The sequence below is a fragment of the Pasteurellaceae bacterium RH1A genome (assembly GCA_012221805.1).
Lineage (GTDB): Bacteria > Pseudomonadota > Gammaproteobacteria > Enterobacterales > Pasteurellaceae > RH1A.
Map to the genome: position 1 here is coordinate 1,322,871 of CP015195.1, position 57,671 is coordinate 1,380,541.

At 47.6% G+C, this 57,671-nt stretch carries 50 protein-coding genes and 1 tRNA gene (2 of these 51 cut by a window edge); 29 read left to right on the plus strand and 22 right to left on the minus strand.

All coding sequences use genetic code 11. The features are described 5' to 3' along the window. The 5 genes from A4G20_06205 to A4G20_06225 all read left to right on the plus strand — a co-directional run. Positions 1 to 535: the 3' end of an NADP-dependent isocitrate dehydrogenase gene (locus A4G20_06205; GenBank protein ID QIW15951.1), read on the plus strand. It extends 701 nt beyond the left edge of the window; the window shows 535 of its 1,236 coding nt (coding positions 702-1,236); its start codon lies beyond the left edge, outside the window; the stop codon is at positions 533 to 535. A gap of 153 nt (positions 536 to 688) precedes the next feature. After that, positions 689 to 1,903, plus strand: a complete 1,215-nt coding sequence (locus tag A4G20_06210) for a tyrosine transporter (GenBank protein ID QIW16867.1) — start codon at positions 689 to 691, stop codon at positions 1,901 to 1,903. Positions 1,904 to 1,972: 69 nt separating this feature from the next. Beyond that, positions 1,973 to 2,902: a formate dehydrogenase accessory protein FdhE gene (locus tag A4G20_06215; GenBank protein QIW15952.1), complete on the plus strand. Its 930-nt coding sequence runs from the start codon at positions 1,973 to 1,975 to the stop codon at positions 2,900 to 2,902. Between the two features lie 160 nt (positions 2,903 to 3,062). Beyond that, positions 3,063 to 3,995, plus strand: a complete 933-nt coding sequence (locus A4G20_06220; GenBank protein QIW15953.1) for an acetyl-CoA carboxylase subunit beta — start codon at positions 3,063 to 3,065, stop codon at positions 3,993 to 3,995. Next, positions 3,995 to 5,296 carry a bifunctional folylpolyglutamate synthase/dihydrofolate synthase gene (locus A4G20_06225; protein ID QIW15954.1) on the plus strand — a complete coding sequence of 434 codons (1,302 nt, stop codon included), beginning with the start codon at positions 3,995 to 3,997 and terminating at the stop codon, positions 5,294 to 5,296. Before A4G20_06220 ends, A4G20_06225 begins: the two co-directional genes overlap by 1 nt. Before the next feature lie 202 nt (positions 5,297 to 5,498). Here the strand turns inward: A4G20_06225 and A4G20_06230 are convergent, their stop codons facing one another. From A4G20_06230 to A4G20_06245, 4 genes are read right to left on the minus strand one after another with little or no spacing between them, the layout of a single operon-like run. Continuing rightward, positions 5,499 to 6,320: an iron ABC transporter permease gene (locus tag A4G20_06230; GenBank protein ID QIW15955.1), complete on the minus strand. Its 822-nt coding sequence runs from the start codon at positions 6,318 to 6,320 to the stop codon at positions 5,499 to 5,501. Beyond that, positions 6,320 to 7,165: a hypothetical protein gene (locus A4G20_06235; GenBank protein ID QIW15956.1), complete on the minus strand. Its 846-nt coding sequence runs from the start codon at positions 7,163 to 7,165 to the stop codon at positions 6,320 to 6,322. The genes A4G20_06230 and A4G20_06235 overlap by 1 nt, the downstream gene beginning before the upstream one ends. Continuing rightward, the gene (locus A4G20_06240) at positions 7,165 to 8,052 is read right to left on the minus strand and encodes an iron ABC transporter permease (protein QIW15957.1); all 888 of its coding nucleotides are present in this window, start codon (positions 8,050 to 8,052) and stop codon (positions 7,165 to 7,167) included. Before A4G20_06240 ends, A4G20_06235 begins: the two co-directional genes overlap by 1 nt. Further along, the gene (locus A4G20_06245; protein QIW15958.1) at positions 8,052 to 8,933 is read right to left on the minus strand and encodes an iron-binding protein; all 882 of its coding nucleotides are present in this window, start codon (positions 8,931 to 8,933) and stop codon (positions 8,052 to 8,054) included. Before A4G20_06245 ends, A4G20_06240 begins: the two co-directional genes overlap by 1 nt. Before the next feature lie 808 nt (positions 8,934 to 9,741). Between A4G20_06245 and A4G20_06250 the strand changes: the two genes are divergently transcribed. The 14 genes from A4G20_06250 (at position 9,742) to A4G20_06315 (ending at position 22,266) form a co-directional block, all read left to right on the plus strand. Further along, complete coding sequence (locus A4G20_06250) at positions 9,742 to 10,320, plus strand: hypothetical protein (protein ID QIW15959.1); 579 nt, start codon at positions 9,742 to 9,744, stop codon at positions 10,318 to 10,320. A gap of 441 nt (positions 10,321 to 10,761) precedes the next feature. Then, positions 10,762 to 11,103 carry a hypothetical protein gene (locus A4G20_06255; protein ID QIW15960.1) on the plus strand — a complete coding sequence of 114 codons (342 nt, stop codon included), beginning with the start codon at positions 10,762 to 10,764 and terminating at the stop codon, positions 11,101 to 11,103. Between the two features lie 464 nt (positions 11,104 to 11,567). Next, positions 11,568 to 12,326: a hypothetical protein gene (locus A4G20_06260; GenBank protein QIW15961.1), complete on the plus strand. Its 759-nt coding sequence runs from the start codon at positions 11,568 to 11,570 to the stop codon at positions 12,324 to 12,326. Positions 12,327 to 12,412: 86 nt separating this feature from the next. Continuing rightward, positions 12,413 to 13,462 carry an outer membrane-stress sensor serine endopeptidase DegS gene (locus A4G20_06265; GenBank protein ID QIW15962.1) on the plus strand — a complete coding sequence of 350 codons (1,050 nt, stop codon included), beginning with the start codon at positions 12,413 to 12,415 and terminating at the stop codon, positions 13,460 to 13,462. Positions 13,463 to 13,601: 139 nt separating this feature from the next. Beyond that, the gene (locus tag A4G20_06270; GenBank protein QIW15963.1) at positions 13,602 to 14,276 is read left to right on the plus strand and encodes a cytidylate kinase; all 675 of its coding nucleotides are present in this window, start codon (positions 13,602 to 13,604) and stop codon (positions 14,274 to 14,276) included. A 93-nt stretch (positions 14,277 to 14,369) separates the two neighbouring features. Further along, positions 14,370 to 16,031: a 30S ribosomal protein S1 gene (locus A4G20_06275; GenBank protein QIW15964.1), complete on the plus strand. Its 1,662-nt coding sequence runs from the start codon at positions 14,370 to 14,372 to the stop codon at positions 16,029 to 16,031. A 72-nt stretch (positions 16,032 to 16,103) separates the two neighbouring features. Beyond that, the gene (locus A4G20_06280; protein ID QIW15965.1) at positions 16,104 to 16,382 is read left to right on the plus strand and encodes an integration host factor subunit beta; all 279 of its coding nucleotides are present in this window, start codon (positions 16,104 to 16,106) and stop codon (positions 16,380 to 16,382) included. Between the two features lie 69 nt (positions 16,383 to 16,451). Then, a complete protein-coding gene (locus A4G20_06285; GenBank protein QIW15966.1) occupies positions 16,452 to 16,736 on the plus strand; it encodes a hypothetical protein in 285 nt (94 codons plus the stop codon). Further along, positions 16,736 to 17,929 carry a lipopolysaccharide assembly protein LapB gene (locus tag A4G20_06290; protein ID QIW15967.1) on the plus strand — a complete coding sequence of 398 codons (1,194 nt, stop codon included), beginning with the start codon at positions 16,736 to 16,738 and terminating at the stop codon, positions 17,927 to 17,929. Before A4G20_06285 ends, A4G20_06290 begins: the two co-directional genes overlap by 1 nt. A gap of 19 nt (positions 17,930 to 17,948) precedes the next feature. Next, the gene (locus A4G20_06295) at positions 17,949 to 18,641 is read left to right on the plus strand and encodes an orotidine 5'-phosphate decarboxylase (GenBank protein QIW15968.1); all 693 of its coding nucleotides are present in this window, start codon (positions 17,949 to 17,951) and stop codon (positions 18,639 to 18,641) included. A gap of 113 nt (positions 18,642 to 18,754) precedes the next feature. Next, a complete protein-coding gene (locus A4G20_06300) occupies positions 18,755 to 19,066 on the plus strand; it encodes a translation initiation factor Sui1 (protein ID QIW15969.1) in 312 nt (103 codons plus the stop codon). Then, positions 19,067 to 19,606, plus strand: a complete 540-nt coding sequence (locus tag A4G20_06305) for a hypoxanthine phosphoribosyltransferase (protein QIW15970.1) — start codon at positions 19,067 to 19,069, stop codon at positions 19,604 to 19,606. A gap of 249 nt (positions 19,607 to 19,855) precedes the next feature. Continuing rightward, positions 19,856 to 21,787: a hypothetical protein gene (locus A4G20_06310; protein ID QIW15971.1), complete on the plus strand. Its 1,932-nt coding sequence runs from the start codon at positions 19,856 to 19,858 to the stop codon at positions 21,785 to 21,787. After that, positions 21,787 to 22,266 carry a transcriptional regulator gene (locus A4G20_06315; GenBank protein QIW15972.1) on the plus strand — a complete coding sequence of 160 codons (480 nt, stop codon included), beginning with the start codon at positions 21,787 to 21,789 and terminating at the stop codon, positions 22,264 to 22,266. Before A4G20_06310 ends, A4G20_06315 begins: the two co-directional genes overlap by 1 nt. Before the next feature lie 6 nt (positions 22,267 to 22,272). On the opposite strand, the gene A4G20_06320 is transcribed toward A4G20_06315, so the two are convergent. The 10 genes from A4G20_06320 to A4G20_06365 all read right to left on the minus strand — a co-directional run bounded on the left by A4G20_06320 (position 22,273) and on the right by A4G20_06365 (position 36,338). Next, on the minus strand, positions 22,273 to 25,128 hold the full coding sequence (locus A4G20_06320) for an ATP-dependent helicase (GenBank protein ID QIW15973.1): 2,856 nt from the start codon (positions 25,126 to 25,128) through the stop codon (positions 22,273 to 22,275). Next, on the minus strand, positions 25,125 to 28,268 hold the full coding sequence (locus tag A4G20_06325; GenBank protein QIW15974.1) for a hypothetical protein: 3,144 nt from the start codon (positions 28,266 to 28,268) through the stop codon (positions 25,125 to 25,127). Before A4G20_06325 ends, A4G20_06320 begins: the two co-directional genes overlap by 4 nt. Position 28,269: 1 nt before the next feature. Continuing rightward, complete coding sequence (locus tag A4G20_06330) at positions 28,270 to 31,170, minus strand: hypothetical protein (protein QIW15975.1); 2,901 nt, start codon at positions 31,168 to 31,170, stop codon at positions 28,270 to 28,272. A 122-nt stretch (positions 31,171 to 31,292) separates the two neighbouring features. Further along, positions 31,293 to 32,216, minus strand: coding sequence for a tRNA pseudouridine(55) synthase TruB (locus tag A4G20_06335; GenBank protein QIW15976.1), 924 nt, complete (start codon positions 32,214 to 32,216; stop codon positions 31,293 to 31,295). A gap of 1 nt (position 32,217) precedes the next feature. Then, a complete protein-coding gene (locus A4G20_06340) occupies positions 32,218 to 32,601 on the minus strand; it encodes a ribosome-binding factor A (protein ID QIW15977.1) in 384 nt (127 codons plus the stop codon). A 72-nt stretch (positions 32,602 to 32,673) separates the two neighbouring features. Beyond that, positions 32,674 to 32,750: transfer RNA gene (locus tag A4G20_06345), tRNA-Val, on the minus strand. 78 nt (positions 32,751 to 32,828) lie between these two features. Then, a complete protein-coding gene (locus tag A4G20_06350; protein QIW15978.1) occupies positions 32,829 to 33,647 on the minus strand; it encodes a bis(5'-nucleosyl)-tetraphosphatase (symmetrical) in 819 nt (272 codons plus the stop codon). Between the two features lie 2 nt (positions 33,648 to 33,649). After that, positions 33,650 to 34,258, minus strand: a complete 609-nt coding sequence (locus tag A4G20_06355) for a hypothetical protein (protein ID QIW15979.1) — start codon at positions 34,256 to 34,258, stop codon at positions 33,650 to 33,652. 122 nt (positions 34,259 to 34,380) lie between these two features. After that, a complete protein-coding gene (locus A4G20_06360) occupies positions 34,381 to 35,643 on the minus strand; it encodes a phosphate permease (protein QIW15980.1) in 1,263 nt (420 codons plus the stop codon). A gap of 14 nt (positions 35,644 to 35,657) precedes the next feature. Continuing rightward, entirely contained in the window at positions 35,658 to 36,338 is a 681-nt protein-coding gene (locus A4G20_06365; protein ID QIW15981.1) for a TIGR00153 family protein, read from the minus strand. A 331-nt stretch (positions 36,339 to 36,669) separates the two neighbouring features. On the opposite strand from A4G20_06365, the gene A4G20_06370 reads away from it, so the two are divergent. From A4G20_06370 to A4G20_06405, 8 genes are all read left to right on the plus strand, one after another. Continuing rightward, complete coding sequence (locus A4G20_06370; GenBank protein QIW15982.1) at positions 36,670 to 37,653, plus strand: phenylalanine--tRNA ligase subunit alpha; 984 nt, start codon at positions 36,670 to 36,672, stop codon at positions 37,651 to 37,653. A 168-nt stretch (positions 37,654 to 37,821) separates the two neighbouring features. After that, the gene (locus tag A4G20_06375) at positions 37,822 to 40,209 is read left to right on the plus strand and encodes a phenylalanine--tRNA ligase subunit beta (protein ID QIW15983.1); all 2,388 of its coding nucleotides are present in this window, start codon (positions 37,822 to 37,824) and stop codon (positions 40,207 to 40,209) included. Between the two features lie 19 nt (positions 40,210 to 40,228). Then, the gene (locus A4G20_06380) at positions 40,229 to 40,519 is read left to right on the plus strand and encodes an integration host factor subunit alpha (GenBank protein ID QIW15984.1); all 291 of its coding nucleotides are present in this window, start codon (positions 40,229 to 40,231) and stop codon (positions 40,517 to 40,519) included. Positions 40,520 to 40,614: 95 nt separating this feature from the next. Then, positions 40,615 to 41,154, plus strand: a complete 540-nt coding sequence (locus A4G20_06385; GenBank protein QIW15985.1) for an endopeptidase — start codon at positions 40,615 to 40,617, stop codon at positions 41,152 to 41,154. A gap of 200 nt (positions 41,155 to 41,354) precedes the next feature. After that, the gene (locus A4G20_06390; protein ID QIW15986.1) at positions 41,355 to 42,302 is read left to right on the plus strand and encodes a negative regulator of sigmaE; all 948 of its coding nucleotides are present in this window, start codon (positions 41,355 to 41,357) and stop codon (positions 42,300 to 42,302) included. Beyond that, complete coding sequence (locus tag A4G20_06395) at positions 42,299 to 42,733, plus strand: transcriptional regulator (GenBank protein ID QIW15987.1); 435 nt, start codon at positions 42,299 to 42,301, stop codon at positions 42,731 to 42,733. Before A4G20_06390 ends, A4G20_06395 begins: the two co-directional genes overlap by 4 nt. Positions 42,734 to 42,856: 123 nt before the next feature. After that, complete coding sequence (gene sspA / locus A4G20_06400; protein ID QIW16868.1) at positions 42,857 to 43,471, plus strand: stringent starvation protein A; 615 nt, start codon at positions 42,857 to 42,859, stop codon at positions 43,469 to 43,471. After that, complete coding sequence (locus tag A4G20_06405; protein ID QIW15988.1) at positions 43,471 to 43,875, plus strand: ClpXP protease specificity-enhancing factor; 405 nt, start codon at positions 43,471 to 43,473, stop codon at positions 43,873 to 43,875. The genes sspA and A4G20_06405 overlap by 1 nt, the downstream gene beginning before the upstream one ends. 37 nt (positions 43,876 to 43,912) lie before the next feature. Here the strand turns inward: A4G20_06405 and A4G20_06410 are convergent, their stop codons facing one another. The 8 genes from A4G20_06410 to A4G20_06445 form a co-directional block, all read right to left on the minus strand. Beyond that, positions 43,913 to 44,143 carry a lactate dehydrogenase gene (locus A4G20_06410; protein ID QIW15989.1) on the minus strand — a complete coding sequence of 77 codons (231 nt, stop codon included), beginning with the start codon at positions 44,141 to 44,143 and terminating at the stop codon, positions 43,913 to 43,915. Between the two features lie 360 nt (positions 44,144 to 44,503). After that, positions 44,504 to 46,189, minus strand: coding sequence for a long-chain-fatty-acid--CoA ligase (locus tag A4G20_06415; GenBank protein QIW15990.1), 1,686 nt, complete (start codon positions 46,187 to 46,189; stop codon positions 44,504 to 44,506). Between the two features lie 177 nt (positions 46,190 to 46,366). Then, positions 46,367 to 47,650: a citrate (Si)-synthase gene (locus A4G20_06420; protein ID QIW15991.1), complete on the minus strand. Its 1,284-nt coding sequence runs from the start codon at positions 47,648 to 47,650 to the stop codon at positions 46,367 to 46,369. Between the two features lie 48 nt (positions 47,651 to 47,698). Next, on the minus strand, positions 47,699 to 50,314 hold the full coding sequence (locus A4G20_06425; protein ID QIW15992.1) for a bifunctional aconitate hydratase 2/2-methylisocitrate dehydratase: 2,616 nt from the start codon (positions 50,312 to 50,314) through the stop codon (positions 47,699 to 47,701). Positions 50,315 to 50,555: 241 nt separating this feature from the next. Further along, positions 50,556 to 51,476: a DNA-directed RNA polymerase subunit delta gene (locus A4G20_06430; protein ID QIW15993.1), complete on the minus strand. Its 921-nt coding sequence runs from the start codon at positions 51,474 to 51,476 to the stop codon at positions 50,556 to 50,558. Positions 51,477 to 51,675: 199 nt separating this feature from the next. Next, positions 51,676 to 52,866, minus strand: coding sequence for an aromatic amino acid aminotransferase (locus tag A4G20_06435; protein QIW16869.1), 1,191 nt, complete (start codon positions 52,864 to 52,866; stop codon positions 51,676 to 51,678). Positions 52,867 to 53,117: 251 nt separating this feature from the next. Further along, the gene (locus A4G20_06440; protein ID QIW15994.1) at positions 53,118 to 53,954 is read right to left on the minus strand and encodes a formyltetrahydrofolate deformylase; all 837 of its coding nucleotides are present in this window, start codon (positions 53,952 to 53,954) and stop codon (positions 53,118 to 53,120) included. Positions 53,955 to 54,017: 63 nt separating this feature from the next. Continuing rightward, complete coding sequence (locus tag A4G20_06445) at positions 54,018 to 54,425, minus strand: DNA-binding protein H-NS-like protein (GenBank protein QIW15995.1); 408 nt, start codon at positions 54,423 to 54,425, stop codon at positions 54,018 to 54,020. A 479-nt stretch (positions 54,426 to 54,904) separates the two neighbouring features. On the opposite strand from A4G20_06445, the gene A4G20_06450 reads away from it, so the two are divergent. After that, complete coding sequence (locus A4G20_06450) at positions 54,905 to 56,443, plus strand: Na+/H+ antiporter (protein ID QIW15996.1); 1,539 nt, start codon at positions 54,905 to 54,907, stop codon at positions 56,441 to 56,443. 109 nt (positions 56,444 to 56,552) lie between these two features. Next, a protein-coding gene (locus A4G20_06455) for a cell division protein FtsK (GenBank protein QIW15997.1) crosses the window boundary here: on the plus strand, positions 56,553 to 57,671 show its start. 1,686 nt of this gene lie beyond the right edge of the window; 1,119 of the gene's 2,805 nt are visible here — the first part of the coding sequence; the start codon lies at positions 56,553 to 56,555; its stop codon lies beyond the right edge, outside the window.

Below are 57,671 nucleotides of genomic sequence, written 5' to 3' on the forward strand. Positions count from 1 at the left end.
AGGGGCTTTCAAAGAATGGGGTTACCAAGTGGCCAAGGAATTTGGGGCAGAACCGCTTGATGGCGGCAGCTGGCATAAGATGACTAACCCGAAAACCGGCAAGGAAATCATCATTAAGGACTCCATTGCTGATGCCTTCTTGCAAGAAGTCTTGCTCCACCCAGCGGACTACGATGTTATAGCCACCCTCAACCTTAACGGCGACTATATTTCAGACGCCCTAGCCGCTCAAGTAGGCGGAATTGGTATCTCCCCAGGGGCTAATATTGGTTTTGAAGCCGCTATTTTTGAAGCCACCCACGGCACGGCACCAAAAATTGCGGGCCAAAACAAGGCCAATCCAGGCTCTATTATCCTAAGTGGTGAGATGATGTTGCGCCACCTAGGCTGGCTTGAAGCGGCAGATCTAGTGGTAAAAGGTATGGAACAGGCTATTTTAAACAAAACAGTGACCTTCGATTTTGCCGAAACGCTTGAAAACGCCACATTATGCTCAACCAGCGAATTTGCCGATAAAGTGGTTGAAAATATGTAATTTTTTGCAAATGAACCAAACCCTGCACGTGCAGGGTTTCTTTTTGCTTACAGAAAGAGTGTAATTATTATTTTACACTGTAAAATAATTCGTGCATTTCTGATTTTCTCTGCTAGAATGTGGCTGTTTTTTTATTAGCGAGGTCTGATTATGATGAACAAAACTCTGGGCACCACCTTACTGGTGGCAGGCACCATGATCGGTGGGGGGATGCTGGCCATGCCGCTCACCTCCGCAGGCATTGGTTTTGGTTTTACCCTATTTTTACTTTTTGGCCTATGGGCCCTTTTAACCTTTAGTGCGCTCCTTTTTGTGGAAATCTACCAAACCGCAGACAAGGATGCCGGCTTTGGCACCCTGGCCCACAAATATTACGGCACCTTTGGTCGGATTGTGGCGACAACCGTCTTGGTGATCTTCCTCTATGCCCTGGTGGCCGCCTATGTCACGGGTGGAGGTTCTATCTTGGCCAGTATTTTGCCAGTTTTAACCGATGCTGACACTCACAGCAAAATCGCCATGGTGCTCTTTACCCTTTTCTTTGGCGCCTTTATTGTTTTAGGCACCAAAAGCGTGGACAAACTCAACCGCCTGGCCTTTGTACTTATGATTGCCGGCCTTGTCGTAGTGCTAGGTTTGATGCTGCCAGAAGTCAAACTAGATAACCTTATGGCCATGCCGATTGACAAGGCCCTCATCATTTCCGCCAGCCCAGTCTTCTTTACCGCCTTTGGCTTCCACGGTTCTATTCCTAGCCTCAACTACTACCTAGAAGGCAACACCAAGGCGCTCCGTTTTGCCATTATTGTTGGCTCTCTCATCACGTTAGTGGCCTACATCTTATGGCAGTTCTCCACCCATGGCATTTTGAGCCAGGGCACTTTCTTGGCTATTTTAGAGCAAGATCCAACCCTCAACGGCCTGGTGCAGGCCACCTTAACCGTCACAGGCAGCCCGATTATTTCCACCGCTGTGAAAGTGTTCTCCGCTCTGGCCTTGATTACCTCTTTCTTGGGCGTGGCACTGGGCCTGTTTGAATGTTTAGAAGACCTGCTTAAAACCTCCTTTAAGATTGAAGCAGGCCGTTACACGCTAGGCCTAATTACCTTCTTACCACCGCTGGCCTTTGCCATCTTCTACCCAGAAGGCTTTATCTTAGCCCTAAGCTATGCCGGCCAAATGTTTGCCTTCTATGCCATCGTCCTGCCAATCGCCTTGGTTTGGAAGGTGCGTAAACAACATCCTAACCTGCCATACCGTGTTTGGGGCGGCAATGCCATCCTCTTCTTGGTTTTAGTGCTGGGCGTGATGATTGTCTCCATTCCTTTTGTTATCCAAGCCGGCTACCTGCCAAAAGTGGTGGGCTAACAATATTTGCTTATAGGCTCTTGGACGAAATTTTGTTACAATTCCGTAAATTTTCGCTTAGGAGCCTACATGAGTATCCGAATTTTACCCCAAGAAGAAATCAAACAAGCGGCCTCGTCCTTCCACAACCCGCCGCTTCTCTTTGCTAACCCTAAAAACCTCTACCACCGCCGGGCCAAACGCTTGCGTCAGTTGTCAGAAGATCACCCCTTGGGCAACTACCTGGTTTTCGCCGCAAATTTGGTGGAAACCCAGCTAGACCTGCTAGAAAACTTCCCACTTGCAGATTTTTCTGAAAAATTGACCGCTTGTATCGCTGCCAACGAGGGCGAAAAACCGCTCAATGCCAAACACTTCCAGCGTGATCCTGTTTGGCGGGATCTGCTCTTGGTTATGGTGGACAAATTCAAACCTTATGCCTCTGAAGCGGCTCAACCAACCCTCGAATGGTTTATCAAGGCCTCCAGTTCTGAATTGGAAAACATGGCAGACAGCCTCCTGAATGAACGTTATGAAGAAGTGGGGGCAGACAAGGCCGTCTTTTTATGGGCCGCCCTTTCCCTTTATTTCACTCAACTGGCCCAGCAGCTGCCTCGTAATATTGAGGAAACCTATGGCGAAGGCCGCCACACCTGCCCAGTCTGTGATGCAGCCCCTGTGACCAGCGTGGTACATTTTGGCGACACCCAAGGCCTGCGCTATTTGCATTGTTCCTTGTGCGAAAGCGAGTGGAACATGGTGCGGGTTAAATGCTCCAACTGCGAGCAAACAGGCAAGCTAGACTATTGGAGCCTGGACAGCGTGGACGCAGCCGTGAAGGCTGAAACCTGTGGCGACTGTGAAAGCTACCTCAAGGTGCTATATCAGGAAAAAGATCCCCATGTTGAACCTGTAGCCGATGATTTGGCCAGCCTTTTCCTTGACGATGAAATGGAGAAAAAAGGCTTTGCCCGCAGTGCGGTTAATCCTTTCTTATTTATGGATTGCAATGTGGGGTAATTCTTCTTGCCCCAAAGGGGCAAAATCATGCTTAACCTAGGGTAACTTGGTTACCCTAGGGAATAAATCCCCCGCTGCTCGGAACAGCAAATTTTCCATATCACAAAGCAAGATTTTATGGCAAAATAAGCCCAATTTTCTCAACACAAAAGGTGTAACCATGAGCTGGATTGAAAGAATTTTAGGAAAAAATACCTCGGCAAGCGGCAGCAAATCCAAAATCCCTGAAGGGGTCTGGACAAAATGCAGCAGCTGCGAACAGGTTTTATACAGCGAAGAACTCAAACGTAATTTGGAAGTCTGTCCAAAATGCGACCACCACATGCGGATCAACTCCCGCCTACGCCTAACCAATTTGTTAGACCCAGAAACGGCTGTCGAAATCGCCGCTGATGTCGAGCCGCAAGATATCCTCAAGTTTAAGGATCTGAAAAAATACAAGGATCGCTTAAGTGCTGCCCAAAAACAAACAGGTGAGAAGGATGCCTTTATTGTAATGGAAGGTAAACTCTACGATATGCCGGTTGTGGTTGCGGCCTTTAACTTTGAGTTTATGGGCGGCTCTATGGGATCGGTGGTCGGTTCAAAATTTGTGCGTGCCTGTGAGCGTGCCTTGAGCCAAAATATTCCCTTTATCTGCTTCTCCGCTTCAGGCGGTGCTCGTATGCAGGAGGCACTTTTCTCGCTTATGCAAATGGCTAAAACCAGTGCCATTCTTGCCCGTATGCGTGAGCTAGGTGTGCCTTTTATTTCTGTCCTCACCGACCCAACCCTGGGCGGGGTATCGGCCAGCTTGGCCATGTTGGGCGACATCAACATTGCAGAACCTAAAGCCCTAATCGGCTTCGCTGGCCCTCGTGTTATTGAGCAAACCGTGCGGGAAAAACTGCCAGAAGGCTTCCAACGCAGTGAGTTCCTCTTGGAAAAAGGGGCCATTGATATGATCGTTCACCGTAAGGATATGCGTGATACCCTCGCCCGCATTGTGGCCAAAATCACCAACCAAGCCTCGCCCTTTAAAACAGGCGAATTGATTGTTGAGGCCGAAGAAGCAAAAGAAGCAAAAGAAGCAGTAGAAGAAGAAAACCGCTAATGACCCACCTCATTACCCCTAAAGCCACGGATTCATTGGAAACGTGGCTTTCCTATTTGGAACAAAGCCACTTCAAACCCATTGATATGGGCTTGGAGCGGATTAAATCCGTGGCCCAAGAGCTTGATCTCCTCAAGCCTGCCCCCTATGTGATTACCGTGGCCGGCACCAACGGCAAGGGTTCCACCTGCAAAATGCTAGAAACTGCCTTGCTCAAGGCCGGCAAGCGAGTGGGCGTCTATTCCTCGCCCCACCTGATTCGCTATAACGAACGGGTGCGGGTTCAGGGGCAAATGCTGGCTGACCAAGCCCATATTGATTCCTTTGCCTTTATTGAGCAAAACCGCAATCAATCCCTAACCTATTTTGAGTTCAGCACCCTGTCCGCCCTCTATCTCTTTAAGCAGGCAGGCCTGGATGTAGTGATCCTCGAAGTGGGCCTAGGCGGACGTTTGGATGCCACAAATATTGTTGATCCTGACTTTGCCGTGATTACCTCTATCGACATCGATCATGTTGAATTCCTTGGCGACAATCGAGAAGATATTGGTCGGGAAAAAGCAGGTATTTTCCGCCCCAATATTCCTGTAGTGATTGGTGAACCCGACTGCCCAAATTCTATTTTAGAAAGGGCAGATTCGTTAAACTGTCACGTTTTTAGACGAAATGTAGATTGGATATTTGAGCAAAAATCAGACCGCTTGTACTGGCAATCAAGCAGCAAAAACTTGGTAAATTTACCCCTGCCGCAGATTCCTCTGCCCAATGCCGCCACCGCCTTGGCTGTACTGACCAATCTGCCCTTTGAAATCAGCGATGAAATTCTGCATGAGAGCCTCAGCCAAGCCCAGCTAGCCGGCCGTTTTCAAACCTTAGGTCCGCAGGATTTTGTCAATTTCGCTCAAAAAACACCGCTTGCAAGAGTGATCATTGATGTTGGCCACAACCCCCATGCTGCCCGCTACTTGGCCAGCCGCTTGGCAGAGCTGAAAGCAGCTGGGCAAAAAATCTATGCCGTCTTCAGCGTCTTAAAAGACAAGGACTTAAGTGGTATTGTTGAGCCACTAGCCCAAATTATTGATGAATGGCACTGCGTAGGCCTAGATAATTACCGAGGCCAAAGCGGGGAAGAGGTGCTGACCAAACTCAAGATAGAACTTCCGCAGGCCAAGGCCCAAAGATACCCCAATATCGCCACCGCCACCCAGCATTTATTCGAGCAGGCTGGCTCAAATGATATTGTCTTGGTGTTTGGATCTTTTTATACCGTGGCGGATTTTTTATTGTTTTTGGAAGCCTAGAGGAAGTTATGGGTAGGGGCAAATCACATTTGCCTCATAGATGGCGCCAGCGTCCTCGCTGGTGCCTTTTCGATTGAGAAGTTTGCGGCACCAGCCTGGAGGCTGGCGCCATCAAAAGTAGGGGCAAATTATATTTGCCCCTAACATCACCACAAGCGGTAACATTTGCAAAAAATCTTGCAGATCTTACCGCTTGTGTTTTTTAAGCCCTAAACTTGCTATAAACCAGCGCTCCCATAAAAATCACGGCCTGGGTGATGATAATACAGGCCCCGGTTGAACCGTCTATATGATAGCTAATCAAAGTTCCCAAGAGAGTGGAGCTGATAGAGGAGGCCAGAGCCACAGCGATCATATGGTCGAATTTTTTGGTTAGTAGGAAGGCGGTAATGCCAGGGGAGATGAGCATAGCCACCACCAAGATAACCCCGACCACCTGCATTGCACTCACAATGGTCAAGGCCAGCAAGATCAAGAGACCGTAGTGCAAGCGTTTGACTGGCAGGCCGGCCACTCGGGCGTGGCTGGGGTCGAAGCAGTAGAGTAGCAGATCTTTTCGTTTAAGAAAGACCAGTAGGAAAATCACCACCGACATTGCCACGCTCTGCCACATATCGCTTTGGCTAATGCCTAGGAGGTTGCCGAAGAGGATGTGCATGAGGTGCTGGTTGGTTTCGATCTTGGCGAACATTACAAGCCCTAGGGCGAACATTCCAGAAAAGACAATGCCCATCACAGTGTCTTCCTTGATTCGGCTATTCTCCTTGAGGTAGCCCACGCTTAAGGCACAGAAAATGCCTGAGACAAAGGCCCCGATGGAAAGGGGCAGGCCAACCAAAAAGGCTAGAATAATGCCCGGCAGGACGGCGTGGGAGATGGCATCACCCATCAAAGACCAGCCTTTCAGCACTAAGTAGCAGGAGAGAATGGCACAGATAATGGCCACAAAGAGGGCGGTAATCAGGGCATTCTGCATAAAGGGGTAGCTAAGCGGTTCGCTAAACCAGTTAATGAGGCCGTCCATTATTTTTCCTCCCTGATTTTGGGCTGGCGTAGCAGGCCATATTTAGGCGAGAAGAAAAAGGCCAGCAGGAAGAGGGCGGTTTGTAGGCAGACAATCAGGCCGCCCGTTGCCCCGTCTAAAAAATAGCTCAAATAGGCCCCGCAGGCACTGGTGATAAAGCCCAGGCTGGTGGCGATGATGGCTAATTTCTTGAAATCATCAGTGAGTAGATAGGCAGTCGCCCCAGGAGTAATAACCATCGCAATCACCAAAATGGCCCCCACGGTCTGCAAGGCCCCGACCACGCAGGCACTCAAGAGCGTAAAGAACAGCACCTTGTAGCGAGTAGGCGAAAGGCCAACGGTGGAGGCGTGGCTTTCATCAAAAAAGACCAGGAGCAGATCCTTCCAGAAGATGAGAAGGCAGGCCAGTGAAATGCCTGAAATAATCAGCACCTGCACCACATCCTCATCGGCAATGCCTAGAATGTTGCCCAGGATAATGGCCTGCACATCCACTGAAGTGGGGTTAAGCGACACAATCAAGAGGCCGATGGCAAAAAAAGTGGTGAAGATAAAGCCAATTACGGCATCTTCCTTGAGTTTGGTAATGGATTTGATCCAGAGAATGGCCAGCGAGGCTAAGAGGCCGGAGAAAAAGGCACCGAGAGCATAGGGTAGGGAGAGGGCATAGGCAATGGCCACACCCGGCACAACCGAGTGGGACAGGGCATCGCCAATCAGCGACCAGCCCTTGAGCATCAGATAAGAAGAAAGGAAGGCACACACGCCGCCGACTACGCTGCTGACAAAAATGGCCTTGAGCATATATTCGTAGCCAAAGGGTTCTAAGAGAAGGTCTAACATCAGTGCTTGCCCTCGTGGCTCTTGTCCAGTGGGGCGGGCGGGTCGTTCTTGGTCTGGCCATAGAAAACGGCCGGCCGTTCATCATCGGTCAGCACGGTGACGGCCCGGCTGTCGTCGTCATCGTGCAGGTGTTCGCCTTGAAGTTTAATATGGCGGAGCACGCCGCCGAAAACCCGTTCCAGGTTTTCCTGGTTGAAGGTGGTTTCGGTCTTGCCCACGGCCAAAACCGTGCGGTTGATCATCACCACCTGATCACAAAAATCGGGGACGGAGCCTAAATTATGGGTGGAAACCAGGATCAAATGCCCCTCATCTCGGAGCTGGCCTAAGAGTTCCACAATGGCATTTTCGGTTTTGACATCCACGCCGGTAAAAGGCTCGTCTAAGAGAATAATTTTACTCTGCTGGGCCAAAGCACGGGCCAGAAAGACCCGTTTTTTCTGCCCGCCTGACAGCTCGCCAATTTGGCGGTCGGCCAGGTGGGCAATATCGACCCGTTGCATAGCTTGTTGAACTTGAACCCTGTCGGCTTCCTTGGGAATCCGCAGGAAGTTCATATAACCATAACGCCCCATCATCACCACATCGTAAACCGACACTGGGAACTGCCAGTCCACCTCCTCGCTTTGCGGCACATAGGAGACCAGGTTCTGCTTGAGGGCTTCCTTAATAGGTAGGCCGCAGAGGCTAACCTTGCCCTTGATGGGCTTAACCAAACCCATAATGGCCTTAAAGAGGGTGGATTTTCCTCCCCCGTTTACGCCCACCAGGGCACAGGTCGTGCCTCCAGTCAGCGAAAAGGAGGCATCGTGCAAGGCCAGGTGGCCGTTGTTGTAGCGAACAGCAATATCCTCAACAGCAATGGAGGCGGGCAGGGGCGTGGTCATTATTTTTCAAAGCCTTTTACAATAGTCGTGACGGTTGTATTTAACAAATCAATATAGGTTGGTACGGGGCCGTCTTGGGTGGACAGGGAGTCCACATAGAGCACGCCGCCGTATTTGGCCTTGGTTTCTTTAGCGACTTGTTTAGCAGGTTTATCCGAAATGGTGCTTTCGCTAAAGACCACCGGGATTTTATTCGCTTTTACCGTATCGATCAACTTACGCACCTGTTGTGGCGAACCTTGTTGCTCGGCATTGATAGGCCAGAGGTAGGCTTCCTTGTAGCCATAGTCCTGAGCCAGGTAGCTAAAGGCCCCTTCACTGGTCACCAACCAACGCTGGGCTTCTGGCACCTGCATGAGTTTGGCTCGCAGTGGTTCATCTAAACCCTTGATTTTTTGGGCATAGGCCTGGGCGTTTTTGGCATAGGCTTCCGCATTTTCAGGATCGTACTTGGACAGGGCATTCTTGATATTCTCAATATAAATCAAGGCATTAGATGGCGACATCCAAGCGTGCGGGTTAGGGTTGTCCTTATAAGGCCCTTCATAAATGGAAATCGGTTTAATGCCCTCGGTTACAACCACGGCAGGCTTGTCCTTGACATTTTGGAAGAATTTTTCAAACCAACGCTCTAGGTTCATGCCATTCCAAAGCACCAAATCGGCCGACTGGGCCTTGACGATGTCCTTGGGAGTTGGCTCATAGTCGTGGATTTCTGCCCCCGCCTTGGTGATGGATTCCACATCCGCCTTATCGCCCGCTACATTTTGGGCAATATCTTGGATAACGGTAAAGGTGGTCACCACCTTAAATTTGGCCAAAGCTTCTTGAGAAAAAAGGCCAGCAAGTAGCATGGCGGCGACTGTCATTGTTTTACGCATGTTTGTCTCCTCTTATTGTGATGGCTAAATAGCCTTACGAAAAACAAGGGCATTATAGGCCTCAAAAAAGGCTTGTCAATAGATAATAATCATTCTCAATAACTAAGTTTTGTTGAGAAGCAACAAAGGGATTTAGATGATAATCAATAGGCAAGAGTAAATGAGAATAAGACTTAGCTAGGCCTCTCTTCTTCCCGTTAAAAACCTGTTACAATGCCGCCAAGAAAGAGGAGGAGCGTGAAATGCAGGATTATTTGGCACAGTTCAATCGCTGGTATCAATCAAAATGCAATGGCGTGTGGGAGCATAGTTTTGGTTTTTCCTTGAAAATATCGACAACCCAGGTTGGTGTCTGAAAATCACAGGGGAAAATCAAAAACAAACCCTAGACAACTTATGCCAAGCGGCCCTTTCTTGGCTTGAGATAGACAAGCTACTGCCTAGCACGGCAGAGCCGTACTAGGTTACGTATAAATCAGCCCCTTTGGGGCTGCCAAATCAAGAGCAGCAAAGCTGCTCAATTATGCTTAACCCAGTACGGCTTTGCCGTGCTGGGAATGAGAGAATATAGAATGCGAGACAAGCGGTAAAAATCTGATAGTTTTTTGCAAAAAAATGGCGGATAGTTGCCGCTTGTATTGTCACCAGCCTGGAGACTGATTATATTGAAGAGGCAGACAGCTACCTAAGGAAATAAGAGCATATGATATTAAAATACCATCGTTCATCTACAAACAACAGCAGTTATGTTTGTTTCGCTTGCCGCATAAGCATTCGTGCCATCAAAGGTTTGGCGTTTCGCCTACCTATGCCGTCTTGCCCGGAGTGTGGTCAGCCTTGTGAAGACATCGGTGACCGTTGCCCTGTGCCACCGAAAAACAAAACCGCCCAATGGCAGGCTTTACAGCAGGATTACTGCCAATTGCAGCGGCGTATTGCTGCGGCTTATCAACAATGGCGTACCGGTTTGCAACATGCGATTGAACGCCATCTTCAACAGGCAACACATTTGGGTTTGAGCGAAATCGTTCGTCAAGACACTTTGTGGCAGGCAGCCTGCACCGCATTGCCCAAGCTGCCGCTGGCTTATTTCATGCCATTTCATCATGATTGGCTTTATCATGCCGATGCACAGGCAGCCAATAGTTGTATTGGCACCCCCTGTGATAAAGCTGCCAAACTGCAAGCCCTACCTGCCAACAAAGACCGCCAAAGCCGAATTGACGAGCTACTGCACGACCACAATAGTCTGCACATTTACGATATGTTCGGCCAATTGCGGTACAGCAATTGGCAAAATCCCGATAGCCCCATTGGTGGCGAGCGGTTTTTCAGACGGCATATGGAGGGTTCTTATTCGGATTTTTTTGCTAAAAGGGGGTTTTGAAAGTTGAGTAGGGGACGCACTACGCTCTCAATAGGGCCAGCCCTCAGGCTAATGCAAGGATATTTATTCTACAAGCGGAGACTTATGCTCAACATTTCGCAAAAAAATCTCCTTGCCCTTACCGCTTGTATAATGGACAAGTCGAATTTAAACACGCTATTGCCTAGCACGGCAAAGCCGTACTAGGTTACGCATAAATCAGCCCCTTTGGGGCTGCTAAATCAAGAGCAGCAAAGCTGCTCAATTATGCTTAACCCAGTACGGCTTTGCCGTGCTGGGAATGAAAGGATATAGAATGCGAACAAGCGGTAAAAAACCGATGATTTTTTGCAAAAAAAGGCGGGATAGTTGCCGCTTGTATTTGTTACCAGTGAGGATGTTGGTGATATGGGGGAGCCGCTAATGGAAAAATTGTATCTGGTATTTTTATAGGACATGGAAATGGATGATGTTTTAAATTATTATGAAGATCTTAGACTAAAAACTATTGATAGCAATCATTGGTGTTATTGTGAAAAAAACAGATTGCCATATATATCTATTAATAATTATAACCACAAGTATGATAATGTTTTTTATGATATTACAAATCTGTCGTGTGATTTAAATGAAATATCTGAAAATGTAAGAAGGTTATATTTCTCTTATCTTGATTTTTTTCTTATACCTTTACTGGATGTTGAATGCTTGTTAGATGATAACTATTTTTTTAATTTATATGTAAAAAAAGAACACACCGAGTATTTTGCAAAGCAATTATTCATTTATTTGGTTAATCAGTAGGTTGGGCTGATAAACCCAACATTTTGAGATAACTGAACAATTTGTGTTGGGTTTTCAACCCAACCTTTTCTGTATGTTATCGTGGGTGTACGCATCAATTTTAAGCTGGCTAGGGAAATAAAAACATATGACAATAAAATACCATCGTTCATCTAAAAATAACAGCAGCTATGTCTGTTTCGCTTGCTGTATAAGCGTTCGTGCAATCAAAGGCTTGGCATTTCGTCCGCCTATGCCGTCTTGTCCAGAGTGTGGCAATCCTTGCGAAGCAAGGTAGGGTGGGTGCTTGCACCCCGCAATTTCAATAATTTGATGAGTTGAGTAGAGTAAATGCAGTTTTACGGTGCGTGGGTGCAAGCACCCACCCTACGCAGGCTTAACAAGCGGTAAAAACCCGATGTTTTTTTGCAAAAAATGGCTTAATATTTACCGCTTGCATTTCAACATTGAATAAGGAAAACACTATGACAAATTTACATGAATTACCACAAAATTGGCAAGCATATATGCAGGCGCTGGATGAAAAGCCTGCCTTAACCCGTGTGAATATGGCTTTAAAAGACTTGGCACCTTTTGAGGGCTATGGTTATCGCTTGCAGTTTGCGGTGTATTTTAAGCATCCGCAAGAAGATGGCCTGCCAACAGATGAAGAATACGAACACTTCATCGCTCTTCAAAATCTTATTGATGAAGTCGTCCAAGGGCTGGATGTGATTGATGCTGGGGTGCTGACCTGGAATGGCAGAATCAATTTCTTTGTTTATGCAAAAAATATCGAGGGGATTGAAGAAAAATTGGTTGCTACAACCAAGGCCTTTGGCGATTATAAAACCGATTGTTGGGTGGATGAGGATAGTGAATGGGAAGCCTATTTGGATATGCTCTATCCTAATCCCTATGCCCTCCAGCAAATGCAAAACAACCGTATTTTGATGGCCTTGGAAGAGCAAAATGATCAGAACGACAAGCCAAGAAATATCCAACACTGGCTCTATTTCTTTGATGAGGCCAAAAGCCAAGCCTTTGCAGAGCAGGCCCAAGTACAGGGCTATGAAGTTCTTGAGTGCGAAACACTAAACGATGAAGATGGCACATTTTATTCCGTCAGCCTAATTCATTTTGTCCCCGTCACACAGATTGATGAAATCACTTGGGCCTTAATGGATTTGGCCCAGGAATTTGAGGGCGAATATGACGGCTGGGAAACCGAGATTGCACACTAAAGCCCAGCCCCTCGTCCTAAACTGGCTTCTCACTTTTGGCAAAAACCTGCTACAATAGCCCGCAAATTCATAGGCAGGAGGATGTTGTGGTTAAAAAGATCTTACAAGCGGTCGGTTTTGGGCTATTTTGTGCAATTCTAATTCTTTATGTTGCCCCGCTTTTTAATCGCACCTCCCTGTTTTCGTCTGAAAAAGAGATTATGAGCTACCACGATGCGGTGAAAGTCGCCTCGCCTGCGGTGGTTAATGTCTATAATCAAGCCTTTGATACCTCCTTTACCCAAGACAGCCAAGGCTCCAACGGCCTGCATGTCACCAACCTAGGCTCGGGCGTGATTATGTCTAAGGATGGTTATATCCTAACTAATAAGCACGTTATTCAAAATGCTGATGAGATCTTAGTTGCCCTGCAAAATGGCACCTTTAGCAGTGCGACCTTGGTAGGGTCTGACACCTTGACCGATCTGGCTGTGCTGAAAATTGAGGCCGATAACCTGCCGACCATCCCACAAAACCCTAAGCGGCCTGTTCGAGTGGGGGATGTGGTGCTAGCCATTGGTAACCCTTTTAACTTAGGGCAGAGCATTACCCAGGGCATTATCAGTGCCACAGGCCGCAGTGCCTTAACCGAGGGTGGGCGGCAGAATTTTATTCAGACTGATGCTTCCATTAACCGTGGTAATTCAGGTGGGGCCCTGGTTAATTCCTTGGGAGAGCTGATTGGCATCAGCACGTTGAGCCTGGGCAAGAACAGTGATGAAATCGCCGAGGGCCTTAATTTCGCCATTCCGATTAGCCTGGCCAACCGTGTGCTAGAGAAGATTATTCAAGACGGGCGGGTTATTCGTGGTTATTTGGGCGTGGGCAGCGATCTCTTCTATACAGCCAAGCAGCTGGGCATCGCCGATTATGGGGTAATTGTGACCAATGTGACCCCTTCTGCCCCCGCTGAACAGGCAGGCATTCAGGTGGGCGATTTGATTTTGGAAGTAGCCGGCGTGAAAGCCGAAACTCCGCAGCAGATGATGGAAACCCTGGCGGAGTTAAAACCGCAAACGCAGGTGAAGGTGCTGGTTTCTCGTAATGGTCGCTTGTTGGAGTTTATGGTGACGATAGGGGAGTATCCGGAGTCTTAACGTCTCCCCCCAAGATAGCGCCAGCCTCCAGGCTGGTGCTGAAATGATACTTTGGCACTAGCCTGGAGGCTGGCGCCATCATTTGTACAACTAACAAGCGACTAAAACCCGTCAATTTTTTGCAAATTTATAAGGAAAGATCATGAACATTGTGATTACAGTCGATGGCCCAAGTGGAGCAGGTAAGGGGACCTTATGTCACGCCCTGGCCGAGAAATTAGGTTTTGATTTTTTAGATTCAGGCGCTATTTATCGGATCTTGGGTTTGGCCGCAGTTAAAAAGGGCCTGGATTTTGCCGATGAGGATAAACTAGCCCAATTAGGCCGCCAGTTAGATGTGCAGTTTGTGCCGCAAGATGGCGAGGTGCAGGTGATTTTAGAGGGCGAAAACGTAGGCGATCAGATCCGCACAGCAGAAGCCGGGCAAAATGCCTCCAAAATTGCCGTTTTCCCTAAGGTTCGAGAGGCTCTTTTACAACGCCAGCGTGACTTTAGCACGGAAAGAGGTTTGATTGCCGATGGGCGGGATATGGGCACCATTGTCTTTCCAGAAGCCCAAATTAAGCTCTTTTTAGACGCAAGTGCCGAAGAACGCACAAAAAGACGCGTAAAACAGTTGCAAGAAAAGGGATTTAATGCTAACTTTGACGAGATTTTAGCCGAGATAAAAGAGCGTGACTTCCGTGACCGAAATCGGGAGGTGGCGCCCCTTGTTCCGGCTAAGGATGCCTTGCTTTTAGATTCGACCCATTTGTCGATTGAAGAAGTGATTGAGCAGGCCTTAAAACATATTGCTCAAACGCTCAAAATTTAATTCAACATCAGGCCAAGGATAGCCTGATTTTAACCACAACCCCATTTAAGACGGATCTTAATTGGCTTTTATATTTATTTAGAGAATTTAATTATGACTCAATCTTTTGCTCAACTCCTTGAAGAATCACTAAACGTTGCTAAATTAGGCTCAGTGGTACAAGGTACTGTCGTTGCTATCCAAAAAGGCTATGTGCTTGTGGATACTGGTTTCAAATCTGAATCTGCCATTCCAGCAGAAGAATTCACCAATGCACAAGGCGAGCTTGAAGTTCAAGTTGGCGACGTTGTTGATGTGGTTCTTAAGGCTGTTGAAGACGGTTTAGGTGAGACCATCGTTTCTCGTGGCGATGCTAAACGCAACGAAGCCTGGATCAAACTTGAGAAAGCCTTTGAAGAGCAAGCTACTGTAGTTGGTTTAGTAAACGGTAAAGTTAAAGGTGGCTTCACTGTTGAGCTAGACGGCGTGCGTGCCTTCTTACCAGGTTCATTAGTTGATACTCGCCCAGTGCGTGACTCTTTAAACCTTGAAGGTCAAGAGTTAGAGTTCAAAGTAATCAAACTTGATCAAAAACGCAACAACGTGGTTGTTTCACGTCGTGCTGTTATCGAATCTTCAAGCAACCAAGACCGTGAAGAGGTTCTTGCTAACCTAGAAGAAGGTGCAGAAGTTAAAGGTACTGTTAAGAACTTAACTGAGTACGGTGCCTTCGTTGATCTTGGCGGCGTTGATGGCTTACTCCACATCACAGACATGGCTTGGAAACGTGTTAAACACCCAAGCGAAGTGGTGAACGTTGGTGATGAAGTAACTGTTAAAGTATTGAAATTCGACAAAGAGAAAACCCGTGTTTCACTCGGTCTTAAACAATTAGGCCAAGATCCATGGGCTGCTATCGCACAAAACCACCCAGTAAACAGCAAATTGACTGGAAAAGTAACCAACTTAACAGACTACGGCTGCTTCGTTGAGATCTTAGACGGTGTTGAAGGTTTAGTTCACGTTTCCGAAATGGATTGGACTAACAAGAACATCCACCCATCTAAAGTGGTTAATGTAGGTGATGTGGTTGAAGTTATGGTATTAGAAGTGGACGAAGAACGTCGTCGTATTTCTTTAGGCTTAAAACAATGTAAAGCCAACCCATGGGAACACTTCGCTAACACCCACAGCAAAAACGACAAAGTAACTGGTAAGATCAAGTCTATCACTGACTTCGGTATCTTCATCGGTCTTGAAGGCGGTATCGATGGTTTAGTTCACTTATCTGACATTTCTTGGAATGTTGCAGGTGAAGAAGCCGTTCGTAGCTACAAGAAAGGTGACGAAGTATCAGCCGTTGTTTTAGCTGTTGATGCAGTGAAAGAGCGTATCTCTTTAGGTATCAAACAATTAGAATCTGACCCATTCACTAACTTCGTAGATGGCACTAAGAAAGGTGCAATCGTGAAGGGTACTGTGGTTGAAGTTGATGCCAAAGGCGTGAAGGTTGAGTTAGAAGGTGGCGTTGAAGCCTTCATCCGTGCTAACGAAGCAACCCGTGACCGCGTTGAAGACATCACTACTGTAATCAAAGCTGGCGATGAAATCGAAGCCAAATACACTGGTGTTGACCGTAAATCACGCGTAGTTAACCTTTCTGTTCGTGCTAAAGACGAAGCTGAAGAATCAGCTGCCCTTGCTCAAGTGAACAAACAAGAAATTGAAGTTCCAAGTGCAATGGCTGCCGCTTTTGCTCAAGCAAAAGGTGAATAATTCGTAGTCTTACGAAGCCAATCAAACGGATACACTGCGGTGTATCCGTTTCAATCTCATAGCGAGTGACTTATGACTAAATCTGAACTGATTGAAAATTTAGCAATGAATCATCCTCATCTTCCCGTTAAAATGGTGGAAGACAGCGTGAAGGAAATTTTGGAGCAAATTACACAATCGCTTGAACAGGGTAAGCGTGTTGAAGTACGCGGATTTGGCAGTTTTTCCTTGCATTATCGTCAGCCTCGTGTAGGGCGTAACCCGAAAACAGGCGACAGCGTCAAATTAAACGCAAAATATGTACCCCATTTCAAAGCAGGCAAGGATCTCAAAGAGCGTGTAGATGCCTAGTCTGCCACAGGCGACACTCAGTGTCGTTTTTTATTAGCAAATCTCACAATCAGAATAAGAGGAGAAGGTATGAAATATATTCTAGGTTTAGTAATTGTATTGGCCATTATTCTTGTGACTGTTACCATCGGTGCCAATAACGATCAACTGATTACGGTTAATTACATTGTAGCCAAAAGCGAACTCCGCTTATCCTCCCTTGTTGCCATTCTCTTTGGTTTTGGTCTCTTGTTGGGCTGGTTTATTACCGGTTTCTTCTATCTCAAATTAAAAGTCCAAAATATGGCCTTAAACCGCCGTGTTAAACGTCAGGCTCAACAAATCAACGAATTATCTCTACCAAAGGTTGAGTAATGCTTGAATTATTGTTCCTTTTACTGCCCATTGCTGCCCTTTATGGCTGGTATATGGGGCAACGCAGTGCTAAAAAGGATCAAGAAACAGTTAATAATAAATTCTCCCGTGACTATGTCACGGGCTTAAACTTTCTTTTATCTAATCAGCAGGAAAAGGCGGTTGATCTTTTCCTTTCTATGCTGCAAAAACAGGAGGCAGAAAACCAAATTGCCTCCGAATCGCAGTTTGAAGCTGAACTCACCCTGGGCAACCTCTTTCGCTCCCGTGGCGAAGTCGATAGAGCCTTACGCATTCACCAAGCCCTAGACAACAGCCCCAACTATTCCATTGAACAAAAACTCCTGGCCAAGCAACAGTTAGCCAAGGACTTTATGGCCGCTGGTTTTTATGATCGGGCAGAAAATTACTATATTTTGCTCTTGGATGAACCTGAATTTTCCGTCAATTCCCTGACCCAGCTGATGGTGATTTACCAAAAAATGCGGGAATGGAAAAAGGCCATCAATGTAGCTGAAAAACTACTCAAGGTAGATAACCAAACTGACAAAACTCCGCTGGCCCATTATTATTGTGAATACGCCCAAAGCCTCAAGGCTGATAATCCTCAAGGTTTTTTGGTTGCCATTCACAAGGCTCTGGCTTATCACCCTGCTTGCTCCCGTGCCTCTCTTTTATTGGGCGATTATCACCTAGAGCAGGGCCAATACCAAGAAGCCCTCAAGCACTACGAAGAGGTTTTACAGCAAGACCCTGCCTACATCAGCGAGGCCATCCCTAAAATCAAGCAGTGCTACCAAGCCCTGAACGACCCAGATAGCTTTGAGCTTTTTCTCATTCGAGCCAACCAAATACAGCACAATAGTGCAGTGGACATTGCCTTAGCCGAATTTGTGGAACAAAAAGATGGGCTGGAAGCCGCCCAATCTAAACTTTACCAACAGGTCAAGAATTACCCCAATATGATCACCTTCCACTGCTTTATTCATTATCAGGTTAATGAAGCCGAGGAGGGCAGGGGCAAGGACAGCCTCATCCTCCTGCATAAAATGGTGGGCGAACGGATTAAAAAAAGTTTACAATATCGCTGTTTAAACTGCGGTTATCAGAGTTACCGACTGGCCTGGCACTGTCCATCCTGCCGCCAGTGGGAAAAGGTCAAACCCATTCAAAGCATAGATGGCATCATCTAAACCTAAAGAGGAATATCACATGGATAACAAAATCATTGTCGCCCTAGACTATGAAACCGAAAATGAGGCCCTGGCCTTTGTTGATCAAATTGACCCTAGCCTTTGCCGGGTTAAGGTGGGCAAGGAAATGTTTACCACGCTTGGCACCAACTTTGTCAAACAGCTTCATGAGCGTAAATTTGATGTCTTCCTAGACCTCAAATACCACGATATTCCCAACACCGTTGCCCGTGCCGTGCGTTCTGCGGCTGACTTAGGCGTTTGGATGGTGGACTTACACGCATCAGGTGGCCTCACTATGATGGAAGCAGCCAAAAAAGTGCTAGAGCCTTATGGCAAGGACGCTCCACTCCTGATTGGTGTGACAGTTTTAACCAGTATGGAAGACTTAGATCTACTTCAAATCGGCATTAACGCCTCCCCAATGGAACAGGTTATTCGTTTAGCTCACTTAGCCCAGCGTGCCGGCCTAGATGGGGTAGTCTGTTCCCCACAAGAAGTGGAAGTCTTACGTTTACACTGCGGCAATGATTTCAAATTGGTTACCCCAGGTATCCGCCCAAAGGGTTCAGCCTTTGGTGATCAACGCCGAGTGATGACCCCGAAAGAGGCCATTGATACTGGTTCAGACTACTTGGTTATTGGTCGGCCGATTACCCAGGCGGAAAATCCTGTGGATGTGCTGAAAGCAATTAATCAGTCTATTGCCTAAAATATGATAGCGCCAGCCCCCAGGCTGGTGCTGGTAGCAAAAAAGGCACAAGCGAGGGCGCTTGCGCCATCATTTTTTATTGCAAGCGGTCTAAAACATAAGGAAATTCACAAATGACACTGGTCTATTCTACCGAAATCGGCAGGATTACCCCTGAAAAACCCAAGGCGGAACGCCCTAAGGGTGACGGCATTGTCCGCATTCAACGCCAAACCTCTGGCCGTAAGGGCAAGGGCGTGTGCGTGATTACAGGCTTGGATTTGGATGATAAGGCCCTCAATTCCCTGGCCTCTGAACTCAAACGCCGCTGCGGTTGTGGCGGAGCTATGAAGGACGGCCTTATCGAAATTCAGGGCGACAACCGTGATCAACTCAAACAAATTTTGGAACAAAAGGGCTATACCGTTAAATTGGCTGGAGGTTAAATGAAAAAGCACCATGTAGAAGTTATGCTCTCTGAGCAGGAAGTCAAAACCCGAATTGCCGAATTGGCCAAGGAAATCAACCACCACTACCAGCATAATCACTGTGAAAAACTGGTGGTGATCGGCCTCCTGCGTGGCTCCTTTATGTTTATGGCCGATCTGGTTCGCCTGCTAGACCTGCCTGTGGAAGTGGACTTTATGACCGCCTCCAGCTACGGCACGGGCACTGAGTCCAGCCGTGATGTTAAGATCCTCAAAGATTTGGACGGCGAAATTCAGGGCAAGGACGTGTTGATTGTAGAAGACATCATCGACACTGGCTTCACCCTCAACAAGGTGCGGGATATTCTCAACCTAAGAGAACCCCGTTCCATTGCCATTTGCACCCTCTTAGACAAGCCTTCCCGCCGTGAGGTAGACGTACCTGTTGAGTGGGTGGGCTTTAGCATTCCAGATGAATTTGTAGTGGGCTATGGCATTGACTATGCCCAACAACACCGCCAGCTGGGTTATATCGGCAAGGTTGTGATGGATGAATAATGTTAAGTGTACAAAACGGTTGCTGAGCTTGTCGAAGCATAAGTTTTGTACGCTTTTCAGGGAAATATCTAATGGTTCGACAACAGTTCGACAAGCTCACTGATCGTCTCACCCACCGATATTTTAACCGCTTGCAGGCAACTTCAAGCGGTTTTGCACGTGTAGGGTGGGCATCCCTGCCCACCGATTTAACCGAGATCGCAGTGGTGGGCAAGGATGCCCACCCTACACAAATTAACAGGAAAACGAATGTTCAAAAAAAGCCTTATTGCCAGTATTTTGTTTAGTTCCCTAGCTTTCGCCAATCCGCCCGCTAAAATGTGGACGGAAGCTGAGGTGCAGGCCCAGCTTACCCAGCAAAAACAGGCAAGTCAAAAGCTAGAGGCCCAACGCCAGCTCTTTGTTAAGGCCGAAGCCCTACTCAATACGGCCAATTCGCAAAACCGCCTGCCTGAGGCTACCGAAAAGCTCCTAGGTCGCATGATGAGCCAGTTGGAAACCTATCCCCTCTATGGTGATTTGCAAGCCCTGCTAACCAAGGTTAAAAGCGGCCTTGATAAGCCAAAGGCAGGCCAAACCAAACTGAGCCCAAGTGAGGCCCAGTGCCAATCTTTTGCCCAGTCCTTCCAGGAGTTAGCAGAAAAACTCCAGCCCAATCCTGAGGCAGAGCAGGCCGGTGCGCTTCCTCCGACCAAGTCTCTGGAAATGGATAGCCTACTTGACCAATTCGGCCTCTTCTGGCTCAATAGCAATGAGGTGCAAGTGCCGGAGGCCTGCCAGGGAATTGAAGCCTACTGGCGGGATCAGGGCCTGAAAACGGAGGGCTTGGTTAAGGATAAAGCGGTCAAATTATTCACAAAATCTGCAAAAAACCTAGCAGACCTAAATGATGAACGTATCCAGGCCTGGTTGGATGAAGTCAAAAAGCTGGCCAAGAACCCAGCCTATTTGCAAGAATTTGCCCAAAATCAACCGCTTGATGGCTGGAATAAGGCCCTAGTGGAAGGAGCCTTTAGTGCCTTTGTTCGCACCCTCAAAGAGCAAGACACCAACCCTGATTTTAGCCCTTATCAAGCCTGGATCAGCAAGTTTGAATTAGGGCCAAAGGTGGAAAGAGCCTGGAAAATTGCCTACCTTAACCGCCTTTTTGACAATGAAAACCCGCAGTTTATAGCCTGGCGAGATGAGCAAATCGGCCAACTCAAGGCCGATAACCTAACCGAACGCCGTATCCGCATGGCTCTGTGGCAAAAGACGGACTTGCAAGGCTGGCTGGATCTGCTTTCTGATGAAGCTAAGAATAAATTAGAATGGCGCTATTGGTTGGCTAAAACCCACCCAACCGACAAGGAAAAGCTGCTAACCGCCCTTAGCCAAGAAAGGGGCTTTTACCCCATGCTGGCTGCTCAAGCCCTGGGCAATCCCTACCAATTTAAGGCTCCGCAGGTATCGGCTTCACTTGATGGCTTAGAGACAAAGCTTGCCCAAATTGAGGAATACCGGGCTTTAAAACGCTTTAGCACGGCCAAGAGCAAGTGGATCGAACTGGTCAAGGCTCAAGGCTTTGAAAGGCAGGTGGTTTTGGCTGATTATGCCAACCAAGCCGGTTGGTTTGACTTGGGAGTCGAGGCCACCATCCAGGCCAAGGCTTGGGACTATATTGATCAACGCCTGCCCAAGGCCTATCTCGACTGGTTTGCCCTCCATTTGGCTGACACAAACATCAAGCAGAGTTTTGCTATGGCCATTGCCCGCCAGGAAAGTGCCTGGAACCCGCTGGCCCGCTCCCACGCCAATGCCATGGGCCTGATGCAGATGCTGCCAACCACGGCCAAGGAAACCGCCCAAAATAGTGGCCTGCTTTACCGGGGCGAACAGGACTTATTCGAGCCTTTTAACAACATTATGCTGGGTACAGCCCACCTCAACGAACTCAACGCCAAGTACCCCAACAATCGCATTCTGGTTGCCTCGGCCTACAATGCAGGAGCCAGCAGGGCAGACCGCTGGTTGCAAAGGGCAGGCGGGCGGCTGGCCATGGACGAATTTATCGCCTCCATCCCCTTTTTAGAAACCCGGGGCTATGTGCAAAATGTGCTGGCCTACGACTATTACTACCAAATCATTTTAGGTGAACCGGCCCCGGTTATGTTCACCCCTGAAGAATTGAGGACCTACTAATGGAAAAGAAACTGCCCAAGGCCCTAGATGCCATTGATCTCAAAATCTTAAATGAGCTACAACGTAACGGAAAAATCTCCAATATTGAGCTGTCCAAGCGGGTTGGCCTTTCCCCAACTCCGTGTTTAGAGCGGGTCAAACGCCTAGAAAAGCAAAATGTGATCATGGGCTACCGGGCCTTGCTCAACCCAGAATTGCTGGATACGCCGCTTCTGGTTATTGTTGAAATTACCCTGGTGCGGGGCAAGCCGGATGTTTTTGAGGAATTTAATCACGCTGTCCAACAGCTAGACGAAATCCAAGAATGCCACCTGGTATCGGGCGATTTTGACTACCTCCTTAAAACCCGAGTGGCCGATATGGCTGCTTACCGTAAACTGCTGGGCACAACCTTGCTCCGCCTGCCAGGCGTGAACGACACCCGCACCTATGTGGTGATGGAGGAGGTTAAGCAGACTAATTATTTATTGTTACGCTAAACATCTTTAACTTATCTGCCATCTGATCGCAAACACCTGTTCCACAGAGGTTTTTTGTTTGAGTTTGCGATCAATTTCCGCAATTAGCTCATCTTTTTTGTCTTCGATTTCGTCTTCCAATTCCTCACGCTCATTGCGTAGGCGGCGGATAGATCTTTCGATTACCTTTTGTGCTTCAAGACACTGTTTTTGCTCTGTCAGATCCCCTGCTAAACGTGCCGCTTTTTTCGCCTCTCGCAATTCCTCCTTGGCCTCCTCAATTTTCAGGGTGGCAGTCGCAAGGGTATCTTCTGCCCAAGCATCAATCCTCTCCATTTGGGTTTGGATCAGATCCTTATTTTGCTCGGCCAATTGAGCGATTTTGGCGTCAATACTACGTCTAGCCTGGTCATCTAGGCTAAGCGGTGGAATTTGTTGTATTTTTTGCATATCCGCCGGCAGGGAGAGGAGTTTTTGGCAGAAGTCCTGATCCAGCCATTGGCCTTGGTCGTTGCAGGCGGTAAAGATTAGCTCTTCCTGTAACTGAGCCTCTGAACGAGTTTGCATCTTGTCTAGTCGCAACCAGCCAGATTGCCCCTTGGCCTGTTCTATCACGCTTAATTTGGCATCGTATTGATCTAACTTAAATCTTAATTCTACAATGTCTTGGGTATTGGCAGCCAAGGCTTGAGTCAGGCACCATTCCCCTAAGGTACTATTAAGACGGTGGAGGTGGTAGGCAGTTGATACTGCCTTATCTTGAGCACTAATCAGGCGGTATCTGCCCTGAGGAATGGCCAGATCTGGGCTATGGGTAAGCAAGAACTGATGGCTCTGTTCAAAGATGGCTCGTTCGCTTAAAGCAAATTGGCTGACTGCCCAGAATTGTCGGCTCATCTTATCCAAGCGATCAGTCAGGGCGTTTTTCAGGAGGTTGAGCACATCTTCATCAAAATGCTTAAAGAGTTCGGTGCGGGTGCGTTCCAGCTGGTCTTGGATTTGCTGGTCTAATTCTGCCTGCAAGCGGTCGAAGGCCGCCTGGATTTCTTCTGGCGTACGGCATTGGTCGTAGATGGCAGCAATTTGGCGTTCAATATCCAATCCAGACTCAATCTTGCCTAAGATCTTATCAGAAGCCCCGAATACCCCCTCAAAGAGCGCAAATTTTTGGGCCAGTAACTGTAAAACCCGTTTATCTGCTTCGTTACGGTTATTGAGGAAATTAATCACTACCACATCAAATTTTTGCCCATAACGGTGGCAACGTCCAATCCGTTGTTCCACCCTTTGTGGGTTCCAGGGCAGGTCGTAGTTAATCAGGAGCGAGCAGAATTGCAGATTGACCCCTTCGGCTCCTGCCTCAGTGGCAATCATAATGCTGGCCTGATGTTTGAAATGGTCAATAAGGGCAGTTCGCTTGTCCACATCAATAGAGCCTGTCGCTTGTTCAAGGTTGGTTTGTAACCAATTTTGATAGATAGCTTGGCTATGAGAGCTGCTATTTGTGCCGCTAAACATCACCACTTCTTGTGCATAACCATGTTGGTTGAGAAAATCAAAGAGATACTGTTGGGTTTTAACGGATTCAGTAAAGATAATGGCCTTTCTCTGGGCGCCCAGCTGGGCCATCTTGCCAAAGCCAACATCTAGGGCTCTTAAAAGGGCCTTGATTTTGCTGTCTTCGCCTAAATGATGGGCCTGCTCAATAAAGCCTTGAATTTCAGCAATTTCGGCTTTTAAGCGGCCTAATTTTTCATCTTCACTCTCATTTTTTGAGATTTCTTCAAGCTCTTCAATCTGTTCAGGCTGGTTGTGACTTTCATCATCCCAATCCTCGTAATCGCTGCTTAAATCTTCCTCTTGCCAGAGATCAAGCGGGGCATTTTCTTGGAAATTTTGCAAAAGATTTTGCAGACGTGCCAAAATAGTTTGCAGGGTGGCTGCAATGGCCCTTGGGCTGGAGGCCAGGAGCTTGCGCAAAATCAAGCCGGTTAAATGGCGCTGACTCGCAGGCAGGGCAAAGGTATTGGTACGCCGTAGAAAATCAGAAATTTGCTCATAAAAGGCCAATTCTTTTTCGGTTGGCTCAAAGGTTTGCGTGACGGCCTGGCGTTTCGTGTAGCGCACATATTCCAGCACATCTGCCCGCAAGGTGCGTTTCACATAGGGGCTTAGGCGATCCTTGAGTTCCTCCAAACGGCCCTGATTAACATAGGCCTTGCGGAACTGCTTGGCCTCACCAAAGAGGTAATCATCTAAAAAGGTTGATAGGCCATAAAGCTCCATCAGGGAATTTTGTAGCGGGGTGGCGGTAAGCAGGATCTTCTTACAGTGGGCAAAGGTGTCCCGAATGGCCTTGCCCATCTTATTGCTTTTTTGATGGGCATTACGCAATTTATGGGCCTCATCAATAGCCACCAAGTCCCAGGCCTGCAAGAGTAGCGTGCTACTTTGTTGGGCAACAAAGTGATGTGAAACAATCAAGACCTGTTTTCCAGTATGTTGATTGAAAAAGGCTTGTGGCTTTAAACCGCTCTTTTTTATCACAGTTTTATCCACAACCAGACTAGGTAGGTTAAATTTTTCCTGCAACTCATTGGCCCATTGCTTGCGTAAACTGGCCGGGCAGACCACCATAAGCTGGCGTTTGCGTTCTGCCCAAAGCTGACAGAGGATCAAGCCTGCCTCAATGGTTTTACCCAAGCCCACCTCATCAGCCAGCAAGACCCCTTGCTGCAAGGGGTTTTTAAGGGCAAAGAGGGCAGCGTCAATTTGGTGGGGGTTGAGATCCACTTGGGCATCAAATAAGGAGCGGGAAATATCTTGGGCCCGATTAAGCGTGATGTCTAAGGCATAGTATTTAGCGTGATAAGGGGTAATCATAGAGTTTTCTCCAATATTTGATGGAAGAGTTGGTTTAAATAATCCTCATCTGTCATAAACAAAATATGTTTTTCAGCAAATTCATCTTCTGCCCAGTCGTCCAAATCACTACGCTTGGTAATGGCAAGAATAAAGCTGTTTAAAATTAAGTCTGGGCCTAATTGGGCCTGTAATTTCTCCAGTTCCTGATGGAGTTGGAATTTAGGGTCGCTCTTGCCCATTCGCCCGATTCCCTTAGGATCAATAAAGGTCAGCCACTGTTTGCCGCTTTGATGATCCACTATCCAGACCAGAAAATCCGGGTAGAAATTATCGGCACTGGCAAAGCCCAGCCCCTTGGCCCTATTGCCCGCATTACGCATTAAATAGAGGGACTTATTGGGCAAGAGCTGTTTGAGGTCTGCTTTTTGCAGATCCTGCAAGAAGTCAAATTCACTTTTCTCCTTAAGGGCGATAGGGGTTAGGGTAAAAGGTAATTGCTCTCCCTTGGCACTGTCTTGCAAAAAGAGGGGATAATACAAGTGCTCCTTGATGGTAAAGGCAATGAGCTGGTTCTGATCATCCGTCCATCGGCGCACCTGCTCCAAATCCCCTTGTTCAACCAGGGTTTTTAGCTGCTCAATTTTGACCAGGCTATCTTCATCGGTAAACCTAAATTGATAGCTGTTAAGAAGGGATAGGTTATGCTCATCCACTTCAACCACCTCATAATGCTGGCTTTCATAAAGCTGTTTAACCTTGTTATAAAAACGTTGGGTATAGATTTTAAGCAGCTCGATAAGCAGGTTTTCCAGGGCCACAAGTTTGCTCACTTGATTAACAACCAAACTTTCAGGCGGGATATAGAGCTGATACCAATCCTGCGAATGTTCGACAAAATGGCGTAATTTATCCCGGTCTAGCCGCAAATTGTAGTAGCCCTCTTGCTGCTTAAATTGCCAGAGGGCGAGATAGATCCTATCCCAGTTAAAGAGCGGCAGAATATGGCTTGGGATTTTGCCCTCAAGCCGTTGATCTTGCTTAGTGCTTACGCTGGTTTGGCTACTGATGGCCTCCACTCTTGGGTAGGCATCCAAGACGGCCAAGAGGTTGCGGGGCTTGATTTTGCCCTCATATTCAGGCGGCATTTCATACAGATTGAGGGGCTGCACCCGCTTAAAGGCCTTGGCCCGTAGACCCCGGTATTCCTCTTTGAGCCTGAGGGTTTTAAGGCCGGGTGGAATTTGGTGTTTGACTGGGAAATCCAGAGTTAACACGGCTTCTTGCTCCAACTCCTCTTGAATATATTTTTGGAACTCGGCCATATAGTCGGCCTTGATCCCGAAAATATTGAGGGTTTCCAGCTCCCGCAAATGTAGCGCCCTTACCTCTTTTTCAGCATAATTGGAACGTTTTAAGGAAAAATCCCGCCCCTTGAGCCGCACGCCCCGCCCGAAGAGCTGGATAATTTGTGCCCCTTCCGACCGACCCATATTGAGCAGGCCCATGGTGGAGACCCGCCAGCTAGACCAGCCCTCGCTAAACTTACGCGAGCCAATTAAGAGGTTAATCGAACTCTCTTTTTTATTGATCTTCTCAAAGAGCCTTTCACTAAACTCATCATTTTGGGTGGCTAGGCCCTGTTCGCCGGCCTGTTTAAAGAGGGCAGCATCATCGCCTACATTAATCACGCCAAAGACTTGTTCTCCCACTTTTAAGGCCAATTCGCCCGGGCTTTTTTTCACATTCACCAAGGTCAAATGTTGCAAAAAATCGGCCTGAAAGACCCGCTTGAGCACATCTTGGTACAAACCCTCTAGGTCCTTTTTCCACTCTGCCAAGGCCCTAAAGCGATGGAGGAAAATGCTCTTGCCCTGCTTATCTAGAAGCTGGGCAGAGTCTTCTAGGAGGGCCCTAAACCAGGCCAAAATAGCCGGCTTATTTTCAGGCTTTAAGAAGTCGTTAAGCAGGTGCAAGACCTGTAAAATATCCGAATCTTCCTTGTTGACCGTATTGCCTACAAAGACCCAGAGGGGATTTTCCAGGTTGTAAGCGGTCAAGTTTTCCCGATTTTTCTCAAAGAGATAGCGCTGCTGATAAAAGGCCAGCAAACAGGCCCAGAAATAGGTTTGAGCGTGCTGATCGTAGTATTCGGCCTTCATATTGAGAATAAGATGTTCCTTGCCGTAGCCATCACGGTAGAAATACTTATAGGAATAATCGAACAAGATGGCCTTGGCATAGGTTTCATAGAGGCGGTTGGCCTTTTTGTAGGTCCCAACGGCTTGGCCAAAGGTGGCAGAGTATTCAAAGGCAAAGCCTGAGCCTATCATCTGCTCCCGCCGCTTGAGCCATTCTTCGCCTTTGGCTCCCCGGTGGCCTTCGTCCACCAAAATCAGCTTATTGCCGTCTGCAAAGGCTTCCACCGCCACGGTTTTGTCGCCAGACTTATCGGCCAATTTATGAATATCGATCACCTTAATATCGGCATAGTCCAGGCTGCCGTTTTTATCAAAGAGGGCAGCCTCCATATTAGAAGCCTGAAATTCCTCAATATGCTGGAGGGAGAGACCATCGTTAGGGGTGAGCAAGTAAATCTGCAACTTCTCCTTCTGGTGGGGGGCAGCATAGTGCTGGAATTGCAGAATATTGACGTGCATAAGCAGGGTCTTGCCGCTGCCGGTGGCATTCCAAAAGGCGATCTTATTTAAGTCTTGCTCGGTATAAGGTGGCAGGGCCAAGCCCTCCTTGGCCTGATTTTCCCCTAATTGCTGGTTAAGGGCAGCCAAGAGGCGGTCTTTTTGATTGAAATACCAGTCCAAATAAATTTCCGTAAAGAGGAGGGAAAGATACTGGAAGTATTTAAGGGCTAAAATATGCCCACTTTCCTGGTTACGGCCATGGGTAATCTTGGCCCAGTGCTGGACGATGTTAAAGTCATAACGGCTTAGATCCTGCTGGCTAATCAGATCCGTATGGAAAAGCTGCTGGTTCAGGGCCAGGAAAAAGTGGCTGTGGCCGGTGTGAGGGTCTATGCCCTCACAATCGCCCAGACGGGTTTTAAAGGCGGCCAGATCTGCCTGATTAAAGAGGGATAAGGCCCACTGGTTAAGCACCAAGTCCTGATGAAAGCTGCGTTTGGTTATGGGTTTCTTGGCCATTTTATGCTCCGAACATGAGGTTTAAAAATTCCGGTTCGAGGGCCTGGATATTAAGCATGGCCACATCACCTGCTGCATTGATTTCCCACTGATTAACCAAGCTGTGATCACCATTGAGATAGACCAGGTCAAACTCGCTATCCTTAGGATTAAGGGCTAATTTGTCAAAGAGGGCATTCAGGTTGTCGTAATGCCAACGGCTGCAATCCCGCCAAATAACCAAGCAGCGCTGGCCATTAGCCAAACGCCCCTCCACGGCCACATAGCCCTCACTTTCTGCCCGATGGCGGATATTTTCCACCCGTAAACCTAAGAGATAATTAAAGGTTTCCACTAGGTCGATGGCCTGCTTGCGGTAGGCCCCAGCCGAATCGGTCGCAATTTTCAGCTCATAATCAAAGGGCTGTTTGAAATCTTCCACAGAAAGCAGGCTGCCCCGGCTTTCCACATCCAGCATATAGTGGAGCAGATAATCTTTTGCAAAATCTTGGCCAAAGAGATCCGCTTGCCCGGCGGTTAATTCCAGGTTATTAAGGGTGTCTTCATAGCTTTCTAACTTAAGCACCTTAACCATTTGCGACAGGCCACCCAAACCGCCATTGGCAGACGGTAGAGGCTTGCCCTCCTTCCAATCCTGGCTGTAAATCACCTTTTGCACCCGGGGTTTAAGCACGGTGTCAAAGTATTCACCCTGTTCGACCAGGATATACTTGCGTTTCCCGCCGTCTTCGCGGTTAAGGTTAATTGCGGCATGGGCGGTTGTGCCTGAGCCGGCGAAGTAGTCGAGGATGAGGTCGGATTGCTTAGTTGAGAGCTTAATTAATATATCAATTAAACTAACTGGTTTTGGAAAGTCAAAAATATCACCAATACCTAACTTTCTTAAAAGTTCAGTACCATTGTTGTTAGCAAATTTAGAATTAATTAAGTCATTAGTTGTAAGAATTAGATTTGCATCTTTGTCAATTAATTCATTAGTTCCAACAGCAAATTCTTTATTTATATAATTTCTCACTCTAAGCGTGGTTGGAGTTTCAATAATAATACCTAATTCAATAGCTTTAAGCATTCTTTCTTTAGTCCAAAGCCAACGCCTTCTATTTCCTCTTGAGTCAATAGGTTTATATATTTTTCCATTGTATTCAATATCATAATCACCACCAGCAGAATATCCTTGAGTAGAAGAAGCTAAGATTGGACTAGTATCTCCCTCAATATATTTCCCATTTTTGTCTTCTTTAAGGTCTTTTACATTTCTTTCTATAACTCTGTTAAAGTCAAACTCTTTGTTTTTAGCATATAAAACCAGATAATCATTAGTTATTGAAAAATATTTTTCTTGAGAAGGACGTTGGGCTGACGTTAGTCGAGGAATACTACCAATAAAGTTTTTATCTCCAAATAAAAGATCATTTAATAGTTTTAAATTAGCATATTCATTGTCATCTATGCTTATAATAGATACACCTGTACTGCTGACTAAATTTTTAGATAGTTCAATCCTATTACTTAATAAAGTAATCCAAGATGAATGGTCAAAATTGTCTTTATATATAAATCTACCTTCTGCTCGATCTTTCTCTGTATTATAAGGCGGATCAATATAAATACATTTGACCTCTTCCTTATAACGGGCCTGTAAGAGATTAAGGGCTTGGAAGTTATCGGAGTGAATTAGTAGGCCGTCGATCTGAACATCTAAATCCAGATCATCGAGGGCAGTGAGCAGTTGGGCTTGGAAGGAGGCAGGGTAGAGGGCAGTATCCACCACCAAATGTGGGTGCTGGGCTTGAATGTCGTCTAATAATTCAACAATATGCGGGGGGGGGGTAACACTGTCTAGCCCATTTGTCAAATGAGGATTTGACCAGTCAAAGAGGCTTTTCCAGGCTTCAAGTTGTTTAGGGTTGGCAAAGACTTGGGGCAAGAGGGCGGCTGGGATCTTGTCCAAGGTGATTAAATAAGAAGACGCAGCCACAAATTTTTTCTTAAGCCACAATTTCTTCTGGAAATCTTCCAGCTGGGCCAAAAAGGCGATAAGGTCTAGGGCGATGGCACGCAGGGTTTTAATGATTTGGAACTGGTTTTCCAGCTGTTCAAATTGCTCGGCCTGGCTGATATCGTCTAAAAACATCACTTCATTCTTAATGTAAAAATCTAGCTCTCGACGCAGGAAGGCGCCCAAGTCCTTATGGATAAAATAATCGGCGGAATTTTTTGCCGTGTAGTCGGTCAGGTGTTTTTCCAAGAGGGTACGGGCCTTGTTTTTCTCTGTTGGGGCAGGGGCGACCAAGGCCTGCCAATTTGCAAAAAATGGGGCATTTTGCACCGCTTGCAGGGTGGCCTGGTTGAGGCTTTCTTGCTTGGCCTTGTCTTGTACCTGGTAGGTAAAATCTAAAATCAGTTGCTGATCGCCTTCTTCATGGTTGCCTGTATAGACAAAATAACGCTTGCTGTTTTCCTTGCGGTTGTCCTTGGCAACATCGGCCTCCACCAAACGGAAGAGCACTTCCCGGCCGTCTTCTAGCCTAAAGCGGTAGTTGCTGAAATTCTCGCTAGACTTGGTGTAATACTGATCCTTGTTTGCCCAATGCAGCAAGACCTCCTCGCCATTATAGGGCACGGCATAGGTATCGCCCTTGTAACGCCGCTGGCTGATGAAATCCCCTTCATCATAATAGCGGCTAAAGAAGGTGAGCAGGTGACTATACACCACATTTTCTTGGGCAGGATTACCATCCTTAAAGGCAGATTGTACTGATTGGGCCAAATCCTGCTCTAAAAATTGGTTAATCTTGGCCGAACGGCTGTTTAAAATCCGGTAAATCCCAAAATCCAGATCTGCACGGTCGATTTGGAAGATTTGTTTGAGTTTGGTGACAAGGTCATGATAAGCGTTCATAAAACATCCTTAAAAGAAAGAGGTGGAGGTATTATACCCGTTAGATAAAGGGTGGAAAATATTTCTTTTGGAAAGATTACTTCGATAAAAAGGTGCTGAACTAGAGCAGCACCTTAAGGTATTTAGGATGAGTAAACCACCATCCGCACAGGCCGAATAACATTGTCCTCTCGAATTTCGGCAATGCCTAAAAAGCTGCCCGTAGCAGAAATAAGGCGGACTTGGCCATAAAGATTTCCTTCATTTGCGAACTTGACCCGCTGGCCAAAGCCAACAGCCTGGGTTTGTTCAGCCGTCAAGGTCAGTTGAGGGAGATTGGCAACAGCCGTATCCAGGGGTAATAGGAGCTTATCTAGGCTTGAAAGCGGTTGATTTTCTGCCATTTTTTGCAAATCTTCAATGCTCATCATGCCATCAGCAGGGTAGTTGGCCACAGCCAAACGGTGGAGCATGGTAACATGGGCGCCACAGCCTAGCATTTCGCCCAAATCATCAACCAAGGTGCGGATGTAGGTGCCTTTAGAGCAATGCACCTCTAGGGTTAAGTAAGGGGCTTGGTAGTCAATAAAGGTTAGCTCAAAAATGGTAATGGGCCGGGCTTCCCGCTCAACCGTAATACCTGCTCGGGCATATTCGTAGAGGGGCTTGCCCTGGTGTTTGAGGGCAGAGAACATGGTCGGCACTTGTAGAATATCCCCTCTAAAGGCATCCAAGGCCTTGAGAATATCTGCTTCAACTACTTCAATTGGCCTAGTTTCTACCACCTGCCCATCGGCATCGGACGTATCTGTCCGCTCGCCCAATTTTGCCGTAACTCGGTAACGCTTATCAGAATCCAGCAGGAACTGGGAAAACTTGGTGGCCTCGCCCAAGCAAATAGGCAACATACCGGTTGCCAACGGGTCAAGCGCCCCAGTATGGCCGGCCTTATTGGCCTGAAAGAGGCGTTTGACCTTCTGCATAATGTCGTTAGAGCTTATGCCTTGAGGCTTGTCTAAGAGAAAAATGCCGTGAATATCACGGCCTCTTTTACGCGGTCTGCCCACTTTATTCTTCCCCTGATTGACGGGCCTGATCCTTACGCACCACGTTTGTCACCAGGTTAGACATCCGCATACCTTCCACCAAGGATTGGTCGTAGAGGAAACGTAATTCAGGCACAATACGCAAACGCATGGCCTTGCCAACCAAGGTGCGAATGTAGCCAGAAGCCTTGTTTAAGCCCTCTAAACCACGCTCAACCGCACTTTCATCGTTATCAAATAAGAAGGTGACAAAAACCTTGGCATAGGCCAAGTCACGGCTGATTTCCACATCCGACACTGTCACCATGCCAATACGAGGATCTTTGACCTCACGCTGTAAAATAATCGCAATTTCTTTCTGTAATTCCTGAGCAACACGATCTGCTCGGCTAAATTCTTTGGCCATAAGGGCTCCTTTAGTGCTAACACATAAAACAAAACCCCTCGATGGGTTCGAGGGGTTTTGCTAAGTAAAATATGGTGCGACTAGCTGGACTCGAACCAGTGACCCCCACCATGTCAAGGTGGTGCTCTAACCAACTGAGCTATAGTCGCTTAAAAACGAGGTGGATTATAGAGGAGAATTTTGGGCCTTGCAAGGGCTTTATGTTTATCTGCTTGTTTTTAAAGCGCTTATTGGTGATTTAATCTCTTTTGGGTGAAATAAGTCTTATCTTCCCAGCGGAGCAGGGTTAAATGATTATTCCATACACAGCCTGTATCAAGGGCGTAGATGTTTGGTGGCGTAGGGTAGCCAATCAAACTTGCCCAGTGGCCGAAGATCAGATCTTGGTTTTGGTAAAGAGGGTTATCCAGCTCAAACCAGGGTTTTAGCTCGCTTGGGGCATCTTGTACTTGCAATTTACAGGCAAAATCTAACCGCTTGTCGGCATAACAAAAACGCATTCTGGTGAAGGCATTGAGGATATAACGCCAGCGATCTATGCCACTTAGCTTATCCTGCCAGAGGTCTGGCTGGTTGTCGTACATTTGGGCCAGTAGGCTGCCGTAATGGTCTGAACGCAAGATAGCTTCGACCTCTTGGGCTGCTTGTTTAGCGGTGGCTAAATCCCATTGGGGGCTGATGCCGGCGTGGGTCAGCACAAAGCCAAAGCGGGGGTGCTGGGCTAATAGCGGTTGAGTGCGTAGCCAGTCCATGAGTTCAGCAGCATCTTCTGCGGCAAAAATGGCTTCTACCTTGTCTTTGGGCTTGATTTTTTTGATGCCCAGATGGGTGGCCAGCAGGTGTAGGTCGTGGTTGCCCAGCACAGTGGTGGCTCGGCTACCCAAGGATTTGACAAAACGCAGGCATTCCAAGGACTTTTCGCCACGGGCAACCAAATCACCTGTCAGCCAAAGCTCATCGGCAAGCGGGTCGAAATCCACCTTTTTTAGCAAAAGTTGGAGTTCATCAAAGCAACCGTGCAGGTCGCCGACTATGTAGGTTGCCATAACTACCAGCTATTATTACGTTTGCGGCGTGGAATAAGGAAAGGCACGAGCAAGCCCAAGAGTAGGCCAGCCCCTAAAACAGCCCCGCCATAGATAAACCATTGGATAACGATTTCACGTTTTTCGGCATCGTGCATGGTTTCTAGGTCACGGTTTTTGTTTTTGATGATGTCCAGTTCTCGCTTGAGTTGGGCATTTTGGTCAATCAGGCTGCTGCTTTGCTGTTCGGCCTGTTGGGTGCGGCGTTGCATTTCTTGGGTGCGTTGCTGCCAGTCGGCATCAATCTTGTTGAGCTTGAGGGTTAGCTCTTGCACCTGTTGTTGCAGTTGTGGAGTCAGTTCTTTGGAACTTGGGGTGGAGGTCAGTTCGCTGTTTAAGATCCAAACCTCACGGTTCTTGCTGTCCCGAATAAGCGAGTAGCGGTCTTTTTTATCCAAGAGGGTGACTTTTTCGCCGGCTTGAACCGAGCCTGCAATTTTGAAATTATCGCCCGCTCCCTTACGCACAAAGGTGCTGAGGTTTTCAGTAACATAGCGGGTTTCAGCCAAGGCCGTGCTGGAGACAAGCGATCCGAGTAGGACACAAAGGAGCGTAGAAAAGCGTTTTTTCATTGTTCTATCCTGAAAAAAGAAAGGGTTAAAATTCCATAATTAGAAAATTTGACTAAATCGTCTAATTAAAAAATCTTAAGGCATAAAGAAGAGAGTGCCGAAGCACCCTCTTAGTTCCCGATTTAGTTAAAAATTGAGCTTAAAATAAAGTAGATAATGATGGAAATCAGGGCGCCTGCTGGCAGGGTAATAACCCAAGAGGCCACGATATTGCGGATAACCCCTAAATTCAGGGCTGCAATACCACGGGCAAAGCCAACACCTAAAATCGCACCGACTAAGGTTTGAGTTGTGGAAATCGGCAGGCCTGTGCCTGAGGCAATCACTACCGTAATGGCACAAGCAAACTGAGCAGCAAAACCACGGCTTGGGGTCAAATCTGTAATCCCTGAGCCGATGGTGCCCATTACTCGGCTTCCCATCACAATAAGACCAGTTGCGATACCAATGGCACCCAGTGGCAGCACCCAAGGGGCGATAATGCTTTTTTCAACAATGGCACCGCCATGATCAACAATAGAAACCACCGCAGATAAAGGCCCGATGGCGTTGGCCACGTCGTTTGAACCGTGGGCAAAGGCCATAGCACAGGCGGTTAAGAGCATAAGTGTGCCAAATACTTTTTCTACACCGCCGAAGGCGCCATTTGCGGCCTTCTTTTTGAAGGTTTCGCTTCTTAAGTAGAAGTGGCAGGCCACGATAGAAATAGCGGCAAGCACAGCGGAAATCAACATGGTTTGGCCTGTTGAAAGGTTGAGGCCAACGTGCTTTAAGCCCTTGCTGACAGTTACGATACAGAGAATAAAGATAGTTAAACCCATATAGTAAGGTGCATATTTTTGGGCATTGGCCATAGGGGCTTCAGTGTCGAAAATCAGTTTTTGGGTGCTGATAAAAATGGCATAGGCGACAAGGCCTGCTACCACTGGTGTGATAAACCAGCTGCCGACAATCCCACCCAGGCTGCCCCATTTCACGGCTTCAGCACCTACGGTAATGCAGCCAAAACCGATGATAGCACCGATAATGGAGTGAGTGGTGGAAACTGGCCAGCCCATTCTGGAGGCAATCAATAGCCAAGCCCCTGCGGCAAAGAGGGCAGACATCATCCCTAAAACCAGGGTGTCAGGGCGGCCTGCAAATTCACTGATGTCCAAAATCCCGCTTTTCATGGTTTCGGCCACTTCGCCACCAGCCAAGTAGGCCCCAGCGCATTCAAAAATCATGGCAATAACAATGGCTTGTTTGGCAGTGATAATGCCCGAACCTACCGAGGTTCCCATGGCGTTGGACACATCGTTAGCACCAATACCAAAGGCCATAAAAAAGCCAAAAACAGCCGTGATAATAACGAGAATATGTCCATATTGATGAATGAGTTCCATAATAAATCCTCTTCTTATGAGCGTGCCAGCATCAGCTCAATGCGTGATCCTACACGCTGAGCCTGGTCGGCTAAAATGCTGATACGTTCGATACATTTATATAAGAACATCACATCAATCGGGTTCAGTTCTTTTTCCAAGCCAAGCAGGGTACGGCGAAGCACAATTTGCAGCTGATCGGTGTCGTCTTCAATTTGGTCTAACTCTAAGATCATATTATTGACAAAGGTCAGCTCACGGCCCCTAAAGCCTGTTTCGAGAAGCTGGTCAAGCTCGTGTAGCACCTTGCGGACTTGATGGGCAGCGTCTAGGCTGCGGGAAAGGAAATCTTTAAAGATAGGCTGCATTTGTTCTGGAATAACCAGCTGGCGACCAAAAATACGGCCTGAAATATCTCTAGCATAGTTGGCTAATTTATCAAGCTGGGTGACCAGTTCAAGTAGGTCGGTACGCTCAACAGGCATAAATAAACCACGCGGCAGTTTTAAGCGAATTTCACGCTTTAAGGTGTCCGCACGGCGTTCTAAATCAACAATTTGGCCACGAACTTTTTCAGCTTCTTCCCAGTTTCCTTGGAAGGTCGCTTCAAAAAAGGGCACTAATAAGGCACTGCAATCGGCCACTTTGGTGGCGTGTTTTTGCAAGGGCTTTAACGGCGAATGGGCGAATAATCCTAAAATATTATTCATTGCCATAAGTATATCTCCAAATAGGTTGTTAGGTGAGGTGGTTTGTAAGGACAAACCGTTGGCAATTTTACTTGATGTTCTTATAAAGGTCACCAATAAATCACGGTCTGAACCCAGAAAGCGGTAATAAATTTGTAAAAAATATTCAATTTTTGCCCGCTTGTCGTGCAGGCTTGAGGCAGGGCTTTTAGGCCTAGCAAAGACAGAAGGCAAAAAATCTTTATTTTGACCTTAAAAATCAACACTTTACATTTACAAAACCAACGTTAAGTATTATCATCCTGTCCACATTCGCCTTTTGGGGCAGATTTATTTTTATCACATTTTAGAGGAAGGTATGCAAAACCTAGAAAATCTGGTCGCAACCGCACTGCAAGCGGTTGAAAATGCAAGAGATGTTGCAACACTCGAAGCCTTACGGGTGGAATATTTTGGTAAGAAGGGCCATTTTACGGCGCTTATGCAGGGCCTGCGTGATGTGTCGCCTGAAGAGCGTCCAGCCGTGGGTGCTAAAATTAACGAAGCCAAACAGCAGGCTCAAGAGGCCTTAAACGCCAAAAAAGAAGCCTTGGAAACGGCAGAATTGGATGCCAAATTAGCGGCTGAAAGCATTGATGTCAGCCTGCCTGGTCGCAAAACCGAATTGGGCGGCCTGCACCCTGTGTCCATCACCATTGAGCGTGTGACCAAGTTCTTTGGTGACCTAGGCTTTTCGGTGGAAAGCGGCCCAGAAGTGGAAACCGACTACTACAACTTTGATGCACTCAATATTCCAGCCCACCACCCAGCTCGTGCCGACCACGATACCTTCTGGTTTGATGCCGAACGCCTTTTAAGAACCCAAACCTCAGGCGTGCAGATCCGCACCATGGAAAAAGTGCAACCACCTATCCGCATTATGGCCCCGGGCCGAGTGTATCGTAACGACTACGACCAAACCCACACCCCCATGTTCCACCAAATTGAGTTGCTTTATGTCGACAAAAAAGCCAACTTCACCGAACTCAAGGGCTTACTACACGATTTCTTACGCAACTTCTTTGAAGAAGACTTACAAGTGCGTTTCCGTCCATCCTATTTTCCTTTCACTGAGCCTTCTGCCGAAGTGGACGTAATGGGCAAAAACGGCAAGTGGTTGGAAGTGTTAGGCTGCGGTATGGTGCACCCAAATGTCTTGCGTAATGTGGGTATTGATCCGAATGAATACTCAGGCTTTGCCGTGGGCATGGGCGTTGAGCGTTTGACCATGTTGCGTTATAACGTAACCGACCTGCGTGCCTTCTTTGAAAATGATTTGAGATTTTTGAAGCAGTTTAAATAAATTTGTAAAAATAACCTTCCCTCCACCCGCTTGCGGGGGGAGGTGTCACGAAGTGACGGAGGGGGCAAGCGGTGAAAACTTCACAAGTTATTGCAAATCCCCCTCAGCCTTCGGCAGCTCCCCCGCAAGCGGGTGGAGCGAACATAATTAGATTAAAGGAACAAAACAATGAAATTCAACAATGCTTGGTTGCGTGAGTGGGTTAATCCAGATATTACCGTAGAACAACTCTGCGACCAAATTACCATGTTAGGTTTAGAAGTCGATAGTTGTGACCCTGTGGCAGGCGAGTTTAGCCAGGTTGTGATCGGCGAAGTGGTGGAGTGCGGTAAGCACCCAGAGGCCGATAAGTTACAGGTTACTAAGGTTAATGTGGGCGGTGATCGCCTCTTAGACATCGTTTGCGGTGCACCAAATTGTCGCCAAGGGCTGAAAGTGGCTTGCGCGGTGGAAGGGGCGGTTCTGCCAGGTAACTTCAAAATCAAGAAAACCAAGTTGCGTGGCCAGCCGTCAGAAGGGATGCTTTGCTCTTATTCAGAACTAGGTATTAAGGAAGATCACAGCGGCATTATCGAATTGCCGGCCGATGCCCCTGTGGGAACAGATTTCCGTGACTACCTCAAGCTAAACGATCAGGCTATTGAAATCAGCCTAACGCCAAACCGTGCCGACTGCTTGAGTATTTCAGGTATTGCCCGTGAAGTGGGCGTTATCAACCGTCAGCCTGTGCAAGCCCCTGCCATTGAGCCTGTGCCAGCGACAATTTCAGACAAGATCGAAATCGATCTGCAAGCCCCAGAAGCCTGCCCACGCTATCTCTTGCGTGTGGTGAAAAATGTCAATGTTAAGGCGGCTTCTCCATTATGGCTACAAGAAAAACTCCGCCGTTGCGGTATTCGTTCTATCGACCCAATCGTGGATGTGACCAACTACAGCCTACTTGAGCTGGGCCAACCTATGCACGCCTTTGATCTGGCCAAGGTTGCCGCCCCTGTGCAGGTGCGGATGGCCAAAGAGGGTGAGGAATTAGTGCTATTAGATGGCACAACCGCCAAACTACAAGCCAACACCTTGCTCATTGCCGACCAAAAGGGCCCGCTTGCCATGGCAGGGATCTTCGGTGGTGAGCAGAGTGGGGTGAGCGAAAGTACGACCGATGTTGTGTTAGAAGCCGCCTTCTTTGCCCCGCTTGCCATTGCTGGCCGAGCTAGACAATATGGCCTGCATACCGATGCCTCCCACCGTTTTGAACGTGGCGTGGACTATGCCCAAACTCGTTTAGCCATGGAACGTGCCACTGCACTTTTACTGGAAATCTGTGGCGGTGAGGCAGGTGAAATTGTCGAAGCCGTGAGCGAAACACATCTACCAAAAGCGAATACGGTCACTTTACGCCGTAGCAAGTTGGATGACCTGATCGGTCACCATATTGAAACTGAAACCGTAACCGATATTTTCGCCCGCCTGGGCTTCAACCCAGTTTATGCTGATGATGTTTGGACAGTCACTTCCCCAAGCTGGCGTTTTGATATTGAGATCGAAGAAGATCTGATTGAGGAAGTAGCTCGGATCTACGGCTACAACAGCATTCCAAACAATGCACCATTGGCCCATCTCAATATGCGTCACCACCGTGAGGCAGATTTACCGCTCATGCGAGTCAAACAGGTTTTAGTCGATAGCGATTTCCAAGAGGCCATTACCTATAGCTTCGTTGATCCAAAAACCCAAAACCTGCTCCATCCACAGGCAGAAGCCTTAATTTTGCCAAACCCAATTTCCAGCGAAATGTCAGCCATGCGAGTCTCTCTCTTAAGCGGCCTCTTGGAAGCCGTGGCCTATAACCAAAACCGCCAGCAAGGTCGGGTACGCTTGTTTGAAACAGGCTTACGCTTTATTCTAGACCAAGCGGCCGAAGCAGGCGTTCGCCAAGAATTTGTCTTAGGTGGCGTGATTGCTGGGGCCAAACGTGCCGAACACTGGACAGGCAAGGCCGAAAATGTCGATTTCTTCGATCTTAAGGGCGATGTGGAACGCGTACTTGCCCTAACCGATGTGGCCGACAAGGTACGTTTTGTGCCAAAAGCCTTCCCAGCCCTCCATCCAGGCCAATCTGCGGCTATTGAGTTAGACGGGGTAGAAATCGGCTTTATCGGCACGGTTCACCCGAAAGTGGTGCAAAAATTAGACTTGGCAGGCAAGCCAGTGGTTTTTGAATTGCTCTGGTCAGCCATTGCCAACCGCCCAGTAACGGCAGCCAAAGAGATTTCCAAATTCCCAGCCAACAAGCGTGACTTAGCGTTAGTTGTAGCAAGCGATGTGGCTGCTGATGATGTGCTCCGTACCTGCCGTAAAGTCGGTGGCGAAACCTTGGTCGCAGTTAATTTATTTGACGTTTATCAGGGCAGCAACATTGAAGCCGGCAAGAAGAGCTTGGCCGTGAGCTTAACCTTGCAAGACAGCCAAAAAACCCTTGAGGAAGAAGAAATCAACGCCTTGGTGCAAAAGGTCTTAACGGCCTTAAACCAACGTTTCCAAGCGGTGCTTCGTGACTAAGGATATTTAAGGATAACTTATGACACTGACAAAAATTGAAATCGCAGAAAACCTAATGGAGAAATGCGGACTAGATAAGAGCGTTGCCAAGCAGTTTGTAGAGCAATTTTTTGAGGAAATTCGGGCCACCCTGGCTTCTGGGGAAGATGTCAAACTTGCCAGCTTTGGCAATTTCGAAGTGCGGGAAAAGGCTGCCCGCCCTGGACGCAACCCAAAAACCGGAGAGGAGGCTATTATTTCCGCCCGCCGTGTCGTGATGTTTAAGCCAAGCCAGATCCTGCGAGAGCGGATTAAGCAGGCCAATCCATAGCAACAAGCGGTCGAAAATTTGTAAAATTTTGCAAATTTCTGACCGCTTGTTTATTTATTTGCTCTAAGTTGCAAATTATTTAACCAAGGTTTCCTATGTTTATACTCAAATCGAAAATGGGTTCGCTGGCATTGATCGCCGCCCTAAGCCTCGGGCTTTCGGCCTGCTCCAGCGGCAATACCCAAGCCAAGGTGGCCAAGCCTGCCAAGAGCCTTTATAGCAAAAATCAGGTCAGCAGCCAAAAGAGTTCGCTCAAAGACCCGAAAATTGTTATTCAGCGCCTCCAAGCCCAACACAAGAGCTGGCAGGGCACCCGTTACCGCATTGGCGGCACCACCCGCAAGGGTGTGGACTGTTCGGGCTTTACCCAAGCCACCTTCCGTGATCTCTTTGGCATTAAACTGCCTCGTATGACGGTTGATCAGGCCAAGGTGGGCGTAAAAGTCAATAAATCAGAGCTCAAGGCAGGGGATTTGGTTCTCTTTAAAACCGGCCGAGGCCCTAATGGCCGCCATGTGGGCATTTATGTCAAGGATGGCCAATTCCTCCATGCCTCCACCAAGGGCGGGGTGATTTATTCCAGCATCCATTCGCCATATTGGTCCAAAACCTATTGGCAGGCCCGCCGTTTATAGGGGCTAGATAAGCAAAAATATGAACTAGATCACAAAGTTAAACTTTTTTCGTTACTTTCTTGAAGAAACATTTGAAAAATTGACGAAATTGACGTAATCTAGCACGCAACAAACAAGAAGTGTTGTGTCCAACAACCGATTTCATAAATTTGCTTTCCGAGTAGCCCCGCAAGGGGCTTTTTTTATCTGTAGGGTTTTATATGAAGAAATGGTTTTATGTCTTGATCTTCCTGCCCTTGGCTGTCTGGGCGCAAACACCTAGCACGCCCTTGGGTTATTTGCAGGCCATGCAGGCTGCCCATAAATCTGCTGATTTTGAACTGCTTTATTTTCTTAAACAGGGCGAGCAAACGGCCAGCCTGCGTTATCGCCATGCAACTGAAGGGAAGACCCAGTATGCCCAGCTCTTGCACCTGGAAAACGGGCGGGAGGAGATCATCTTAAAGGATAATTTGGTCAGTTATTTCGGCCACGGTTTTCAGCCCTTCAGCCTGGAAAGTGAGGCTATTTTGGATAACCTGCCTAGCGCCTTTTATGGGGATTTCTCCCACTTGCAGGGCTATAATTTGGTAGATGGCGGCCGGGCCAGGGTGGCGGATCGCATTGTTCGCATTATCCGCCTAGTACCCCGTGATGATTTTCGCTACAAATACCATCTTTGGATTGACGAGGAAAACTTCCTCTTGCTCAAGAGCGAATTGCTGGATCGTGATAACCAAGTGCTAGAAGAATTTAGGGTGGTACAGGCCTATGTGGATGAACAAATGAAGTTCATTATTGAGCCCATTAATTCCTTGGTCTTGCCCAGCCTTCTAACTCCAAGCAGCCAGGCTGCTCAAACCCAGTGGCAGCCCAAATGGTTGCCCGCAGGCTTTCAGCGGGTTAAAAGCAGCCTGCAAAATTTGACCATTGGCAGCCAGCTAGAGCAGGTGGAAGGGCAGTTTTACAGCGATGGCCTCTTTACCTTTAGCATTTATGTGGTGCAAAATAAGGGTATTGTCTTTGATGAACAGTTCTGGCGTAATGATAAACTCAGCATTTATAGCCATACCATAGGCGATAAGGATGTAGTGATTATGGGGGAAATTCCCTTGATCACGGCCAAGTATATTGTGGAGCAAATCCAGTTTGAGGAGGAAGCCAAATGATGGTAGAAACGGCAACCGTGGTTGCCTACCGAGAGGGGATTGCCACAGTCCAATGCCAGGCCAAAAGCGGCTGTGGCGGCTGTTCGGCTCAATCAGGCTGCGGCACCAAGTCCCTGTCAGCCTTGGTAGGCGAGCGTTTTGCCCCGCGTTTTGAGCTGGAGGTGCCAGAGGTGCTGGAAGTTGGGGATAAGGTTCAACTGGGCCTGCCAGAGCAAACCTTGTTGCGAGGCATTATGTGGATCTACTGCCTGCCACTTTTGGCTCTAGTGGCCAGCAGCCTCTTGCTTTCCCAGTTTATTGAGCAGGAATTATGGGTGGCCTTGGGGATTGTGGCTTGTACAGGCCTCAGTTTCTTTGTGGCTCGGCAAAAATTAAGGGCAGAAAAGGCCCGTCAATTTGAGCCGATTTACCTGGGCAAATGCAAATTTTAGGCAAAATCCTACCGCTTGCGTGCGATTTCAAGTGAAAAAGCCCGCTCAACTGTGGTAAAATACAGGGATAATCTAGTATCAGTTAATGGAGAACTTATGACAAGTGCAAACAAACGTTCGGTAATGACCCTTTTTGCAGACAAAAACGATATTTACAGCCACCAAGTGCGTATTGTATTAGCAGAAAAAGGCGTGCCTTACGAAATTGAAAATATCATCACTGGTACCATTTCAGAAGATTTAATGGAATTAAACCCACGCGGCTCCATTCCAACCTTGGTTGATCGGGACTTGGTCTTGTTCAACTCCCGCATTATCATGGAATATTTGGACGAACGCTTCCCGCACCCGCCGCTGATGTCGGTTTACCCTGTGCAACGGGCCAAGTGCCGTTTAACTGTCAATAGTATCCAAAGCGACTGGTATAGCCTGATGGACGTGGTCAATCGGGATCCTGATTCTGCTGAGGGTAAAAAAGCCCTGGCTCAACTCAAAGAAGAAATTATGGCCATCAGTGGTGTCTTTGCCGCCCAGCCTTACTTTCTCAACGATGAATTTAGCCTCAACGACTGTTATGTTGCCCCGCTCCTATGGCGGATGCACAACCTGGGCGTGGAATTCACCGGCACGGGCAGCAAGGCCATCAAGGCTTATATGACCCGCATTTTCCAACGTGAAAGTTTTGTACAATCGGTTGGCGGCGCGGCCCCAAAACATCTCATGGATGATAAAGACTAATGAAGCCCTTACGCCCTTATCTCTACCATGCCTACTACAACTGGATCTTAGACAACGACTATACCCCTTATTTATTGGTGGATGCAGACTATGTTGATGTGGATGTGCCTCGAGAATTTGTCAATGACGGCAAGATTATTCTCAACATCTCGCCCCGTTCTATTGGTCAATATGTAGTAAACGATGAAGCCATCAGCTTTGGCGCCCGTTTCCAAGGTATGCTGCGTGAAATCTACATTCCCTTTGGGGCCGCCGTGGCCATTTATGCCCAAGAAACCGGTGATGGCACCATGTTCCAAGAGGAAGCCTACTACAGTGAAGCAGCCTATTTGGCCCGCTTAGGTTCGGCAGAGCCAGAGAAGCCAAAAACGAAAAAGGCTTCTAAGCTCAAATTGGTTAAATAAGACAAAGGCTAGGAGAAAACCTAGCCTTTCTTTTATCTTATGCCACTGCTTTTTGAGTTTGCAAGCCCTTGAAAATATAGTAGGCGTTGATGGTGACCACAAAAGCGTTTAGCCCCCAAACAGGAATAGAGCCAATTAAAAGCCCATATATCACAAAACAAGCACAGCCAACCGAGTTGAGCAAACGCAATTTAATGACGTCCTTGAGCAAGAAGGAACTGGCCACTAAAATCATGGCAACATAACCTAAGATTTCAATATAATTCATTGGTTTTTCTCCCTTAAATATAGATGGTTCTATTATAAGGGCTTGAAAGACAATGGAAAATAGGCGGCAAAATAGCAAAGGTTTGCGTGGTAAAAATTTACAAAAGTCCCTCAATATTAAGTGCTATCCTCAATTATCCTTACAACTTCACCATTTCCTCTCTCCTGTTTTGGCCTAATCTAGATATGATCATACCTGATAAAACCAACCATAAAAAAAGCCCGACACCAAAAAAGCGGTTGTCGGGCGGAGGTCTTACTTAAGGAAATGAAAAAAACTGTTTGCTTACGTCTGCATTAGCATCTAGTTGCTTAGTAAGACCTTGCTTTTGTGATGGAGTTCACGGTTTTTGAAAAAATTTTAATCTTTTTTCATTTTGGCGATTTCTTCATCACGCAGGACGCGGCGGAGGATTTTGCCGACGTTGGTTTTTGGCAGCTCGTCCCTAAATTCGATGTCCCGTGGGATCTTATAGCCTGTCAGGTGCTGGCGGCAGTGGTTGCGCAGCTCTTCACGGGTCAGGCTTTCGTCTTTTTTGGTAACGTAAATCTTAATGCTTTCGCCAGAGGTTTTGCTTGGAATGCCAATGGCCACGGCTTCATTGACCTTGGGGTGGAGGGCGACCACATCTTCGATTTCATTTGGATAGACGTTAAAGCCTGACACGATGATCATGTCTTTTTTGCGATCCACAATGCGGAGATTGAGGTCTTGGCCCATCTCGACAATATCGCCTGTGGCCATAAAGCCGTCTTTGATAACCTCAGCCGTGTCTTCAGGGCGTTGCCAGTAGCCCTGCATCACTTGCGGGCCCTTAACCCAGAGTTCGCCTCGTTGGCCCATAGGCACATCATGGCCATTGTCGTCCACAATACGAATATCTGTATTAGGTACAGGTACGCCAATGGAGCCTGAATATTCGGTGGAGTCGTTTCGAGTAGCGGCAATCAGTGGCGAACATTCAGTCATACCATAGCCTTCAATGATATGGTTGCCTGTGGTTTGGTGCCAGCGGGCGGCCACTGCGCGCTGAATGGCAGCCCCACCGCCAACAGAAAGGCGGAGATGGCGGAAGTCCACATCTTTGAAATACTCATTGTTGAGCAGGGCATTAAAGAGGGTATTCACGCCTGTAATGGCCACAAAAGGATATTTACGTAGCTCTTTCACAAAGCCTGGAATATCTCGTGGGTTGGTAATTAAAAGTCCGGTTACGCCCAATTCAATAAAGAGCAGGCAGTTTACCGTCAGGGCAAAGACGTGATAAAGCGGCAGGGCAATCACGGCGATGGGTTCACGGGTGCCTCTTAGGAGCGGCTCGGCCACCCATTTGGCCTGGAAGATGTTGGCCAAAATATTGCGGTGGGACAGCATAGCCCCCTTGGCCACGCCTGTGGTGCCGCCTGTGTATTGGAGGAAGGCCAAGTCTTCAGGCAGAACAGTCGGTTTCACATACTGGCGTTGCTTACCAATGCTGAGGGCCTCACGGAAGCTGACGGCATGAGGCAATTTGTATTTTGGTACTAGCTTTTTGACGTATTTGACCACGAAATTGACTAAGGTGCGTTTGCCAAAGGAAAGTTGGTCGCCCATACGGGTTAAAATAACGTGCTTAATTTGGGTGTCAAAAACGACTTTTTCCAAGGTGGCGGCAAAGTTAGACACAATCACAATGGCCTTGGCACCGCTGTCGTTAAGCTGGTGTTCTAATTCACGCGGGGTATAGAGCGGATTAACATTCACCACCACCAGGCCTGCACGCAAGACGCCAAACAGGGCGATAGGGTATTGTAGGAGGTTGGGCATCATAAGTGCCACACGGTCGCCTTTTTCAAGGCGTAATTCATTTTGTAGGTAGGCCGCAAAGGCACGGCTGCGTTCTTCCAGCTTGCGGAAGGTTAAAACCTGCCCCATGTTGATGTAGGCCGGCATATCAGGGTGGCGTTGCACAGCCGCTTCAAACATGGCCAATAGCGATTCATATTTATTGAGGTCAAGCTCTCTTTCAGCCTGGGGCGGATAGTTATCAAACCAGATTTTTTCCATGGGTATCCCTTTTAAACAAAAATTAGGGCAATTTTACTCGAAATCCTGCCAAAACTCATGCTTTTATGTGGTTTGGAGTGGCACAAGCGGTTAAAAATCTGCAATTTTTTGCAAATCTAGACAAAAACGAGAGAATACTCGTTAAAGTATTCTCTCGCCATTTGATTCAGGACAAGTCTAGTCTTGAATATGTCTTTCTTTTTCGCCCGTATAAATTTGTCTTGGGCGGACAATTTTGAGGCTTTCTTCGTGCATTTCCTTCCAGTTGGCAATCCAGCCCACAGTTCTAGCTAGGGCAAAAATCACCGTAAACATAGAGGTTGGAATGCCGATGGCTTGCAGGATAATGCCAGAGTAGAAGTCCACATTCGGGTAGAGCTTACGCTCAACGAAGTACGGGTCACTTAGGGCAATGCGTTCAAGCTCCATGGCTACTTCTAGCAATGGGGTGCTGACGTTTAGCTCTTTTAAGACCTCGTGGCAGGTTTCACGCATAACCTTGGCTCGTGGATCGTAGTTTTTATAGACACGGTGGCCGAAGCCCATGAGGCGGAATGGATCGTTTTTGTCCTTGGCACGCGCAATAAATTCAGGAATCCGATCCTTGGTGCCGATTTCTTCTAGCATCTTAATGCAGGCCTCGTTGGCCCCGCCGTGGGCAGGCCCCCAAAGAGAGGCGATACCCGCTGAAATACAGGCAAATGGGTTGGGGCCAGAGGAGGCCACGCCACGCACTGCCGAGGTAGAGGCATTTTGCTCGTGGTCGGCGTGCAGGGTGAAGATTCTGTCCATGGCACGTTCTAGCACAGGGTTTACCTCATAAGGCTCGCAAGGGGTGGCGAACATCATATAGAGGAAGTTGCCTGCATAAGACAGGTTGTACTGCGGGTACATAAACGGCCGGCCGATGCTGTATTTATAACACATGGCAGCCAGGGTTGGCATTTTCGCCAAAAGGCGGATGGCCGTTTTGTTACGGGAGTCTTGGCAGGAATTATCCACGATGTCGTGGTAGAAAGCCGCCAAGGCGCTACTGGCCGCACACATGACCGCCATTGGGTGAGAGTCACGGCGGAAGCCTTGGAAGAGGCGGGTAAATTGTTCATTTACCATGGTGTGAGAAACCAATTCCTTGCGGAAGGCTTCAAATTCTTCAGGGGTTGGCAGCTCACCGTAAAGGAGCAGGTAGGCCGTGTCTAAGTAGGTTTTGTGGGTGGCCAATTCATCAATTGGGTAGCCACGGTGGAGAAGCACCCCTTCATCGCCATCAATATAGGTAATGCTGGATTCGCACAGGGCAGTGGAGGTTAAGCCTTGGTCGTAGGTGAATAATTGTTCTTTTTGTAAGGCTTCCACCCCAATGGCATCATAGCCTAGGTTGCTTTGGTAAACAGGCAGGCTAAATTTACGTCCATCACTAAGCTGTAATTCTGCTTTTAAGGTTGGATGTAGTTTTGGCATAGTCAGTTCTCCTTATTTCGATTGACTGATGATATTGTGTTGCATAGCTTAAGCTGCAGTTTGCAAAATAATATTATTGGCTTTTTGGGTGTAGCTGTTAATGTGGTCGAAGTTCATATAGCGGTAGGTATCGTCCTTATCGCCATCCAGGCTTTCCACATAGCTGAGGTATTCTTCCACACTTGGAATACGGCCCAACAAGGCACAGACCGCAGACAATTCAGCGGAAGCCAGGTAAACAAAGGCACCCTTACCCATACGGTTGGGGAAGTTACGGGTGGAGGTGGAAATCACCGTTGCCCCGTCTGCCACACGAGCTTGGTTACCCATACAGAGGGAGCAGCCCGGCACTTCAATACGGGCGCCGCTCTTACCATAAATGCTGTAGTAGCCTTCTTCGCTGAGTAGGGAAGCGTCCATCTTGGTTGGTGGGGCAATCCACAAGCGGGTTGGGATCATCTCTTTGGATTGACTGAGCAATTTACCTGCGGCACGGAAGTGGCCGATATTGGTCATACAGGAGCCGATAAAGACCTCATCCACCTTGTCGCCTTGCACCTCAGACAGCTTGCGGGCATCGTCTGGGTCATTCGGAGCACAGAGGATTGGCTCTTTGATTTCCGCCAAGTCAATTTCGATCACAGCCGCATATTCAGCATCACTGTCGGCCTCCATCAATTCTGGGTTGGCAATCCAAGCCTCCATGGCCTGAATACGGCGTTCCAGTGTGCGCACATCGCCATAGCCCTCGGCAATCATCCATTTAAGCAGGACGATATTGGAATTGAGGTATTCGATAATCGGTTCTTTGTCTAATTTAATGGTACAGGCCGCCGCAGAACGCTCGGCTGAAGCGTCCGATAGCTCAAAGGCCTGTTCGACCTTGAGTTTTTCCAAACCTTCAATTTCTAAAATACGGCCAGAGAAGATATTTTTCTTACCTGCTTTTTCAACGGTCAGAAGGCCTTGTTGAATAGCGTAGTATGGAATGGCGTGAACCAAGTCCCGCAGGGTAATGCCCTTTTGCATTTCGCCCTTAAAGCGGACTAACACTGACTCAGGCATATCCAAGGGCATCACCCCTGTGGCGGCAGCAAAGGCAACCAGGCCAGAACCTGCCGGGAATGAAATCCCGATTGGGAAGCGGGTGTGGGAGTCGCCACCTGTGCCGACCGTGTCAGGCAGGAGCATACGGTTGAGCCAGGAGTGGATTACGCCATCACCAGGCTTGAGGGAAACCCCACCACGGTTCATGATAAAGTCAGGCAAGGTGCTGTGGGTGACGATATCCACTGGTTTTGGATAGGCGGCCGTGTGGCAGAAGGACTGCATCACCAGGTCGGCTGAGAAGCCTAGGCAGGCTAAGTCTTTGAGTTCATCACGGGTCATCGGGCCAGTGGTATCTTGCGAACCCACGCTGGTCATTTTCGGCTCGCAGTATTCGCCTGCCCGAATGCCCTCTACGCCGCAGGCTCTGCCGACCATTTTTTGGGCCAGGGTGTAGCCTTTTGCAACTTTTTGGTCTTTTTGACCCGCTTGTGGTTTGGCAAAGACATCGCTATCTGGCAGGCCAAGGGCGGCACGGGCTTTTTGGGTCAGGCCACGGCCGATAATCAGCGGAATACGGCCGCCTGCCCGTACTTCGTCTAAAAGCACGTTGGTTTTGAGCTGGAATTCGGCCAAAACTTCATCAGAATTGTGTTTGCAGATCTTGCCAGCATAAGGGTAAATATCAATCACATCGCCCATGTGGAGCTGGCTGACATCCACTTCAATCGGTAAAGAACCGGCATCTTCCATGGTGTTGAAGAAGATGGGAGCAATTTTACCGCCCAAGACCACGCCGCCTGCCCGCTTGTTAGGAATGAAAGGAATATCATCGCCCATCAGCCATAAGACGGAGTTGGTAGCTGATTTACGGGAAGAACCTGTGCCGACCACATCGCCCACATAAACCAACGGGAAGCCTTTTTCTTTAAGGCCTTCGATTTGTTTCATTGGGCCGATATTGCCTGCATCATCTGGCACAATGCCATCCCGCTCATTTTTGAGCATGGCGAGGGCGTGGAGCGGAATATCTGGGCGTGACCAGGCATCTTGGGCTGGAGAGAGATCGTCCGTGTTGGTTTCGCCCGTTACTTTAAAGACAGTCAGGGTCAGTTTTTCAGCCAATTTTGGACGGGACAAGAACCATTCTGCCTCTGCCCAAGACTGCATAATTTGCTGGGCAAATTCATTGCCGGCCTTGGCCTTGTCGGCCACATCGTGGAAGCTGTCGAACATGAGTAGGGTATAGGACAGGGCCTTAACGGCTTCTGGTGCAAGCTCAGGATTGTCTAGGGCTTGAATAAGTGGCTCAATGTTGTAGCCCCCCTGCATGGTGCCTAAGAGGCGAATAGCTTCTTGGCCTGAAATCAGTGGTGACTGGGCCTCGTTTTTGACGATGGCGGTGAGAAAGGAGGCCTTAACATAGGCTGCTTCATCCACCCCTGCTGGAATACGCTGGCTAAAGAGTTCCAGCAAAAATTCAGCCTGACCTTCAGGAGGATTTTTGAGTAATTCAATTAAATCTGCGGTTTGCTGGGCATTGAGTGGCAAGGGCACAATACCTTGTGCTGCCCGTTCATCACAATGTGCTTGGTATGATTCTAAAAAGCTCATAATTCCCCCTGAAACAAAATTTGTTTAAAAAATAGAAATAAGACCTCCTAATAATAGCCCACAAAAAATAGAAAACAAGTTATTTTCACAAGTTTTTAACAAAAGTGTTACATAGATCAAATTTTATGAAGAAAAATTGGCCTTTTTGCTTAAAAGAGTTGATTTTTAGAGCAGATTGAGAACAGGAAATAAACAAAGCCCTGCGGGGTAAAACAGGGCTATTAAAGAAGAGGTTGTAAGCGGCTTATTCAGCCTTTTTGGCACAAGATTTAACGATAGCTGTCCACTGGGCACCAGACTTGATCTTGTATTTTTCGGCGAAGCTTTCCATATTCAGAGCAAAGGACACATTGAGCAGGCTGTTGAGATACATAAGCGGCTTGCCTTCTTCTACATCACCAAAGCTGCTCTTATAGGGCATTTTACCCGTGAAATGCACCTTGGCCCCTTCTTCCGTTTTTTCAGAAATTTCTACGCAAACATCGCTGTTTTTGGCAATGCCGGCTTGTTCTAAGAGTTGGCTGTCGATATTGGTCCAAACATTGCCGTATTGAATGTCTAAGACAGGAATGGTACCTTTCAGTACCCCTTCTTCTAGCACAGGCTTTTGGTAGGCAATTTCGACAACCTCATTTGGCAGTTCTTTACCCACTTGCTCAAAGCTAATTTTGTTGGAAGCCAATTTTGCCCCAGTGTAGGCATAAACATCACGGCCGTGGAAGGTGTAGGATTTTTCAGAGCCTTCTAGGCGGTTGGTGGCCTCATCAATTTCACGCACGGCCTCAATACCCAAATGCTCGGCCACCAGGGTCAGGGTGCCGTTATCTGGGCTGACGAAATAATGGCCTGTTTTGGTTTTGAGTACCACAGACTTGCGATCAGTGCCGACACCAGGATCGACCACACTGACAAAAACTGTACCAGCTGGCCAGTAAGTGGCGGTTTGATAGAGGCGGTAGGCGGCTTCCCAAATGTTGTAAGGCGGGATTTCGTGGGTGAGATCGAACATTTTTAGATCTCGATCCACCCCAAAGGCCACGCCCTGCATGGCAGAAACCGCACCGTCTTTAAGGCTAAAGTCAGTTTGTAAAACAAGGGCATTTGTTTGGGCAAAAGAAAAAGAGGGGAGGGCCAAAAGGGCTGCGACCAAGAGAGATTTTTTCATAAGTTTTCCTATTTGTTATCATGATGTGAAAATATGGCTAGATACTAGCGGGGACGCAAACGTTTGTCTAGCTACAAATAGGGGTTTTGAGCATAATTTTAGAAAAAAGGCCAAGTGTTTAAACTTGGCCTTGGACTATATTGATTTCCCTCAAGCGACTTGCAAAATTTCTCTTGCGATTACCCGCTTGCAAGGGGGATTAAAGCACCTTCACAATGGCTTCACAAAGCTGATCAATATTGGCTTCGGTGATGCCTGCTACATTGATACGGCCTGAACGTACCGCATAAATGGCGAATTCATCTTTTAGTCTGTCCACCTGTTCTGGGCTTAGGCCGCTGAAAGAGAACATCCCGTTTTGGGCGATGATAAAGTCAAAGTTTTGGTTTGCACCCTTGGCCTTGAGTAACTCAACAAATTTGGCCCGCATGGTTTTAATGCGGTTACGCATTTCGGCTAATTCTGCAATCCAGTCTGCCTTGAGTTGTGGATCAGCCAAGACGGTTGCCACGGCACTGGCTCCGTGGGAAGATGGGTTGGAGTAGAGTACACGGATGATGCTTTTCACTTGGCTGAAGGCATTGTTGGCCACTTCGGCATTGTCTGCAATCAGAGTGAAAGCACCTACACGCTCGTTATAGAGGCCGAAGTTTTTAGAATAAGAACTGGCGACCAAGATTTCACGGTGGTTTTTCACAAAGGTGCGTAAGCCCAAGGCATCTTCTTCTAGGCCGTTGGCAAAGCCTTGGTAGGCGAAGTCAAAGAGCGGCAACCAGCCTTTTTCGGCAGACAGGTTGGCCAGGGTTTGCCATTGTTCTGGGGTTGGGTCAATCCCTGTTGGGTTGTGGCAGCAGCCGTGTAGCAGCACCACATCGCCCGCTTCTGCTTGGCTAAGATCGGCCAAGAGGTTGTCCCAGTCTAGGGCCTTGGTTTCCTTGTTGTAGTAGCGGTATTCTTTGATGTTGATGCCTACTGCATTGAAAATAGCATTGTGGTTTGGCCAGGTTGGGCTGGAAATCCAGACGTTTTTGGCACTGGTTTGGCGCTTGATGAATTCCGCTGCAATGCGAAGAGCGCCTGTTCCACCTAAACTTTGGGCGGTTTTGACACGTTTTTCCTTGATAACATCGGCATTTTCACCAAAGAGCAGGGCCTGGGTTTGAGCATTGAAATCGGCAATGCCGTCAATGGTCAGGTAGTTTTTGGTGTTTTCTTGTTCAAATAAACGGCGTTCTGCTTCTTTAACCGCTTTGACAATCGGGGTTTGGCCTTGGGCGTCTTTATAGACGCCAATGCCCAGATTGATTTTTCCTGCACGGGTTTCGGCCTTAAAGGCTTCGCCTAAACCTAAAATTGGGTCTGCGGGGGCGGCTTGGATATGATTAAACATCATGGAAATTTCCTCTTGATCAGTGTGTTTGCAAAAATGTTCAATTTATACGAGTAATTGTTAAATTTTGCAAGCACAAGCGGTTAAAATTGTGAACCAATTCGCAAATTTGAAAAATATATAAAACTGGAAGTGATGGTGAGACGGTTGCTGAGCTTGTCGAAGCATTAGGTGAATTTAGCACTCGCACAAAACTTATGCTTCGACAAGCTCAGCAACCGTTTTATGCAAGTGCTAAATATGCTAGAAAATTAAAGCACAATGGTTTTGTTTTGATAAACAAAAACCCGATCGGCCAAGACCAAATCCAAGGCTCGAGAAAGCACGGTTTTTTCCACATCACGGCCGGCCTTCATCATGGCGTCAGCCGTGTAGGTGTGGTCGATGTTGATAACGTTTTGCATAATAATCGGGCCTTGATCCAATTCATTATTGATAAAGTGGGCGGTGGCACCAATGATTTTTACCCCTCGCTCAAAGGCCTGCTGATAAGGCTTGGCACCGATAAAGGCCGGCAGGAAGGAGTGGTGGATATTGACCACACGGTTTGGGTAGCGGGCCACAAATTCAGGATTCAGCACTCGCATATATTTGGCCAGCACAATATAATCTGGTGCATATTGGTCAATTTTCTCGGCCAATAATTTATCATGCTCCACACGGCTTAGACCCTCATGGCTGACCAAATGAAAAGGCACATCAAAGCGTTCTGTTAAGCTGCGTAAATTATCATGGTTGCCAATAACGGCCGCAATTTCCACATTTAAGCCGCCGTAATAGGTCTTCATTAAAATATCGCCGAGGCAGTGGGCTTCTTTGGTGACTAAAATAACAATGCGTTTGCGTTTTTCAGCCACTAATTGATATTGAGAACCTTGGGGCAGGGCAGCTTTTAAATCGGCTAGGAGGGTTTGATCATTAAAAATGCCTTGTAATTCAGTCCGCATAAAAAAGCGGCGGTTTTCATTTTCTACAAACTCACTGTTTTTAATGATATTGAGCTGGTGTTTATAACAAATATTGGTGATTTTAGCGACAAGGCCCGTATCGTCTGGGCATTCGGTTAAGAGAATTTTATTTTCAAGCATACTGCGTCCTTATTAAAAAAATAAAGCCCAATCAATGGGCTTTATCTTCAAGCGTATTCCAAATTAGATGGCAAAATCAGCAAGAGATTTACCTGCATCTAAGGCTTTTTGTAGGGCGCGAGGGGTTCTGCCTTGGCCTGTCCAGGTTTTTTCTTGGCCGTTTTCATCAATGAATTTATATTTGGCTGGGCGTGGTTCACGGGCCTTTCTTGTTTTTTGTTCTGGATTTCCGCCTAGTAGGGCAGCTAATTCTTCGGCAGAAATACCGTCAGCGGCTAACATGGCTTTATACTTATTGAGGTTTTCAAGGTATTTGGCTTTTTCAAGTTCTTGTACTTTTACGGCTTCACGTTTTTCTTCAACCACGATGGTGACTTTTTCAAGTAAGGCTTCCATTTGCTCAAGGCTGGCTTCACGAGCAATAACACGCAGGCTACGAATATTAGATAATGTTTTTAAAACTTCAGACATTGTTTTCTCCTGTTAAAGGTGTAAATTAAAATATATTCCCCCACAGAGGGAAGCCTGAATATCTTAACTTAATCTATTTTTTTGTAAACAGAAAAATGCAAATATTTGTTCAGGTTGTACCAATACGCCCATAAAAAGTAAATTCTCAATTTGCCACTTGGCAAAAATCCACACTTGAGGTAATCTTATGTCGTCCTACAATTTGTAGAGGTGCAAATATCATAAGTAAATTTTTCTGAGTGGATAACGATGAAGAAAGTTGAAAGGGGTATTTGCCGAAATCAATTAAGCGTCATCTTAATTGGTTGGGGTCGTGTCCGAAAGGTGCGGCACTGTCACAATAGCTTTATTGTGTTGCGCTACTGTTAGGCTGGGTCTTTTCTTTTATCCCTCCTTCTTATTTGCTTCTGTAAATATATTCAGTAGATCTCTTCCTTGTTTGACTTCAATATTTTCCACAAAACAATTTTAGAGGTTTTATGAATTTAGTTGATTTTTCTACATCGGCCTGGTCTGTTGTCCCGCCCTTGTTAGCCCTTATTTTGGCTATTTTTACCCGTAAGGTCATTTTGTCCTTGAGTATTGGTATTTTAGTCGGCGCCATTATGCTGACCCAATGGAACCTGCTTGATGCGGCGGTTTATATTAAAAATACCGTGGTGTCCTTGGTGTATAATCTTGAGGAGGGAAGCCTCAATGCCAATAACGTCAATATTATTCTCTTCCTTTTATTACTGGGTGCTTTAACCGCACTTTTAAGCCTTTCTGGCAGCAACCAGGCCTTTGCCAACTGGGCCCAACAACGGATTAAGGGCAGACGAGGAGCCAAACTGATGGCTGCTTGCCTGGTTTTCATCACCTTTATTGATGACTACTTCCACAGCCTTGCGGTTGGCGCCATTGCCCGCCCAGTGACCGATAAATTCAAGGTATCCCGTGCCAAATTAGCCTATATTTTGGACTCCACCGCCGCCCCAATGTGCGTGTTGATGCCCATTTCTAGCTGGGGAGCCTATATCATCACCCTGGTTGCAGGCCTGATGACCACTCACGCCATTACAGGCTACTCGCCACTGGGTGCCTTTATGGCCATGAGTGCTATGAACTTCTACGCCATTTTCGCCATGATCTTGGTCTTTGTGGTGGCCTATTCTTCCTTTGATATTGGATCTATGGCTCGTTTTGAACAAGAGGCCCTAAATGCCGAAACCAAGGAAACAGAAGCAGCGGATCTGTCTGTAGAAGGCAAGGTGCGCAACTTGGTTTTCCCTGTTGTATCCTTGATTGTTGGCACCATTGCCATGATGATGTACACGGGTAATCAGGCCTTGGCCGCAGATGGCAAACCCTTTGATGTTCTCGGTGCCTTTGAAAATACCACGGTTGGGATCTCACTTGTCGTGGGCGGCGTCAGTGCCTTGGCCGTGCTCACCCTTTGCATTTTGGTGGATGGAAAAGTCAGCCTGGCCGACTACCTCAAATCCTGGGCCATTGGTGCCAAATCCATGTCGGGTGCCATCCTCATTCTTTTCTCCGCCTGGACCATCAACGCCATCGTGGGCGATATGCAAACTGGCAAATACCTTTCAACCTTAGTTGCTGGCAACATTAACCCAGCCTTCCTGCCAGCCATTCTCTTTGTGCTAGCGGCTGCCATGGCCTTCTCAACAGGTACTAGCTGGGGAACCTTCGGTATTATGTTGCCGATTGCCGCCTCCATGGCCGTAAATGCTGATCCAAGCCTGCTTTTACCCTGCTTGTCTGCCGTGATGGCCGGCGCCATTTGTGGAGACCACTGCTCACCAATTTCAGATACGACTATTCTGTCTTCCACTGGCGCCCAGTGTAACCACATGGATCACGTAAACTCCCAGCTGCCTTATTCTATGCTAGTGGCCTTTGCCACTGTACTAGGCTATTTGGTGGTAGGCTTTAGCCAATCCGCCCTGGCTGGTTTTATTACCACGGGTGCGGTGATGGCGGGCTTGGTTTTACTCTTTAAGAAGAAAAGCCAATAAATTCCCATAAAATCCCCCCAGGCAGACTAAAAAGTCTGCCTGTTTTTTTATAAATGGTTATAATACAGGCTTTCTTTTCTTTGAAGTAACATCAGCCTAAGGATTGCGTGTGATTGAAAAATTAACCGGTAAAAACCATTTTATTAAATTTAGCCTGCTCCTTATCAGCCTCTTTGGCCTTTATCTAACCCTGGCCTGGCTTAGTTACAGCCCGCTGGATAGGGGTTGGACGGTGGCCAGCGATGCCACCTCAAGTGTGCTTAACCGCACAGGCGCCTTTGGGGCTTGGGCTATCGATCTGCTTTATGCCATGCTGGGCAAGGTGGCCTTTTTAGTGCCCCTGCTTATGGCTGGCCTGCCTCTTTACTGGCTTGTTTTCAAACGCCCCCACTACAGCGGCCTGCAATGCCTGCTCCGCCTATTGAGCTTTACCTCCCTGATTGTCGGCCTGGCAGGCCTGTCAGCGGGGATTTTATCGCCTACCCCTTACTACCTTTCAGGCGGCTTTATCGGCGGCATTTTTATTGCCAGCTTAGAAGGCTTGATTGGCCTTTTTGGCGCACTCTTGGTGGCCATGATCCTAACCTGCCTGGGCTTTTACTTCTGTTCAGGCGCCAGCCTCTTATTACTGGGCAACAAGCTCTACCAATGGGTGATGGCCGATCCGAAAACAGCTGCTCAAGAGAGCCAAGCTCCCCAACAAGCGGTTGAAAATCCGCAAATTCTTGCAAATGAAAAAGAAGAAAACGAGGAAGAAGAAACCAGCCCTGATCAAGCTCTAACCGATGTTAGCCGTTTCAGCCGCCCCAACATTATCGGCCTGAAGACCGAAGAACCAGAACCAACAGGCCTGATCGCCCCAGAAGTCTTCTTAAATGAAACCAAAAATATCCAGCTTGAGCCAAGCAGCCTGCCTCAAGTCAATCTAGCTGGCACCAAGCCCCTGGTTGAGCAAGTCGAAAGCGAGCCGCAGGCCCTTGTGCTGCCAACCATTCGCCTGAACACCCAGGCCAACCCTCTTGCACCGGTGGAAAGCACCGATGAAAACGAGGAAGTTAAAGTTGAGCAAGTGGTCGTCCCGCCTCAGCCAGAACGAGTGCCAGACTTTACCAATCCGCATATCAAACTCAACCAACCTGCCTTTGTTGAAGAGGTGCAAGAGTTGAGCGAAGAAGAGCAGGAGGCAGAATTAGCCCGCCAGTTCCAAGAGGCCGAGGCCGCCCGCCTA

Excerpts from the sequence above, each read along its gene's own strand:
- A4G20_06210 (QIW16867.1), top strand. The coding sequence starts at position 689 with ATGAACAAAACTCTGGGCACCACCTTACTGGTGGCAGGCACCATGATC.
- A4G20_06215 (QIW15952.1), top strand. The coding sequence starts at position 1,973 with ATGAGTATCCGAATTTTACCCCAAGAAGAAATCAAACAAGCGGCCTCG.
- A4G20_06220 (QIW15953.1), top strand. The coding sequence starts at position 3,063 with ATGAGCTGGATTGAAAGAATTTTAGGAAAAAATACCTCGGCAAGCGGC.
- A4G20_06225 (QIW15954.1), top strand. The coding sequence starts at position 3,995 with ATGACCCACCTCATTACCCCTAAAGCCACGGATTCATTGGAAACGTGG.
- A4G20_06230 (QIW15955.1), bottom strand. The coding sequence starts at position 6,320 with ATGGACGGCCTCATTAACTGGTTTAGCGAACCGCTTAGCTACCCCTTT.
- A4G20_06235 (QIW15956.1), bottom strand. The coding sequence starts at position 7,165 with ATGTTAGACCTTCTCTTAGAACCCTTTGGCTACGAATATATGCTCAAG.
- A4G20_06240 (QIW15957.1), bottom strand. The coding sequence starts at position 8,052 with ATGACCACGCCCCTGCCCGCCTCCATTGCTGTTGAGGATATTGCTGTT.
- A4G20_06245 (QIW15958.1), bottom strand. The coding sequence starts at position 8,933 with ATGCGTAAAACAATGACAGTCGCCGCCATGCTACTTGCTGGCCTTTTT.
- A4G20_06250 (QIW15959.1), top strand. The coding sequence starts at position 9,742 with ATGCCGTCTTGCCCGGAGTGTGGTCAGCCTTGTGAAGACATCGGTGAC.
- A4G20_06255 (QIW15960.1), top strand. The coding sequence starts at position 10,762 with ATGGATGATGTTTTAAATTATTATGAAGATCTTAGACTAAAAACTATT.
- A4G20_06260 (QIW15961.1), top strand. The coding sequence starts at position 11,568 with ATGACAAATTTACATGAATTACCACAAAATTGGCAAGCATATATGCAG.
- A4G20_06275 (QIW15964.1), top strand. The coding sequence starts at position 14,370 with ATGACTCAATCTTTTGCTCAACTCCTTGAAGAATCACTAAACGTTGCT.
- A4G20_06280 (QIW15965.1), top strand. The coding sequence starts at position 16,104 with ATGACTAAATCTGAACTGATTGAAAATTTAGCAATGAATCATCCTCAT.
- A4G20_06285 (QIW15966.1), top strand. The coding sequence starts at position 16,452 with ATGAAATATATTCTAGGTTTAGTAATTGTATTGGCCATTATTCTTGTG.
- A4G20_06290 (QIW15967.1), top strand. The coding sequence starts at position 16,736 with ATGCTTGAATTATTGTTCCTTTTACTGCCCATTGCTGCCCTTTATGGC.
- A4G20_06295 (QIW15968.1), top strand. The coding sequence starts at position 17,949 with ATGGATAACAAAATCATTGTCGCCCTAGACTATGAAACCGAAAATGAG.
- A4G20_06300 (QIW15969.1), top strand. The coding sequence starts at position 18,755 with ATGACACTGGTCTATTCTACCGAAATCGGCAGGATTACCCCTGAAAAA.
- A4G20_06305 (QIW15970.1), top strand. The coding sequence starts at position 19,067 with ATGAAAAAGCACCATGTAGAAGTTATGCTCTCTGAGCAGGAAGTCAAA.
- A4G20_06310 (QIW15971.1), top strand. The coding sequence starts at position 19,856 with ATGTTCAAAAAAAGCCTTATTGCCAGTATTTTGTTTAGTTCCCTAGCT.
- A4G20_06315 (QIW15972.1), top strand. The coding sequence starts at position 21,787 with ATGGAAAAGAAACTGCCCAAGGCCCTAGATGCCATTGATCTCAAAATC.
- A4G20_06320 (QIW15973.1), bottom strand. The coding sequence starts at position 25,128 with ATGATTACCCCTTATCACGCTAAATACTATGCCTTAGACATCACGCTT.
- A4G20_06325 (QIW15974.1), bottom strand. The coding sequence starts at position 28,268 with ATGGCCAAGAAACCCATAACCAAACGCAGCTTTCATCAGGACTTGGTG.
- A4G20_06330 (QIW15975.1), bottom strand. The coding sequence starts at position 31,170 with ATGAACGCTTATCATGACCTTGTCACCAAACTCAAACAAATCTTCCAA.
- A4G20_06340 (QIW15977.1), bottom strand. The coding sequence starts at position 32,601 with ATGGCCAAAGAATTTAGCCGAGCAGATCGTGTTGCTCAGGAATTACAG.
- A4G20_06350 (QIW15978.1), bottom strand. The coding sequence starts at position 33,647 with ATGGCAACCTACATAGTCGGCGACCTGCACGGTTGCTTTGATGAACTC.
- A4G20_06355 (QIW15979.1), bottom strand. The coding sequence starts at position 34,258 with ATGAAAAAACGCTTTTCTACGCTCCTTTGTGTCCTACTCGGATCGCTT.
- A4G20_06360 (QIW15980.1), bottom strand. The coding sequence starts at position 35,643 with ATGGAACTCATTCATCAATATGGACATATTCTCGTTATTATCACGGCT.
- A4G20_06365 (QIW15981.1), bottom strand. The coding sequence starts at position 36,338 with ATGGCAATGAATAATATTTTAGGATTATTCGCCCATTCGCCGTTAAAG.
- A4G20_06370 (QIW15982.1), top strand. The coding sequence starts at position 36,670 with ATGCAAAACCTAGAAAATCTGGTCGCAACCGCACTGCAAGCGGTTGAA.
- A4G20_06375 (QIW15983.1), top strand. The coding sequence starts at position 37,822 with ATGAAATTCAACAATGCTTGGTTGCGTGAGTGGGTTAATCCAGATATT.
- A4G20_06380 (QIW15984.1), top strand. The coding sequence starts at position 40,229 with ATGACACTGACAAAAATTGAAATCGCAGAAAACCTAATGGAGAAATGC.
- A4G20_06385 (QIW15985.1), top strand. The coding sequence starts at position 40,615 with ATGTTTATACTCAAATCGAAAATGGGTTCGCTGGCATTGATCGCCGCC.
- A4G20_06390 (QIW15986.1), top strand. The coding sequence starts at position 41,355 with ATGAAGAAATGGTTTTATGTCTTGATCTTCCTGCCCTTGGCTGTCTGG.
- A4G20_06395 (QIW15987.1), top strand. The coding sequence starts at position 42,299 with ATGATGGTAGAAACGGCAACCGTGGTTGCCTACCGAGAGGGGATTGCC.
- sspA (QIW16868.1), top strand. The coding sequence starts at position 42,857 with ATGACCCTTTTTGCAGACAAAAACGATATTTACAGCCACCAAGTGCGT.
- A4G20_06405 (QIW15988.1), top strand. The coding sequence starts at position 43,471 with ATGAAGCCCTTACGCCCTTATCTCTACCATGCCTACTACAACTGGATC.
- A4G20_06410 (QIW15989.1), bottom strand. The coding sequence starts at position 44,143 with ATGAATTATATTGAAATCTTAGGTTATGTTGCCATGATTTTAGTGGCC.
- A4G20_06415 (QIW15990.1), bottom strand. The coding sequence starts at position 46,189 with ATGGAAAAAATCTGGTTTGATAACTATCCGCCCCAGGCTGAAAGAGAG.
- A4G20_06420 (QIW15991.1), bottom strand. The coding sequence starts at position 47,650 with ATGCCAAAACTACATCCAACCTTAAAAGCAGAATTACAGCTTAGTGAT.
- A4G20_06430 (QIW15993.1), bottom strand. The coding sequence starts at position 51,476 with ATGAAAAAATCTCTCTTGGTCGCAGCCCTTTTGGCCCTCCCCTCTTTT.
- A4G20_06435 (QIW16869.1), bottom strand. The coding sequence starts at position 52,866 with ATGTTTAATCATATCCAAGCCGCCCCCGCAGACCCAATTTTAGGTTTA.
- A4G20_06440 (QIW15994.1), bottom strand. The coding sequence starts at position 53,954 with ATGCTTGAAAATAAAATTCTCTTAACCGAATGCCCAGACGATACGGGC.
- A4G20_06445 (QIW15995.1), bottom strand. The coding sequence starts at position 54,425 with ATGTCTGAAGTTTTAAAAACATTATCTAATATTCGTAGCCTGCGTGTT.
- A4G20_06450 (QIW15996.1), top strand. The coding sequence starts at position 54,905 with ATGAATTTAGTTGATTTTTCTACATCGGCCTGGTCTGTTGTCCCGCCC.